This is a genomic window from Streptomyces flavovariabilis (assembly GCF_000725785.1).
GTDB classification, from domain to species: Bacteria; Actinomycetota; Actinomycetes; order Streptomycetales; family Streptomycetaceae; genus Streptomyces; species Streptomyces hawaiiensis.
On sequence record NZ_JNXD01000025.1, the window covers coordinates 1 to 56,642 of the forward strand.

Annotated in this window: 53 protein-coding genes and 1 pseudogene (1 of these 54 running past the window's edge); 17 read left to right on the plus strand and 37 right to left on the minus strand. The window is 71.1% G+C overall.

Annotated features, from left to right (window positions below; all coding sequences use genetic code 11):
* The 3 genes from IO24_RS0133390 to IO24_RS0133400 form a co-directional block, all read right to left on the minus strand.
* Window positions 1–1,031, minus strand: a 1,031-nt coding sequence (locus tag IO24_RS0133390; RefSeq protein ID WP_031142366.1) for a serine/threonine-protein kinase, incomplete at its 3' end; no start/stop codon positions are given.
* A 79-nt stretch (window positions 1,032–1,110) separates the two neighbouring features.
* Window positions 1,111–1,584, minus strand: a complete 474-nt coding sequence (locus IO24_RS0133395; protein ID WP_031142368.1) for a MarR family winged helix-turn-helix transcriptional regulator — start codon at window positions 1,582–1,584, stop codon at window positions 1,111–1,113.
* Window positions 1,581–2,228, minus strand: a complete 648-nt coding sequence (locus IO24_RS0133400) for a DJ-1/PfpI family protein (protein ID WP_031142370.1) — start codon at window positions 2,226–2,228, stop codon at window positions 1,581–1,583. The genes IO24_RS0133395 and IO24_RS0133400 overlap by 4 nt, the downstream gene beginning before the upstream one ends.
* A 161-nt stretch (window positions 2,229–2,389) precedes the next feature.
* Here IO24_RS0133400 and IO24_RS0133405 point away from each other — a divergent pair, with 161 nt between their 5' ends.
* The 3 genes from IO24_RS0133405 to IO24_RS0133415 all read left to right on the plus strand — a co-directional run bounded on the left by IO24_RS0133405 (window position 2,390) and on the right by IO24_RS0133415 (window position 5,337).
* Window positions 2,390–3,745, plus strand: coding sequence for an aspartate aminotransferase family protein (locus tag IO24_RS0133405; RefSeq protein ID WP_031142372.1), 1,356 nt, complete (start codon window positions 2,390–2,392; stop codon window positions 3,743–3,745).
* A 118-nt stretch (window positions 3,746–3,863) separates the two neighbouring features.
* On the plus strand, window positions 3,864–4,565 hold the full coding sequence (locus IO24_RS0133410) for a GntR family transcriptional regulator (RefSeq protein WP_031142374.1): 702 nt from the start codon (window positions 3,864–3,866) through the stop codon (window positions 4,563–4,565).
* Between the two features lie 121 nt (window positions 4,566–4,686).
* A complete protein-coding gene (locus tag IO24_RS0133415; protein WP_031142376.1) occupies window positions 4,687–5,337 on the plus strand; it encodes a hypothetical protein in 651 nt (216 codons plus the stop codon).
* A 9-nt stretch (window positions 5,338–5,346) separates the two neighbouring features.
* Here IO24_RS0133415 and IO24_RS41150 read toward each other — a convergent pair.
* Window positions 5,347–5,638: pseudogene (locus IO24_RS41150) on the minus strand (hypothetical protein).
* A 132-nt stretch (window positions 5,639–5,770) separates the two neighbouring features.
* The gene (locus tag IO24_RS0133425; RefSeq protein ID WP_031142378.1) at window positions 5,771–7,054 is read right to left on the minus strand and encodes an adenylosuccinate synthase; all 1,284 of its coding nucleotides are present in this window, start codon (window positions 7,052–7,054) and stop codon (window positions 5,771–5,773) included.
* A 185-nt stretch (window positions 7,055–7,239) separates the two neighbouring features.
* Between IO24_RS0133425 and IO24_RS0133430 the strand changes: the two genes are divergently transcribed.
* Complete coding sequence (locus IO24_RS0133430; protein WP_031142381.1) at window positions 7,240–8,121, plus strand: diacylglycerol kinase family protein; 882 nt, start codon at window positions 7,240–7,242, stop codon at window positions 8,119–8,121.
* Window positions 8,122–8,181: 60 nt separating this feature from the next.
* Here the strand turns inward: IO24_RS0133430 and IO24_RS0133435 are convergent, their stop codons facing one another.
* Window positions 8,182–8,679 (minus strand): GbsR/MarR family transcriptional regulator, encoded by a 498-nt coding sequence (locus IO24_RS0133435; protein ID WP_031142383.1) that lies wholly within the window; start codon window positions 8,677–8,679, stop codon window positions 8,182–8,184.
* 73 nt (window positions 8,680–8,752) lie between these two features.
* Here IO24_RS0133435 and IO24_RS0133440 point away from each other — a divergent pair, with 73 nt between their 5' ends.
* Together IO24_RS0133440 and IO24_RS0133445 are read left to right on the plus strand one after the other, a co-directional pair.
* A complete protein-coding gene (locus tag IO24_RS0133440; protein WP_031142385.1) occupies window positions 8,753–9,667 on the plus strand; it encodes an ABC transporter ATP-binding protein in 915 nt (304 codons plus the stop codon).
* Window positions 9,664–11,262, plus strand: a complete 1,599-nt coding sequence (locus IO24_RS0133445) for an ABC transporter permease (protein ID WP_031142387.1) — start codon at window positions 9,664–9,666, stop codon at window positions 11,260–11,262. Before IO24_RS0133440 ends, IO24_RS0133445 begins: the two co-directional genes overlap by 4 nt.
* On the opposite strand, the gene IO24_RS0133450 is transcribed toward IO24_RS0133445, so the two are convergent.
* The 19 genes from IO24_RS0133450 to IO24_RS43610 all read right to left on the minus strand — a co-directional run bounded on the left by IO24_RS0133450 (window position 11,263) and on the right by IO24_RS43610 (window position 31,407).
* Complete coding sequence (locus IO24_RS0133450; protein ID WP_031142388.1) at window positions 11,263–12,468, minus strand: cytochrome P450; 1,206 nt, start codon at window positions 12,466–12,468, stop codon at window positions 11,263–11,265. It lies immediately after the preceding gene.
* A gap of 68 nt (window positions 12,469–12,536) precedes the next feature.
* Window positions 12,537–13,202, minus strand: coding sequence for a response regulator (locus IO24_RS0133455; protein ID WP_031142390.1), 666 nt, complete (start codon window positions 13,200–13,202; stop codon window positions 12,537–12,539).
* Window positions 13,199–14,548: a sensor histidine kinase gene (locus IO24_RS0133460; protein WP_037669083.1), complete on the minus strand. Its 1,350-nt coding sequence runs from the start codon at window positions 14,546–14,548 to the stop codon at window positions 13,199–13,201. Before IO24_RS0133460 ends, IO24_RS0133455 begins: the two co-directional genes overlap by 4 nt.
* 99 nt (window positions 14,549–14,647) lie before the next feature.
* A complete protein-coding gene (locus IO24_RS0133465; RefSeq protein WP_031142394.1) occupies window positions 14,648–15,331 on the minus strand; it encodes a response regulator in 684 nt (227 codons plus the stop codon).
* Entirely contained in the window at window positions 15,328–16,707 is a 1,380-nt protein-coding gene (locus IO24_RS0133470; RefSeq protein WP_031142396.1) for a sensor histidine kinase, read from the minus strand. Before IO24_RS0133470 ends, IO24_RS0133465 begins: the two co-directional genes overlap by 4 nt.
* Complete coding sequence (locus IO24_RS0133475; RefSeq protein WP_031142398.1) at window positions 16,700–17,911, minus strand: acyltransferase family protein; 1,212 nt, start codon at window positions 17,909–17,911, stop codon at window positions 16,700–16,702. Before IO24_RS0133475 ends, IO24_RS0133470 begins: the two co-directional genes overlap by 8 nt.
* Window positions 17,904–18,902, minus strand: a complete 999-nt coding sequence (locus tag IO24_RS0133480) for an alpha/beta hydrolase (RefSeq protein ID WP_031142400.1) — start codon at window positions 18,900–18,902, stop codon at window positions 17,904–17,906. The genes IO24_RS0133475 and IO24_RS0133480 overlap by 8 nt, the downstream gene beginning before the upstream one ends.
* 180 nt (window positions 18,903–19,082) lie before the next feature.
* Complete coding sequence (locus IO24_RS0133485; protein ID WP_031142402.1) at window positions 19,083–19,946, minus strand: alpha/beta hydrolase; 864 nt, start codon at window positions 19,944–19,946, stop codon at window positions 19,083–19,085.
* Between the two features lie 173 nt (window positions 19,947–20,119).
* A complete protein-coding gene (kynU, locus tag IO24_RS0133490; RefSeq protein ID WP_031142404.1) occupies window positions 20,120–21,304 on the minus strand; it encodes a kynureninase in 1,185 nt (394 codons plus the stop codon).
* Window positions 21,297–22,127, minus strand: coding sequence for a tryptophan 2,3-dioxygenase family protein (locus IO24_RS0133495; RefSeq protein WP_031142406.1), 831 nt, complete (start codon window positions 22,125–22,127; stop codon window positions 21,297–21,299). Before IO24_RS0133495 ends, kynU begins: the two co-directional genes overlap by 8 nt.
* A 148-nt stretch (window positions 22,128–22,275) precedes the next feature.
* Window positions 22,276–22,689, minus strand: coding sequence for a DUF3151 domain-containing protein (locus IO24_RS0133500; RefSeq protein ID WP_031142408.1), 414 nt, complete (start codon window positions 22,687–22,689; stop codon window positions 22,276–22,278).
* A 165-nt stretch (window positions 22,690–22,854) separates the two neighbouring features.
* Entirely contained in the window at window positions 22,855–24,321 is a 1,467-nt protein-coding gene (locus IO24_RS0133505; RefSeq protein ID WP_031142410.1) for an MFS transporter, read from the minus strand.
* A gap of 66 nt (window positions 24,322–24,387) precedes the next feature.
* Window positions 24,388–25,410, minus strand: coding sequence for a class II fructose-bisphosphate aldolase (fbaA, locus tag IO24_RS0133510; protein ID WP_031142413.1), 1,023 nt, complete (start codon window positions 25,408–25,410; stop codon window positions 24,388–24,390).
* Window positions 25,411–25,555: 145 nt separating this feature from the next.
* Window positions 25,556–26,104 (minus strand): orotate phosphoribosyltransferase, encoded by a 549-nt coding sequence (pyrE, locus tag IO24_RS0133515; protein WP_031142415.1) that lies wholly within the window; start codon window positions 26,102–26,104, stop codon window positions 25,556–25,558.
* A gap of 10 nt (window positions 26,105–26,114) precedes the next feature.
* On the minus strand, window positions 26,115–26,903 hold the full coding sequence (locus IO24_RS0133520; protein ID WP_031142416.1) for an aldose epimerase family protein: 789 nt from the start codon (window positions 26,901–26,903) through the stop codon (window positions 26,115–26,117).
* Between the two features lie 239 nt (window positions 26,904–27,142).
* Window positions 27,143–28,069 (minus strand): SRPBCC domain-containing protein, encoded by a 927-nt coding sequence (locus tag IO24_RS0133525; protein WP_078965995.1) that lies wholly within the window; start codon window positions 28,067–28,069, stop codon window positions 27,143–27,145.
* A gap of 113 nt (window positions 28,070–28,182) precedes the next feature.
* Window positions 28,183–29,838 (minus strand): polyamine aminopropyltransferase, encoded by a 1,656-nt coding sequence (locus IO24_RS0133530; protein ID WP_031142420.1) that lies wholly within the window; start codon window positions 29,836–29,838, stop codon window positions 28,183–28,185.
* Between the two features lie 134 nt (window positions 29,839–29,972).
* On the minus strand, window positions 29,973–30,500 hold the full coding sequence (locus IO24_RS0133535) for a DUF2617 family protein (protein WP_031142422.1): 528 nt from the start codon (window positions 30,498–30,500) through the stop codon (window positions 29,973–29,975).
* 640 nt (window positions 30,501–31,140) lie between these two features.
* On the minus strand, window positions 31,141–31,407 hold the full coding sequence (locus tag IO24_RS43610; protein ID WP_107063073.1) for a hypothetical protein: 267 nt from the start codon (window positions 31,405–31,407) through the stop codon (window positions 31,141–31,143).
* Window positions 31,408–31,535: 128 nt separating this feature from the next.
* Here IO24_RS43610 and IO24_RS0133540 point away from each other — a divergent pair, with 128 nt between their 5' ends.
* Window positions 31,536–32,750 carry a pyridoxal phosphate-dependent aminotransferase gene (locus IO24_RS0133540; protein ID WP_031142424.1) on the plus strand — a complete coding sequence of 405 codons (1,215 nt, stop codon included), beginning with the start codon at window positions 31,536–31,538 and terminating at the stop codon, window positions 32,748–32,750.
* A gap of 101 nt (window positions 32,751–32,851) precedes the next feature.
* On the opposite strand, the gene IO24_RS0133545 is transcribed toward IO24_RS0133540, so the two are convergent.
* On the minus strand, window positions 32,852–33,379 hold the full coding sequence (locus IO24_RS0133545; protein WP_031142427.1) for a YbjN domain-containing protein: 528 nt from the start codon (window positions 33,377–33,379) through the stop codon (window positions 32,852–32,854).
* Window positions 33,380–33,602: 223 nt separating this feature from the next.
* Between IO24_RS0133545 and IO24_RS0133550 the strand changes: the two genes are divergently transcribed.
* Complete coding sequence (locus IO24_RS0133550; RefSeq protein ID WP_234335324.1) at window positions 33,603–34,022, plus strand: hypothetical protein; 420 nt, start codon at window positions 33,603–33,605, stop codon at window positions 34,020–34,022.
* Window positions 34,023–34,026: 4 nt separating this feature from the next.
* On the opposite strand, the gene clpB is transcribed toward IO24_RS0133550, so the two are convergent.
* Window positions 34,027–36,648 carry an ATP-dependent chaperone ClpB gene (gene clpB, locus IO24_RS0133555; protein ID WP_031142430.1) on the minus strand — a complete coding sequence of 874 codons (2,622 nt, stop codon included), beginning with the start codon at window positions 36,646–36,648 and terminating at the stop codon, window positions 34,027–34,029.
* 104 nt (window positions 36,649–36,752) lie between these two features.
* On the opposite strand from clpB, the gene IO24_RS0133560 reads away from it, so the two are divergent.
* Window positions 36,753–37,169, plus strand: a complete 417-nt coding sequence (locus tag IO24_RS0133560) for a pyridoxamine 5'-phosphate oxidase family protein (protein ID WP_031142432.1) — start codon at window positions 36,753–36,755, stop codon at window positions 37,167–37,169.
* A 166-nt stretch (window positions 37,170–37,335) separates the two neighbouring features.
* Here the strand turns inward: IO24_RS0133560 and IO24_RS0133565 are convergent, their stop codons facing one another.
* A complete protein-coding gene (locus tag IO24_RS0133565; RefSeq protein ID WP_031142435.1) occupies window positions 37,336–37,671 on the minus strand; it encodes a Rieske (2Fe-2S) protein in 336 nt (111 codons plus the stop codon).
* 316 nt (window positions 37,672–37,987) lie between these two features.
* Between IO24_RS0133565 and IO24_RS0133570 the strand changes: the two genes are divergently transcribed.
* Window positions 37,988–39,007 (plus strand): helix-turn-helix domain-containing protein, encoded by a 1,020-nt coding sequence (locus IO24_RS0133570; protein WP_031142437.1) that lies wholly within the window; start codon window positions 37,988–37,990, stop codon window positions 39,005–39,007.
* A complete protein-coding gene (locus IO24_RS0133575) occupies window positions 39,004–39,990 on the plus strand; it encodes a helix-turn-helix transcriptional regulator (protein ID WP_031142443.1) in 987 nt (328 codons plus the stop codon). The genes IO24_RS0133570 and IO24_RS0133575 overlap by 4 nt, the downstream gene beginning before the upstream one ends.
* Here the strand turns inward: IO24_RS0133575 and IO24_RS0133580 are convergent.
* The 7 genes from IO24_RS0133580 to IO24_RS0133610 form a co-directional block, all read right to left on the minus strand.
* The gene (locus IO24_RS0133580; RefSeq protein ID WP_031142445.1) at window positions 39,953–40,990 is read right to left on the minus strand and encodes a helix-turn-helix transcriptional regulator; all 1,038 of its coding nucleotides are present in this window, start codon (window positions 40,988–40,990) and stop codon (window positions 39,953–39,955) included. The two genes, IO24_RS0133575 and IO24_RS0133580, sit on opposite strands and share 38 nt — an antisense overlap.
* A gap of 176 nt (window positions 40,991–41,166) precedes the next feature.
* Entirely contained in the window at window positions 41,167–42,273 is a 1,107-nt protein-coding gene (locus tag IO24_RS0133585) for a sugar ABC transporter substrate-binding protein (protein WP_031142448.1), read from the minus strand.
* Window positions 42,274–42,541: 268 nt separating this feature from the next.
* On the minus strand, window positions 42,542–42,994 hold the full coding sequence (locus IO24_RS0133590) for a heat shock protein transcriptional repressor HspR (RefSeq protein ID WP_031142455.1): 453 nt from the start codon (window positions 42,992–42,994) through the stop codon (window positions 42,542–42,544).
* A gap of 5 nt (window positions 42,995–42,999) precedes the next feature.
* Window positions 43,000–44,187, minus strand: coding sequence for a molecular chaperone DnaJ (gene dnaJ, locus IO24_RS0133595; RefSeq protein WP_031142456.1), 1,188 nt, complete (start codon window positions 44,185–44,187; stop codon window positions 43,000–43,002).
* 33 nt (window positions 44,188–44,220) lie between these two features.
* Entirely contained in the window at window positions 44,221–44,877 is a 657-nt protein-coding gene (grpE, locus tag IO24_RS0133600) for a nucleotide exchange factor GrpE (RefSeq protein ID WP_031142457.1), read from the minus strand.
* A complete protein-coding gene (gene dnaK, locus IO24_RS0133605; RefSeq protein ID WP_031142458.1) occupies window positions 44,874–46,727 on the minus strand; it encodes a molecular chaperone DnaK in 1,854 nt (617 codons plus the stop codon). The genes grpE and dnaK overlap by 4 nt, the downstream gene beginning before the upstream one ends.
* Window positions 46,728–46,821: 94 nt before the next feature.
* Window positions 46,822–47,841: an MraY family glycosyltransferase gene (locus tag IO24_RS0133610; RefSeq protein WP_031142459.1), complete on the minus strand. Its 1,020-nt coding sequence runs from the start codon at window positions 47,839–47,841 to the stop codon at window positions 46,822–46,824.
* A gap of 252 nt (window positions 47,842–48,093) precedes the next feature.
* Between IO24_RS0133610 and IO24_RS0133615 the strand changes: the two genes are divergently transcribed.
* Entirely contained in the window at window positions 48,094–50,409 is a 2,316-nt protein-coding gene (locus IO24_RS0133615) for a (Fe-S)-binding protein (protein WP_031142460.1), read from the plus strand.
* A 132-nt stretch (window positions 50,410–50,541) separates the two neighbouring features.
* Here the strand turns inward: IO24_RS0133615 and IO24_RS42230 are convergent, their stop codons facing one another.
* Window positions 50,542–50,868 carry a hypothetical protein gene (locus IO24_RS42230; protein WP_051905986.1) on the minus strand — a complete coding sequence of 109 codons (327 nt, stop codon included), beginning with the start codon at window positions 50,866–50,868 and terminating at the stop codon, window positions 50,542–50,544.
* A gap of 289 nt (window positions 50,869–51,157) precedes the next feature.
* Window positions 51,158–52,450, minus strand: coding sequence for a hypothetical protein (locus tag IO24_RS0133625; protein ID WP_031142467.1), 1,293 nt, complete (start codon window positions 52,448–52,450; stop codon window positions 51,158–51,160).
* Window positions 52,451–53,085: 635 nt separating this feature from the next.
* Here IO24_RS0133625 and IO24_RS0133630 point away from each other — a divergent pair.
* From IO24_RS0133630 to IO24_RS0133650, 5 genes are all read left to right on the plus strand, one after another.
* Window positions 53,086–54,351, plus strand: coding sequence for a nucleotide sugar dehydrogenase (locus IO24_RS0133630; protein ID WP_031142469.1), 1,266 nt, complete (start codon window positions 53,086–53,088; stop codon window positions 54,349–54,351).
* Window positions 54,352–54,379: 28 nt separating this feature from the next.
* Complete coding sequence (locus tag IO24_RS44690; protein WP_107063075.1) at window positions 54,380–54,553, plus strand: ComC/BlpC family peptide pheromone/bacteriocin; 174 nt, start codon at window positions 54,380–54,382, stop codon at window positions 54,551–54,553.
* A gap of 41 nt (window positions 54,554–54,594) precedes the next feature.
* The gene (locus tag IO24_RS0133640; RefSeq protein WP_234335325.1) at window positions 54,595–55,884 is read left to right on the plus strand and encodes a glycosyltransferase family 2 protein; all 1,290 of its coding nucleotides are present in this window, start codon (window positions 54,595–54,597) and stop codon (window positions 55,882–55,884) included.
* Window positions 55,885–55,991: 107 nt separating this feature from the next.
* Window positions 55,992–56,573 (plus strand): dihydrofolate reductase family protein, encoded by a 582-nt coding sequence (locus IO24_RS0133645; RefSeq protein ID WP_031142476.1) that lies wholly within the window; start codon window positions 55,992–55,994, stop codon window positions 56,571–56,573.
* Window positions 56,570–56,642: the start of a dihydrofolate reductase family protein gene (locus IO24_RS0133650; RefSeq protein WP_234335326.1), read on the plus strand. 572 nt of this gene lie beyond the right edge of the window; only the first 73 of its 645 coding nucleotides appear in the window; it begins with the start codon at window positions 56,570–56,572; its stop codon lies beyond the right edge, outside the window. The genes IO24_RS0133645 and IO24_RS0133650 overlap by 4 nt, the downstream gene beginning before the upstream one ends.

Consider the following 56,642-nt stretch of genomic DNA (forward strand, 5'->3'; position numbering starts at 1 on the left):
CCCGGGGCGGGCCGGCCGTCCGGGCCGGAGCCCGGCCGGCCGGCGGGCTCGGCCGCGGGGCGCTCGGCGGCACCGGCCTGCTGTCCCGGAGCCGATCCGCTGCCCTCCCCCTCCGGGTCCTCCGCGTCCAGCAACCGCACCGCGTGCCGCCCCAGTTGGGCCACCAGCGCGCTGGGCAGCCACGGGTCGAGGGCGCGGCCGTCGGAGACGGTGTCGTCCGCGCCCGTGCGTTCCAGGACGCGGTCGAGGGAGGGCCGGGCGGCGGGGTCCTTGCGCAGGCAGTCCCGGACGAGGTCGGCGATGCCCTCGGGGACGCCCTCCAGGTCCGGTTCCTCCTGGGCGATGCGGAACATCAGGGCGTGCACGCCGCTGTTGGCGGTGCCGAAGGGCAGGGCGCCGGTCGCGGCGTAGGCGAGGACCGAGCCGAGGCAGAAGACGTCGCACGCCGGGGTGATGCGGTCGCCGCGCACCTGCTCGGGCGCCATGAAGCCGGGCGATCCGACGAGCGCGCCGGTGCGCGTGAGCCCGCCGTCCGTCACGGTCTCCAGGGCGCGTGCGATACCGAAGTCGATGACGCGCGGGCCGTCGATGGTGACCAGCACGTTGGACGGCTTCAGGTCGCGGTGGACGATGCCGGCGGCGTGGATGTCCTTGAGCGCGTGCGCGAGCCCGGCCGCGAGGATGCGGACCGTCCGCTCGGGCAGGGCACCGTGGTCGTGCCCGACGACCTGCTGGAGACTCGGCCCGGCGACATAGCCCGTGGCGACCCACGGCACCGCCGCCTCGGTGTCCGCGTCCAGCACCGGCGCGGTCCAGTAGCCGCCGACCCGCCGCGCGGACTGCACCTCCTGGCGGAACCGCTCCCGGAACTCCTCCTGCGCGGCCAGTTCCTCGCGTACGAGTTTCACGGCGACGGTTCGGCCGCGCTCCGAGCGGGCCAGATACACCTGCCCCATGCCCCCCGCACCGAGCCGCGCCAACAGCCGATACGCACCGATTCGTTGCGGATCCCCGGGCCCCAGCTTCTCCATCGCTCAGCCGCCTTCCCCCCACACGCGAGCAACAGACCGAGAATAGTGGGGGGCCGGGGCGGGGCGGCCCGGGCGATCCCTACGGTTCCGTAACAGGGTGCTGGGTGCCCGGCGGCCCCACCCGGTCGAGCACGTTCGACAGCCGTTCCAGCATCCGCACCGCCTCCGCCAGCTCCGCCTCTCCGAACGCCTCGGCGAGCCGGTCGGCGAACGCCGCGTGGCCCGGGTCGATCCGGGCGATCGCCGCACGCCCCTGCCCGGTCGGCGCGAGGAGCTTGGCGCGCCGGTGCGCCGGGTTCGGCCGGTACTCCGCGAGCCCCTTGTCGACGAGCAGGTCGGCGATGCGCTGCACGCTCTGCCGTGTGATGCCCATGGTGCGGGCGATGCCGGAGACGGGCAGCGGCTCTCCGAGGACCGCGCCGAGCACCTGCCACCAGGCGGCGGTGAGCCCGGCGGGCCGGGCCAGTTCCTCCGCCACCGCGAGGAACTGGCCGTTGAGCTTGAACACCCCGAGGGCGCTGCGGCTGAGGAGGTCCTGAGGCTCGCGGCTCACAGCGCGCCGGCCTTCTCCAGCACCCCGTACGCCTGCGCGTCGGAGTCGTGGAACAGCCGGTACCAGGCGTCCAGCACCTCACCCTCGTAGACCCCGAGCAGCCGGAGGATCTCGCGGGCGAAGGCGACGGGCTCGGTGGGGCCGGCCGTGATCAGGGTGCCGTCGGTGACCGCGTCCGTCTCGACGTAGCGCCCGGTGCCCGCGTAGCCGGTCGCGGCCAGGTAGAAGGAGACCGCGCTGGTGTGGTCGCGGTCGTCGAGCAGGCCCTCCCGGGCGAGTCCGGCAGTGGCGCCGCAGATGGCGGCGACCGGGACGCCCGCGTCCAGGAAGGCCCGGGCCGTGCGGGCGAAGGGGGCCAGCGAATCGCCCCCCGCAGCGGTAGCGGCTGATGTCACAGCCCACAGGTCGGCGCCCGGGAGGATCAGCAGCGCGCTGTCCTCGGGCCGTACGTCGTCCAGGGCCAGGTCGGGCTGGATGCGCAGTCCGCCGACGGTCTTCACCGGGGCGGTGGACGGGCCGACGGTGCGGATCTCGTGGCCGGCGCGGGCGAGCTGGGCCGTGGCGTGGCCGGTCTCCCAGTCGGCGAGGGTGTCGTAGACGGCGAGATGGACGGGCTTGCTGTGGCGGCCGGTGGTGGCGTTCATGGCTCCTCCTCGGTCCCGTGCGAGTATGACAACATCCTGTCACTACGACAGGAGGCTGTCAATAAGCTCCGCCTCGCCTGGACAACCTGTCGCGGTTTGCCGCAGACGCCAGACAGGCCGCCGATTTCACCGCCCTCTCCCCCGCACCTACGCTCGCCCGCATGACCCCTCAGCCGAACCCCGAAGCCGGCGCCGCCGTCAAGGCCGCCGACCGCGACCACGTGTTCCACTCCTGGTCCGCTCAGGAGCTCATCGACCCGCTCGCCGTCGCCGGAGCCGAGGGGTCGCACTTCTGGGACTACGACGGCCGGCGCTACCTCGACTTCTCCAGCGGGCTCGTCTACACGAACGTCGGCTACCAGCACCCGAAGATCGTCGCCGCGATCCAGGAGCAGGCGGCGCGGATGACGACCTTCGCGCCCGCCTTCGCGATCGAGGCGCGCTCGGAGGCGGCCCGGCTGATCGCCGAGCGGGCCCCGGGCGACCTGGACAAGATCTTCTTCACCAACGGCGGCGCCGACGCCGTCGAGCACGCCATCCGCATGGCCCGACTGCACACGGGCCGCCCGAAGGTGCTCTCGGCGTACCGCTCGTACCACGGCGGCACCCAGCAGGCCGTGAACATCACCGGCGACCCGCGCCGCTGGGCCTCCGACAGCGGCACGGCCGGGGTCGTGCGCTTCTGGGCGCCCTACCTCTACCGCTCCCGCTTCTACGCGGAGACCGAGGAGCAGGAGTGCGCGCGGGCGCTGGAGCACCTGGAGACGACGATCGCCTTCGAGGGGCCCTCGACCGTCGCGGCGATCATCCTGGAGACGATCCCGGGCACGGCCGGGATCATGGTCCCGCCGCCCGGCTACCTCGCCGGGGTGCGGGAGATCTGCGACAAGTACGGGATCGTCTTCGTCCTGGACGAGGTCATGGCCGGGTTCGGGCGGACCGGTGAGTGGTTCGCGGCGGACCTGTTCGATGTCACCCCGGACCTGCTGACCTTCGCCAAGGGCGTGAACAGCGGGTACGTGCCGCTGGGCGGGGTCGCGATCTCCGGCGCGATCGCGGAGACGTTCGGGAAGCGGCCGTACCCGGGTGGACTGACGTACTCCGGGCATCCGCTGGCGTGCGCCGCCGCCGTCGCGACGATCGGCGTGATGGCCGAGGAGGGCGTCGTCGAGAACGCTGCCCGGCTGGGCGCGTCCGTCGTCGGGCCGGAGCTGCGCGCGCTCGCCGAGCGGCACCCGAGCGTCGGCGAGGTGCGCGGCGTCGGCATGTTCTGGGCGCTGGAACTGGTCCGCGACCGCGAGACGCGGGAGCCGCTGGTGCCGTACAACGCGGCCGGTGAGGCGAACGCCCCCATGGCCGCCTTCGCCGCCGCCGCGAAGAAGGGCGGGCTGTGGCCGTTCGTGAACATGAACCGGACGCACGTCGTGCCGCCCTGCACCATCGGCGAGGCGGACCTCAAGGAGGGCCTGGCGGCGCTGGACGCGGCGCTCTCGGTGGCGGACGAGTACACGGTGTAAACATCTGTAAACCCGTCAGTAAGCGACACCCTTGGGCCACATTCGAACGCGTAAGGTGGCGGGCTCGTAGACATATACGCGCACGCCACCCGAACGCGACGAGGGAGACGCCCTGACCATGCCCGCCAGCTCCGGCAACGGCGCCGTGACACGCAGCACCCTGCGGCAGCAGATCGCCGACGCGCTTCGTGACGAGGTGCTGGCCGGGCGGCTCCAGCCCGGGCAGGAGTTCACGGTCAAGGAGATCGCCGAGCAGTACGGGGTGTCCGCGACGCCGGTGCGCGAGGCGCTCGTCGATCTCTCCGCGCAGGGGCTGCTCGACGCCGACCAGCACCGCGGCTTCCGGGTCCACGAGTACTCGGTCGACGACTTCCGCGGCATGATCGAGGCCCGCGGGCTGGTCATCGAGGGGATGTTCCTGGCGCTCACCGCGGGGCGCCCCAACGCGGTGCGGCCCGACGACCCCCGGGCCGCCGCCGTCGTCGCCGGGGTCCGCAGGCGCGGCGAGGAGGCGCAGCGGGCCGCCGCCGCCGGTGATCTCACCGTCCTCATCGGCTACGACCTGCGCTTCTGGCGCGAGCTCGGCGCCTGCTTCGGCAACCCCTACCTCGCCGACTTCCTGCACCGGCTGCGCGTCCAGACCTGGGTCTGCGCGGTGCAGCACCTGCGCCGGCTCACCGATCTGCGCGGCGAGCTGTGGGCCGGGCACAGCGAGCTGGTCGACGCCCTGATCGACCGTGACAACGACGCCGCCCGGGCGATCATCGCCGCGTACAACGCGCACTGGGTCACCCTGATCGAGCGGCTCGCCTCCGGATGACCTGCGTCGCCGCTGTCCGTATGGGTATGGGACATGCACGGCGGGAGCCGTGACCGCGGAGCACCGCTACCCTTCTTGACCATCGTGCCACCCGACCACCGCGCTGAGCGAGGAGCCTTCTTTGGCCTGTGACCTGTGGCTGGTACCGCTCGTCGACGTGTTGTGCCACACGCCGGACAACCCCTTCGCCGAGGAACTCGCGCAATACAACAAGGTGCTCACCGAGGCCGGGCTGCCCCCGGTGCCGGTGTACCAGTACATGCCGGGCCTGTCCGGCGAAGTCGCCCCGGTCGCGGGCTTCGACTACGACGCGCTGCACTTCCTGCGCCGCGCCTATCTGCTCCAGGTGTGCGGCCTGCCGGTGACGCCCGTGGACGAACTCGGCGGTGACTACGAGCAGTTGCTGGAGATGTTCGAGTCGACGGCCCAGCAGTCGCACCTGGTCTGGCATTACGACCACGCGGGCGCCTACGTCCCCGTCGACTTCCCCGGCCCGCTCGCCGACGACGATCTCCTCGCGGGCGGCGGCCCGCTGGGCTCCTCGCACGCCCTGCTGCGGGAACTGGAGCTGGTCGCCCCGGCCATCGGCATCGACCCGGCCAACCCGCCGGCGGCCCCCCAGCCGCCGCTCGCCCCGACGGAGCTTGAGGAACCCGCCGTACCCGCCCCGTACGACCCGAGTCCGTTCGCCCGTGAGCGGCACGTCTGGCTCGGGCTGCACGCGGCCGTGACCCGCAGCCTCGCCCAGGGGTCGATGATCGTCTTCAGCTGAGCCGTGCGCTCAGCGTCCCAGCTGGGAGAGGCCCTTCTGCACGTCCTCGACGTTCATCACCGGCGTGAAGGTGATCTCCGCGCCGAGGTGGAGGAAGAACGGTTCGCTGAGCACCGGCATCTGCGAGCTGTCCTGCATGTCGAAGACCAGGAAAGCGGTGCGCTTGCCGTGGTCGGAGGTGAAGCAGGCCGCTTCGGGTTTGATCTGTTCCAGCGACTCCTGGATCAGCTTCCCCAGTGCCGTTCCGGATCGCCTCGTTGGCCTTCTCCGTGTCCATGGACGCCTTGAGCAGTACGCGTATCGCACCCACCTTCTTCTGGTCGGCGCACGCGGGAGTGTTACTTCAGCGTATGCCCGTTCCCGGGACCTCTCCGCGCGGGAACGCGGGCCGCCCCCCGCGCGAACGGAGGGCGGCCCGCGGAGCGGGGTCGGATCAGATGAACGAGTTGATCTCGATCGTCTCGTCCCGGCCCGGGCCCACGCCGATCGCGGAGATCGGGGCGCCGGACATCTCCTCCAGCGCCTTCACGTACGCCTGGGCGTTCTTCGGCAGGTCGGCGAAGGTCTTCGCCTTGGAGATGTCCTCGTTCCAGCCCGGGAGCATCTCGTAGACCGGCTTGGCGTGGTGGAAGTCGGTCTGGGAGTAAGGGAGCTCCTCGACGCGCCTGCCGTCGATCTCGTACGCCACACAGACCGGGATCTGCTCCCAGCCGGTGAGGACGTCGAGCTTGGTGAGGAAGAAGTCGGTCAGGCCGTTCACGCGGGTCGCGTAGCGGGCGATGACCGCGTCGAACCAGCCGCAGCGGCGGTCACGGCCGGTGGTGACACCGCGCTCGCCGCCGATGCGGCGCAGCGCCTCGCCGTCCTCGTCGAACAGTTCGGTCGGGAACGGACCGGCGCCGACCCGGGTCGTGTACGCCTTGAGGATGCCGATGACCCGGCTGATCTTCGTCGGGCCGACACCGGCGCCGGTGCAGGCGCCGCCCGCGGTCGGGTTCGACGAGGTGACGAAGGGATACGTGCCGTGGTCGATGTCGAGCAGCGTGCCCTGGCCGCCCTCGAACAGGACGACCTTGTCCTCCTCCAGCGCCTGGTTGAGGACCAGGACGGTGTCGGCGACGTACGGCGCGAGCTTGTCGGCGTAGGCCAGCAGCTCCTCCACCACCTGGTCCACGGCGATCGCGCGCCGGTTGTAGAGCTTGGTGAGGATCTGGTTCTTGACGTCGAGGGCCGCCTCGACCTTCTGCGTGAGGATCGACTCGTCGTAGAGGTCCTGCACGCGGATCCCGACGCGGTTGATCTTGTCGGCGTATGTCGGGCCGATGCCGCGGCCGGTCGTGCCGATCTTCCGCTTTCCGAGGAAGCGCTCCGTCACCTTGTCGACCGTCACGTTGTACGGCGTGATGATGTGCGCGTTTCCGCTGAGGAGGAGCTTGGACGTGTCGACGCCACGCTCGTTCAGACCGCTCAGCTCGGAGAGCAGGACCGACGGGTCGACGACGACACCGTTACCGATGACCGGCGTGCAGCCGGGAGACAGGATTCCGGAAGGGAGGAGGTGCAGTGCATACTTCTGGTCACCCACGACCACCGTGTGGCCGGCGTTGTTGCCGCCCTGGTAGCGCACTACATAATCCACGGAGCCACCGAGCAGGTCGGTGGCCTTTCCCTTGCCTTCGTCACCCCACTGAGCACCGAGCAGCACAAGTGCGGGCACGCGCGTACACCCCTTCCGGGCGGGGCATGTCCATGGTCGAGGGCGAACACGGAGACAGGCAGCCGCGTACACCGCGACCGCCGTTGGCCGCCAACCGTCGGACCGGATGCCCCGGAATAGACGAAGCCCCTGGCGCAATAGCGCAAGGGGCTCTTGCACAAAGATGCTACCCGAGGAAGCGAGGCATGGCCGAGGTGGCGACTTCCGCGACGTCCGAGCAGCTGCTGGTGGTGGTCGACCCGGTCGCCCGTAGGTCGGACGGCGAGTCCGTCCGGATCGCGAAAGACGTGCTCGGCGCGGGTGCCGGCATGAAGCTGTGCCTGCCGGACGGGCCGGAGGAATTCGCCCGGGCACTGGCGCGGCGGGGCTCGCGGCGGCCGGTGGTGGTGGGCGACGACCGGGCCCTGATCCGCGCGGTGGCACTGCTGCACCGGCACCGGGAGCTGGCCGGATGCGCGCTGTCGGTGGTGCCGGTCGGGGGCGCGCAGTCCCTGGCCCGGTCGCTGGGGGTGCCGGCGGGGACGGTGGCGGCGGCACGGGCGGTGCTCGACGGCGTCGAGCGGCGCATGGACCTGATGGTCGACGACAGCGACGGGGTGGTGCTCGGCGCGCTGCGGATACCGCCGTTGCGGCCCTCCCCGGCCGGGACCGGCCCCGAGGCCGCGCCGGACCCGGACGACCTGCCGGGCCGCCCGTGGCTGCGGACCTGCCAGTCCCTGGTCCGGACGCTGGTTCCGGCGGGCCGCCCGTCCCGGCTCGCCGCCGCGCCCGAGCCCGGGCCGTCCCGGCTGCGGGTCGAGGTCGACGGGGAGATGCTGGTGGACCTGAACCAGCCGGTGGAGGCGGTGTCGGTGTCACCGACCGCGGCGGGCATCGCGTCGGTGGAGGTCAGACCCGTGTCGGTGGGCGCGGAGGCCTCGCCGCTGCTGGCGGAGGGCCGCACGGTCACGGTGTCCGGGGCGCACTTCCGCTACCGCGCGGACACGGTGGTGTCGGGGCCGGTACGGACCCGGACGTGGGTGGTGCGGGAGGGGGCGTGGGGGCTCACGATACCGGCGGGGCGGTGAGCCGGCCCTCGGCCATCTCCTCCTCGGTCATGGTGCGTCTCCCGCGCAACCGGCCTCTGATCACTCCGGTCCGAACGTCTGGGCCCGGTGCACCCGCCAGCGTTCCATCATCCCCACGATCTCGGCCTCGACGAACTCGAAGAACGCGAGCGTCTCGGCCATGCGGCGGCCGGCCGGGGTGCCGGCGCCGAGGCTGATGACGCCCTCGCGCAGGGCACCTTCCCAGCGCTTGATGACGGCCTCGCGGTTGGTCAGTGCCTCGTACCACTGGTTGCCGTGCACCCGGTAGCGCTCGCGGCGCGAACCGGGCTCCCGCTCGCGCGAGACCATGTGCTGCTGCGCCAGGTAGCGGACCGCCCCGGACACCGCCGCGGGACTGATCCGGAGCTGTTCGCCCAGCTCGGCGGAGGTCATCGCGCCCTCGTCCGAGGAGAGCAGCGCGGCGAAGACCCGGGCGGGCATCCGCGCCAGACCCGCCTCGACGAGCTGCGCCGCGAAGGACTCCACGAACCTCGACACGGCCTCCGCGTCCCGGCCGGTCCCGGTTGAATCCGTCATGGGCTCACCCTATCCGTGATTCACACCCTTCCTTAACTTCACAAATTTCTGAAGGAAGCGTACGTTCCGAAGCATGACGAAGGCCATCACCGTCTCCGGGCTGCACAAGTCCTTCGGGCGGACGCACGCTCTCGACGGGCTCGACCTGGAGGTCGACACCGGCGAGGTCCACGGCTTCCTCGGCCCCAACGGTGCCGGAAAGTCCACCGCCATCCGCGTTCTGCTGGGCCTGCTGCGCGCCGACTCGGGCGCCGCACAGGTGCTGGGCCGCGACCCCTGGACGGACGCGGTGGAGGTGCACCGCCGGATCGCCTACGTGCCCGGGGACGTGACGCTGTGGCGCAACCTCTCCGGCGGTGAGGTCATCGACCTCTACGGCCGGCTGCGCGGAGGGCTCGACACGAGGCGCCGCGCGGAACTGATCGGGCGCTTCGAACTCGACCCCACCAAGAAGGGCCGCACGTACTCCAAGGGCAACCGGCAGAAGGTCGCCCTGGTCGCCGCGTTCGCCTCGGATGTCGACCTGCTGATCCTGGACGAGCCGACCTCGGGCCTGGACCCGCTGATGGAGGAGGTCTTCCGGCGCTGCGTCGAGGAGGAACGCGACCGGGGCCGCACGGTCCTGCTCTCCTCCCACATCCTCGGCGAGGTCGAGGAGCTGTGCGACCGGGTGAGCATCATCCGCAACGGCCGTACGGTCGAGAGCGGTTCGCTCGCCGACCTGCGCCACCTGACCCGCACCAGCGTCGTCGCCGAACTCGCGGGCCCGCCCGACGGCCTGGCAGACCTGCCGGGCGTGCACGACCTGGACGTGCGGGGGCACCGCGTCCGGCTCCAGGTCGACACCGACCGGCTGGACGGCGTACTGCGGTCCCTGAGCGAGTCGGGCGTACGGTCCCTGACCTCGACACCGCCGACGCTGGAGGAACTGTTCCTGCGGCACTACCAGGACGAGACGGCCGAGACCGCCGAGGCGGCAGCCCGATGACGACCTTCGCGGTCAGGCCCGGCAGTTCGCGTCAACTGGCGGGAACGGGGACCCTGTTGCGTTTCGCCCTGCGCCGCGACCGGCTGATGATCCCCGTGTGGATCGCGGTGAACGCGCTGATGGTCCTCTCCATGCCGGGCACGCTGGAAGGCCTGTACGGCACCCCGGCCGAACGCGCCGACCTGCTCCGGCAGATGGAGACCAACTCCTCGCTGCGCGCAATGGTCGGCCCGGCCTTCGGCGACTCGCTGGGCGCCCTGACGGCCTGGCGCGTCGGCATCTACGCCGGTGCCCTGGCGGCCGTGATGAGCCTGCTGGTCGTCGTACGGCACACCCGGGACGAGGAGGAGAGCGGCCGTCAGGAGCTGGTGGCGTCCGGGATGGTGGGCCGCCGGGCCTCCCTGACGGCGGCCCTGCTGGCGGCCGCGGTCGCGAACGCGGTACTGGCGCTGCTGCTGACGGCCGGCCTGGCCGGACAGGGCACGGCCGGGGCCCTGGCCCTGGGGCTCGGGATCGCCGCAGTCGGGATGGTGTTCGCCACGGCGGCGGCGATCGTCGCGCAGCTGACCGAGAGCGCTCGCCTTGCCCGCGGCCTGACGGCGGCGGTGCTGGGCGCCGCGTTCGTGCTGCGCGCCGCGGGTGACTCGGCGACGGACGACGGGTCCTCGGTACTGACGTGGTCGTCACCGCTCGGGTGGCTGGAGAACCTGCGGCCCTACGCCGGCGAACGCTGGTGGGTGCTCGCGCTCCTCGCCGGGGCGGTCGTCCTCCAGGGCACTGTCGCCTACGCCCTGGCCGGCCGCCGGGACCTCGGCATGAGCTTCCTGCCGACCCGGCCCGGCCCGGCCTCCGGCCGCCTGGGCAGCGCGGGCGCCCTGGCCTGGCGGTTGCAGCGGGGCGGTGTGCTGGGCTGGAGCATCGGCTTCTTCCTCGCCGGCGTCGTCTACGGCGGCATGACCGAGGGCGCGGCCGACCTGGTCGGGGACAACGACAACGCCCGGCGGATCTTCGAACGGATGGGCGGACAGTCCGGCCTGACCGACGCGTTCCTGGCGTCGATGGTCGGCATGCTGGGGCTCGTCGCGGCGCTCTACATCGTGGCGTCGGTGCTGCGCCTGCACGCGGAGGAGACCTCGGGCCGGGCCGAACCGGTGCTGGCGAACGCGGTCGGGCGCCTGCGCTGGGCCGCCGGGCATCTGGCGACCGCCTTCGGCGGCGCCGCCCTGATCATGCTCCTGGCCGGACTCGGCTTCGCCCTCGGCTACGGCAAGGAGACCGGCCCGATCCTCGGGGCGTGCCTGGTGCAGCTTCCGGCGGTGTGGGTGATCGGCGGCGTGGCGGTGCTGCTGCACGGGGTCCTGCCCCGGGCGGCCATGGCGGCGTGGGGCGTCGCGGGGGCGGTGCTGCTGATCGGCTGGGTCGGCCCCGCGCTGGACGCACCGCAGGTGGTGCTGGACGTCTCGCCGTTCGGGCACCTGCCGAAGCTGCCGGGCGGATCCATGGAGTGGGGGCCGGTGCTGACCCTGACCGGCGTGGCGGTGGTGCTGGTGGCCGGGGGGCTGGCGGGGTTGCGGCGGCGGGACATCACGACGTGATCAGCCGACCTCGACAGCCAGCCCTTCCAGCCCTCTGATCACGAAGTTCGGCTTCCTCTCGGGTTCGGCGGCAAGCCGCAGTGTCGGCGCCCGCTCCAGCAACGCACCCATCGAGGCCGCCAGTTCGATGCGGGCCAGCGGTGCGCCGATGCAGTAGTGGATGCCGGCGCTGAAGGAGATGTGGGGGTTGTCCGTGCGGGTGAGGTCGAGGGCGGACGGGTCTTGGAACACCGTCGGGTCGTGATTGGCGGAGCCGAAGAGCATGGCGATCTCCGCGCCACGCGGGATCGTCGTGCCGGCGATCTCGATCTCGTCCAGGACCCAGCGTTCGAACAGCTGGAGCGGGGTGTCGTAACGCATCAGCTCCTCGATCGCGGAGGGGATCAGCGTGTGGTCCGAGCGCAGCAGCTCCAGCTGGGACGGGTTGCGGAACAGGGCGTACCAGCCGTTGACCGTGGCGTTCACCGTGGCCTCGTGGCCGGCGTTGAGCAGCAGGACGCAGGTGGAGATCATCTCCTGCTCGGTGAGCCGGTCGCCCTCGTCGTGCGCCTCGATGAGGCCCGAGACGAGGTCCTCGCCCGGCTCCTTGCGGCGGGCCGCGATCAGGTCGCGCAGGTAGTCGGAGAACTCGACCGACGCCCGGACCGCCCTCGCCGCCGTGTCATCGGACGGGTTCAGCTCGTACATCCCGCAGATGTCCGCCGACCAGGGGCGCAGCGGGGCCCGGTCGGACTCCGGGATGCCGAGCATCTCGGCGATCACCGCGACGGGGAGCGGCTCGGCGACGTCCTTCAGCAGGTCGCCGCCGCCCGCCGCGACCAGCCCGGACGCCAGTTCGTCGGCCAGGCCCCGCACATACGGCTTCAGCCGCTCCACCGTGCGCGGCGTGAACGCCTTCGACACCAGACGGCGGATCCGGGTGTGGTCCGGCGGCTCCAGGTCGAGCATCCCGTGGTCGTTGAGCGTGTGGAACGGCTCGTGCTCCGGCGGGGGTGCCGTGCGGCCGAACTCCTCGTGCGTGAACCGGTGCTGGTACGTCCGGCCGAGGCGCCGGTCGCGCAGCAGCGCCGAGACGTCCGCGTGGTGCGGGACGAGCCACTGGTTCGTGGGCTCGAACCAGTGCACGCGGCCCTGGGCACGCAGCTCGGCGTAGGCGGGGTACGGGTCGGTGAGGAACGCCGGGTCCCAGGGGTCGAATGCAGCCATGCCGGGACGCTAGCCCCAGACCCCCCTCTGTGACCAGGGGTGTTCCTTCGGACGGCGTCGCCCCCCGGCTATCCGGGCGTCACCAGCCGCGCCTCGTAGGCGAACACCGCCGCCTGGGTCCGGTCCCTGAGGCCGAGCTTCACCAGGATCCGGCTGACATGCGTCTTGATCGTCGACTCGGCGACCACCAGCCGCTCCGCGATCTCCGAGTTCGACAGGCCCTGCGCGATGAGCACCAGCACCTCCGTCTCCCGCTCGGTGAGGTCACCGTAGGCCGCGTGGGCGGAGGGCATGAGATGCGGCTTCTCGGAGAGCTTGGAGAACTCGGTGATCAGGCGCCTGGTCACCGAGGGGGCCAGGAGCGCCTCCCCGGAGGCCACGACCTTCACCCCGTCGGCCAGCTGGCGGGCCGAGGCGTCCTTGAGGAGGAAGCCGGAGGCACCCGCGCGCAGCGCCTGGTACACGTACTCGTCGAGGTCGAAGGTGGTGAGCACCAGCACCTTCGCCGCGCCGTCGGCGGCCACGATCTCGCGGGTCGCCTCGATGCCGTTCAGCTCGGGCATGCGGATGTCCATCAGCACCACGTCCGGGGCGAGTTCGCGGACCTTGGTGACGGCATCCCGGCCGTTCACCGCCTCGCCGACGACCTCGATGTCCGGCATCGCGTTCAGCAGGACCGAGAACCCCTCGCGCACCATCATCTGGTCGTCCGCGATCAGGACGCGGATGGTCATACGTCACCCTCGTCCGGCAGGGCGACCGGCAGGAACACCGCCACCTCGTAACCTCCGTCGTCCGTGCCGCCCGCCGTCATCTCGCCGTTCAGCATCGACACCCGCTCCCGCATGCCCGTGATGCCGTGCCCGGCGCCGGGCGAGGGCTTGATCAGGCTCGGGTTGGGCGGCGGGCCGTTGACGATGCGCAGACCCAGACCGCCCAGCACGTACCCGATCTCGACCCGGGCGGTCGCGCCCGGCGCGTGCCGCAGGGTGTTGCTCAGGGCTTCCTGCACGATGCGGTACGCCGACAGCTCCACGCCCTGCGGCAGCTCCCGCACCGCGCCCGTCACCGCCTTCTCCACGGTCAGCCCGGCCTCCCGGACGTTGGCCAGCAGCCCCTCAAGGTCGGCGAGCGTCGGCTGCGGGGCGTCCGGCACCTCGTAGTCCTCGGCGCGGACCACGCCCAGCACCCGGCGCAGTTCGGTGAGGGCCGCCACCGCGTTCTCCCGGATCGTGGCGAACGCCTTCTCCAGCTCCGGAGGCGGGTTCTCCACCCGGTAGGGCGCGGCTTCCGCCTGGATGGCGACGACCGACATGTGGTGGGCCACGACGTCGTGCAGCTCACGGGCGATCGTGGTGCGCTCCTCCAGCAGGGTGCGGCGGGAGCGCTCGTGCGCGGTGACCGTCTGCTGAGCCGTGACCTCCTGCTCGGCATGGCGGCGGACGTGCCAGACGGTGACGCAGAGCAGGATCAGGGCCGATATGACCAGCATGGGGCCGGAGTTGGTGCCGTACATGTACGTCGGACCGACGCCGCTGTCCGCGACGACGGCGTACAGCGCGGTCAGCGCCCACATCCAGCCCGCCGTGCGCGGCCTGGTGCGTATCGCCACGACCGTCAGCACCGTCAGATGGCACGCGAAGCTGCCGGCCTGCCACGGCCAGTCCCCCCAGCTGCTGCCGGCCACCCCGGTGATCGGGGTGGCGGCCATGGACAGCCAGAACGCCCCCACCGGCCGGATCATGGTCATGAGAACCGGGAGCACGGTCAGCGGCATCATCAACAGCACCGGGCTGTCGTTGTCGACACTGGCGAGCATCAGGGTGAACAGGGCCGCCAGAGCGATCACCCCATGCGGCGTCCACCGCGCGTACTCCCGTAGCCGCGCGGGCAGCCGCCGGACAATCCGCCCGTCCGTGCTCCTGCGGGGCAGCGGCCGGTAGGCGAAGGCGTCGCGGAAGAGGTCCTCCCGCAGGCCGCGCAGGGAGTCCACGGCCACCCGGTACTCAGGGCTGCGCGGCTTGGCCCCGTCCGCCCCGTCGCCCGGCGGCGTGGTCTGTATGTGAATCGTCTCGGTCACGTACAGAACGGTAGGCGCACCACCGGGTCCCGGTCGTCCCCAGTGAGAGGGGTCACTGGGGGTCCCTCTCAGGTACTACGGGGACCACCGGGAGCGGCCTCAGTACCCCGACGGCCGCACCAGTCCCGACTCGTAGGCGAACACCGCCGCCTGCGTCCGGTCCCTGAGGCCCAGCTTCACCAGGATCCTGCCGACGTGGGTCTTCACCGTCTGCTCGGCCACGAACAGGTGCTTGGCGATCTCCGCGTTCGACAGGCCCTGCGCGATCAGCGCGAGCACCTCCGTCTCCCGCTCGGTCAGGTCACCGACGCGCTCCCTGAGCGGGGCGCGGGGCTTGCCGTCGAGCCGGGAGAACTCGGCGATCAGCTTGCGGGTGATGACCGGGGCGAGCAGCGCTTCCCCGGCCGCCACCACCCGGACCGCCTCGGCGAGCTGCTCCGACGACGCGTCCTTCAGCAGGAACCCGGAGGCTCCGGCGCGCAGCGCGTCGTACACGTACTCGTCGAGGTCGAAGGTGGTGAGCACCAGCACCCGCATGTCCGGGTGCGCGGCGGTGATGTGCCGGGTGGCCTCGATGCCGCCGATCCCGGGCATGCGGATGTCCATCAGGACGACGTCCGGGGCGAGTTCCGAGGCCTTGGCGATGCCGCCCTCACCGTTCTTCGCGTCGCCGACGACTTCTATGTCGGGCTGTATGCCGAGCAGCACGGTGAAGCCCTGCCGGACCATCGCCTGGTCGTCGACGATGAGAACCCGGATGGGTTTGCCGGTGCCGCTCGTCATGAGGTCCCTTTCCTGCGGGCCGTGGGGTGGTCGGTGCCCGGGGTGTCCGCGGGCGGGGTGTCCGGGAGGAAGGCGGTGACCTTGAAGCCGTCCCAGTGCCACAGGTGCGCGGTCATGGTGCCCCCGAGCATCGCGACCCGCTCCCGCATGCCGAGCAGCCCGTGGCCCGCCCCCGTCGACGGCGGTGGCGGTCCGGTCGGGCGGCCGTTGACGACCTCCACCTCCAGGCCGTCCGGCTCGTAGGTGAGACGGACCGTGATCCGCGCGCCGGGCGCGTGCCGCAGGGCGTTGCTCAGCGCCTCCTGCACGATCCGGTACGCCGACAGCTCCACGCCGGGCGGCAGCGGACGCCGCTCGCCCTGGATGTGGGTGACGACCTCGCGTCCGGCCGCCCGGGTGTTCTCCACCAGCGCGTCGAGCCGGTCCAGCGTGGGCTGCGGGGCGTGCGGTGTGGTCTCGTCACCCGCCTCGCCGAACGGCTCCCCCGGCCCGGTGTGCTCCGAGCGCAGCACGCCCAGCACGCGGCGCAGTTCGATCAGTGCCTCCAGCGCGTTCTGCCGTATGCCCGCGAGGTTCTCCCTGAGCTCGTCGGGCGGGTTCTCCACGAGGTGCGGGGCGACCTGCGCCTGGATGGAGATGACCGACATGTGGTGGGCCACCACGTCGTGGAGCTCCCGCGCGATGCGGCTGCGCTCCTCCAGCAGGGTGCGCCGGGTGCGTTCCTCGGCGGTCAGCGTGGTCTGCTCGACCAGTTCCGCGCGGGCCTCGCGCCGGCCGCGCAGGGCGGTTCCGAGGACCACGACGACGGCGAACAGGGTGACCGCGAGTACCCCGGTGGACGAATAGCCGGCCGCGCCCAGCAGCCCTTGGACGACGTAGGTGAGGAGCATGGTCAGCGCGAGCGCCTCGACGGACACCCTGGTCCGCACCCGCAGGGCGAGCAGCAGCAGCACCGCCATGTGTCCGATGATCCCGGCCGACGTCCAGGGCCAGGTGAAGTCGAGGGCGCCGCCGGCCAGCAAATGGCGGCGCACCTCGAGGGCGCCCAGCAGCATGGCCGCCGTCGAGAGCCACCACGCCGAAATAGGCCGCCACAGTGCGAGCACCATGGCGCCGCCCTGCGCCAGCCCGAGCGGGAAGGCGATCTGCGGGCCCACCCCGCCGTTGTCGACGAGCTGCCCCACCGCGCCGAAGGTGACGCCGAACGCGGCCAGGCACACCAGCCCGTGCGGCAGCCAGCGCAGCCACGTGGAGGCCGGCATCGGATCTGCCCGGATGGTCCACAGGTCGTCACGGAGCACCCGCAGCCAGCCCTCGACGCGCGCCCGCAGCGCGCGGCCCACCCCCGTGTCCGTCACACGGCCCAGCCTAGACATGACGCGTCTTCGCCGCTGTGCCCCGGTCGGACGGACGGTGCGCCCGCACCACCCGCGACCTGCGGCCCCGGCCGCCACCGCCCCGCTCGAAGGAGCGGAAGGCGGCCCAGCAGGCCGTGAGGGCCAGCGCGAACACGGGCAGCCACAGGAGCCGGGCCCCGACCCAGCCGAGGTCGTCGGGCCGGGTGTGCAGCCCGGGGAGCCGGCCGATGAGCAGGCCGGTGGCGGTCGTGGCCATCAGGGCCGTCTGGTGCCAGAGGAAGACGGTCATCGCGGAGAGGTTGACGAGCGCCACCGCCGCCCACGCCACGGGCCGGCGCATCGCCCGCCGCAGCCGCTCGCGCAGCAGCAGGGCGAGACCGCACTGGGCCAGCCCGAACGTCACGACGGCCAGCGTCGGCGGATCCAGGTTGGACACGCCCTCGCCCGGGACGCCGACCATGGCCGCCGGGTAGCCCGCCCACGCCACGAGCGCCGCGGTCGCCGCCGCCCCACCACCCAGCAGGACCCAGCCCGCCCGGCGGTGTTCCAGTTCGCCACGGGTCCAGGCCGCGCCCAGCGTGTAGGGCACCGTCCAGGCGGCCGCCACGTTCACCCAGCCCAGCCAGGACGGGCCGCCGAGGCCGAAGCGCAGCAGGTCCACGTGCAGGACGACGGCCAGCGGCCACAGCGGGTTGAGCCGGGTGAGCAGCGGGGTCGCCGCCGTCAGGCCCGCGAACACCACGAGGAACCACAGGGGGGACAGGGCCAGCTTCACCATCGTGCGGACCGTGCCGAACTCGGTGCCCGACAGCAGCAGCGCGACGGCGGCGACCGTCCACAGGGTGAGGACGGCGGCGACCGGCTTGAACAGCCGGGACAGCCGGGCCGTCAGCCACCGGTGGTACAAGATTCCCCGGGCCCGGGCCGAGGCATGACTGCGGGTGGCGACATGGCCACCGACCAGGAAGAACACGGCGAGGGTCTGGAACATCCAGGAGACCGGCGTCAGCCAGGGCATGTGCTGCAGCGGGCTCGCCGTGCGCAGGGCGCGGCCGTCGGAGACCAGGGCGGTGACCAGCCAGTGCCCGAGGACGACACCGAGGACGGCGGCGGCCCGCAGGGCGTCCACGGCCCGGTCGCGGCCGGGCGGGGTGGCCGCGCCGATGCGGCCGGCGCCTCGGCGCACTGACTGCCGCAGGGCGCGTACGCCGATGTCAGTCATGGGTCACCGCCTTGGTCTCGCCCAGGACGATCCGGGCCAGGTTGGTCAGGGAGGCCGAGCCGGGCCTGAAGTAGTCGCTGTGGCCGCCGTCGCCCGCCGTGAAGACCCGGGCGCCGAAGGACGGGGAGACGGGGTCGGTGCCGAAGCCGACCGTGGTGCCGAACAGGTCCAGGTCGACGTGCGGGACGTTCTCCACCCAGTCGTCACCGCCCCGGGCCGCCCAGACGCGGGCGCGGGTGTGCAGGCGGGCGGCGCTGTCGGCACCGGTGCCCGGGCTGCCGACGAGCGCGATGTCGTCGACGGCGAGCCCGGCGGCGGCACGGCCGCAGACCACCGAGCCGTACGAGTGGCACAGCAGCGAGATGCGCGGTCCTGCGCCCGCTATGGCACGCAGGTCGGCCACGAGCGCGCGCAGGTGCGGGGCCGCCTGCTCCGCCCTGCCGGTCGTCGTGACCGTCGTGCTGACGGTGCCCGGCGTCTCGTAGCCCAGCCAGGCCACGACCGCGGTGCGCGTGCCCGCCGGGGCCTGCCGGGCGAGTTGCCGGTGCAGGGCGGCGGCCGCCGCGTGGAACCTGCCATAGGTGTCGAGGCCCGTGTCGGAGCCGGGAACCAGAACGGCGACGCGGTCGGCCCGGGCGAGGTCGCCGAGGACCTCCGTCACCCGGCCGGAGCCGCGGCCGTCGAACCGCAGGAGGTGCCGGGCCGGGGCGGCCAGACGACGGTCCGTCGCGGCACGGTCCCGGTCGTGGTGGGCGGCGGCCGTACGGGCCGCCTCGGCGGCGTTGGCCCGGTTGGCCGCGTACGCCTCGTGGAGCGTCGACGCGCTGAGGGGTGCGAGGGAGGCGGGGGCCGGTGCGGGGGTCTGCGGTCGTACGGCCCCGGACAGAGGGACGACCACCGCACCGGTGATGAGGACGGCGAGCGCGGCTCGGCGCCATCGGCCGGCGCGGCGCCTGCCGTCGCCGTGGCGGTACTGCGGTGCGGACCCCATGGTCGTTCCCCTCCAGCGCACCCGGCCATCGGGTCTGCGTGGAAGGGAAGTTACGGAGCGGGACGCCTCGTCCGCGTCCCACCAGGGAACTCACCTGCGGCGTAGCTCTCAGGTACTACGGGTATGCCCCGGGGCCCCTCTTAAGGGGCAGCTCAGGCAGCTCCGCAAGGGCTACTGCCCTCACCACGCCAGCTGTGCGATCTCCTCCACCACCACCGCGCACGCGTCAGCCGCCGGGTCGATGAGCGGGAAGTGCCCCACGTCCTCCAGCAGCGTCACCCCCACCATCTCCCCGGCCTTCGCCGCTGCCTCCGCGTACGACTCGGCGACCGCCTGCGGCACGTCGAGGTCCGTACGGCCCTGGACGAGGGTGGTGGCGATGCCCGTGGGCAGCAGCAGCGCCGGGTCCGCGTACGGCTGCCGCTCCGCGAAGTGCTCGTCGCCGCCCAGGAGTTGACGGGCCGCGCCCCCGCACACGTCCAGTTTGTCGGCGATCGCGAGATCCGCGATCGGGGCCAGGGCGACCACGCCGCGCAGCGTCACCGGACCGCCGCTGCGCCAGGGCGAGCCGGCCGGCAGGACGTGCCGGGCGGCACCCCACAGCGCGAGATGCCCGCCCGCCGAGTGGCCGGTGAGGACCGTACGGCGCGAGTCGGCCTGCGGCAGCAACTCCCGTACCAGCGCGGGCAGGGCGTCCAGCGCCGCGGCGACGTCGTCGAAGGTGTCGGGCCAGCGGCCCGCGAGGGAGTCGTCACCGCCGCCACGCCGGTACTCGACGTTGGCCACGGCGAACCCGCGGCGGGCGAGGAAGTCCGCGAAGGGGCTGATGTGACGCCGGTCGTACGGCGCCCGCCAGGCGCCGCCGTGCAGCACGACGACGACCGGGGCCGGTCCGGGACCGCCCGCCCGGCGCGGCGCGAAGAAGTCGATCACCTGGTCCGGGTGGTCGCCGTAGGCCGCGGTGGCGTCGGGGTCGACGGGCGCGTGGGAGAAGGCCGACTTCTCCTCGGCAGCGGCCCGTGCTGCTGCGACGTCGTCCGTCATGCTCCAACCTTCCAGCGATGAACCGTACGCGGCAGACCAGTTGAGGGGTCAGCCGTTGGCCGGGACGGTACCAGGCGCGTGACGTGCGAGGACACGGGGATGTCACGCTCGGTGAAGATCGGGCGGGGCCGTGGGGCCGGGACACCGCAGGGGCGTCCCGGCCCCACCGCCGGTCAGGCCAGCGTCTGCGCCAGCACCCGCGCCGCCCGCTCCACGTCGGCGAACCCGACATACAGCGGTGTGAAGCCGAAGCGCAGCACGTCCGGCGCCCGGAAGTCGCCGACCACACCCCGCTCGATCAGCCGCTTCATGACGTCACCGGCGTCGTCACAGCGCAGGGCGATCTGGCTGCCCCGCTCCCCGTGCGCCACAGGCGTCACGCATTCGACCCTGCCCTCGGGCACATACGCCGCCACGCACTCCAGGAAGAAGTCCGTCAGCGCCAGGGACTTGGCCCGCACCGCGTCGACCGACACCCCGTCCCAGACGTCCAGGGCCGCCTCCAGGGCGAGCATCGAGACGATGTCGGGCGTGCCGACCCGGCCGCGCAGGGCGCCGGGGGCCGGTTCGTAGCCGGCGCGCATGCCGAACGGCTCGGCGTGCGAGTTCCAGCCGGGGAGCGGCGAGTCGAAACGGTCCTGCCACTCCCGCCGCACGTACAGGTACGCCGGTGAACCGGGCCCGCCGTTCAGGTACTTGTAGGTGCAGCCGACCGCGAGATCGACGCCGTACTCGTCCAGCCCGACCGGCAGCGCGCCCGCGCTGTGGCACAGGTCCCAGACGGCGACCGCGCCCGCCTCGTGCACGGCGGCCGTCAGACCGGGCAGGTCGTGCAGCCGGCCGGTGCGGTAATCGACGTGGTTGAGCAGGACGGCGGCGGTACGGTCGCCCAGCGCGCCCGGCAGGTCCGCCGGTGCCACGGGCCGCAGGGTACGGCCGGTCAGGCGGGCGGCGGACTCGGCGATGTACCCGTCGGTGGGGAAGGTCGTCGCATCGACGAGGAGCTCGTCACGACCCTCCCCGGCCATCCGCACCGCACCCACAAGTGCCTTGAACACGTTGACACTTGTCGAGTCACCCACCACGATCTGGCCCGGCGCCGCCCCGACCAGCGGGGCGATCCGGTCACCGATCCGCTCGGGCGCCGTCCACCAGCCGCTCTCCTCCCAGGACCGGATGCGCAGCTCGCCCCACTGGCGGCGTACGACGTCCTCGACCCGGCCGGGCACGACGGCGGGCAGCGCGCCGAGCGAGTTGCCATCGAGGTAGATCACATCGTCGAGCACGAACTCGACGCGTTTGCCGCCCAGTTCGTCGAGGGCGTCCAGCTTCCGCGCGCGTTCCGCCGGCTCAGACATAGGACCGGGCCGTCCACAGCTCGGGGAACACGTTCTTCTGCGCGCGCTTCTCCAGCCAGGCCACCCCGGCGGAGCCGCCCGTGCCGGTCTTGGCACCCATCGCGCGGCGGGTGGCGACCAGGTGGTCGTTGCGCCAGCGCCACACCAGCTCGGCGACATCGCTCAGCGCCTCGCCCAGCCGGGCGACCTCGTCGCTCTCGTCGCCCGAGTAGACGGCCGTCCAGGCCGCCTCCACCTGCGGCGACGGCTCGTAGCGCTTGGCGACGTCGCGCTGCAGCACGGCCTGAGGGATGTCGTGCCCGCGCCGCGCGAGCAGCCGCACCACCTCGTCGTACAGGCTCGGCTCGTGCAGCGCCTTCTCCAGCTCGGCGTGCACGCGCGGCGCGCCCCGGTGCGGGACGAGCATGGACGCGGACTTGTCGCCGAGCAGGAACTCCATGCGCCGGTACATCGCCGACTGGAAGCCGGAGCCCTCACCGAGGGCGCTGCGGTACGAGTTGAACTGGGCCGGCGTGAGCTGGGCGAGCGGCTTCCAGGAGTGGTTGAGCGCCTCCAGCTCCCGTACGGACCTCTTCAGCGCGGCGATGGCGGTGGGGATGTCATCACCCCTGAGCGCGCCGGCCGCCGTGTCCCACTCGTGGACGATGACGGTGAACCACAGCTCCATCACCTGGGTCGTCACCAGGAAGACCATCTCTCCGGGGTCGTCGGAGAGGGTGTGCTGGAGGTGGGTGAGTACGTCCGCCTTGACGTAGTCCTCGTACGGCGTCGTGCCGTGGAAGTCGAGATGCGGGGTCTCGGGCTCGTGAGCCTCGTGGGACATCGCTGTCTCCTGCGTATAACTCCGGGTAGCGGTCCGCCCCTGCCGAATCCGACACGGGGGCCCCGGTCCCCAGGGGCATCTTCCGCAATGGTCCCCCGAAACCGCAAGGCCCGCCTCCGCGGACGGGCCTCGCGTACCTCGGCCGTGGTCAGCCCAGGACCTGCGCCGCCGTCGGCGAGGAGTCCTTCAGGAACTGGGAGCAGCGCTCGTACTCCTCCTGCTCGCCGATCGCCTGCGCGGCGCGGGCGAGGGCGTGCAGGGCGCGCAGGAAGCCGCGGTTCGGCTCGTGCTCCCACGGCACCGGGCCGTGGCCCTTCCAGCCGCTGCGGCGCAGGGCGTCCAGACCGCGGTGGTAGCCCGTGCGGGCGTAGGCGTACGACTCCACGGCCGCGCCGCGCTCGAACGCCTCGTCGGCGAGCTGCGCCCAGGCGAGCGAGGAGGTGGGGTGCGCACCGGCGACCTCGGCGGGCGCGGCACCCGACGCGAGCATTTCCCGCGGGCCGGGGTCGTCGGGGAGATGGGTCGGGGGCGGGCCCCCGAGAAGGTTCTCGTGAATGGACATGAGGTCAAGTCTGCGCCATGCCGACCGATGCAGCGCAGCGGGCGGCGGGATCGGCCGGACAGCTGCCACGAGAGGCCGGATGACGGCCCGCACGACACCAAACCGGACGACGGCCCACACGACACCAAGCCGGACGACGGCCCGCACAACGCCGCGCGGATGGGGCTAGGGCAACTTCTTCCGCACCGGCTCGCCCTCCAGCGGCGGCGCCGTCATACCGCCGTGCCGCAGGCACTCCGGCCGCCTGCAGTCCGGCGGCGGTCTGCGCACCACCGCGGCCGCGATCACCGCGCCCGCCACCAGCGCCCCCGCACACCACCCCATCGCCTTCCCGAACGCGGTGTCGAAGGCGGCCGGCTCCCGGTACGCCTCCTCCCCCATCCCGGCCAGCAGCGGCAGCGCCGCCACCGCCATCAAACCCGCCGCCCGGGCCGCCGCGTTGTTGATGCCGCTGGCCAGCCCGGCTCGCACCACGCTCACCGAGCCCAGCACCGTCGCCGTCAGGGGCGCCACCAGCGTGACCATGCCCAGCCCGAGCACCAGCAGCGCCGGCAGCACATCGGCCGGGTAGGACGCCCCCGGCCCGACCCGCAGCATCAGCAGCATCCCGGCCGCGCACAGCAGCGGTCCCACGGTCAGCGGGATCCGCGGCCCGATCCGGTCGGCCAGTTCCCCGGACCTCGCGGACAGCAGCAGCATCAGCACGGTCGTCGGCAGCAGCGCCGTACCGGCCGCCAGGGCCGAGTAGCCCACGACCACCTGGAACTGGAGCACGGCGAGGAAGAAGAACCCTCCGAGGGCCGCGTACACGCACAGCGTGACGAGGTTGACGGCCGTGAACTGCCGGGACGCGAAGATGTCCGTCGGCATCATCGGATCGGGCCGGTGCCGCTCGACGAGAACGAACGCGACGGCCGCGGCAAGTCCGGCCACCGCCGAGACGGCCACCACCGCACCGCCCGCGCTCGCCTCGATCAGCGCGTACGTCACCAATGCGAGCGCCAGCGCCCCGAGCACGGCCCCGAGCACGTCGAACCGCCCATGCGCCCGCTGGTCCCCGGATTCGGGGACATGCCGCAGGGCGACCGGCACGCACAGCAGCGCCAGCGGCACGTTCAGCAGGAACACCCACCGCCAGCCCGGCCCGTCCACCAGCCAGCCGCCCACGAACGGCCCGACCGCCGCCCCGACCCCGCCGAAGCCGGACCACAGGCCCACCGCCCGCCCCCGGTCGTCGGGATGGAAGGACGCCTGGATCAGTGCCAGCGACCCGGGTGTGAGCAGCGCACCGCCCACCCCTTGCAGGGCCCGCGCGGCGATCAGCACGCCCGCGTTCGGCGCGATCCCGCACAGCAGCGACGCCACCGCGAACCACACCACACCGACGACAAACACCTTCCGCCGCCCGAACCGGTCCCCCAGCGCCCCGCCCAGCAGGATCAGCCCGGCCAGCGTGACCATGTAGGCGTTGACCGTCCACTGCAGTGCGGACAGGTTCGCGTCGAGGTCGCGGCCGATGCGCGGCAGGGCCACATTGACGACGGTCGAGTCCAGCAGCGCCATGCTGGAGCCGAGGACGGTGGTGAGCAGGATCCACTTGCCCTGCGGGGAGGCCAACCGGACATCGGGCATGGGGGGAGCATACGGAAGAGCCCGGCACCACAGGAGGTGCCGGGCTCCACGCGAGCGAAACGGGACTTACTTGATCTTCGTGCCGGTCGAGCGCAGGTTGCCGCAGGCCTCGACGACGCGCGCGGACATGGAGGCCTCGGCCAGCTTGCCCCAGGTGCGCGGGTCGTAGGTCTTCTTGTTGCCGACCTCGCCGTCGACCTTCAGGACGCCGTCGTAGTTGCGGAACATGTGGTCGGCGACCGGACGCGTGAACGCGTACTGGGTGTCGGTGTCGATGTTCATCTTCACGACGCCGTTCTCCAGGGCGGTGCGGATCTCCGCCTCCGTGGAGCCGGAGCCGCCGTGGAAGACGAAGTCGAACGGGGAGCCCTTGCCGAACTTGGCGGCGACGCCCTCGTTCAGCTCCTTCAGCAGCTCGGGACGCAGGACGACGTTGCCCGGCTTGTACACGCCGTGCACGTTGCCGAATGACGCGGCGAGCAGGTAGCGGCCCTTCTCGCCCAGGCCGAGGGCCTCGGCGGTGCGGATCGCGTCGTCGACCGTGGTGTAGAGGGAGTCGTTGATCTCGTGGGTGACGCCGTCCTCCTCGCCACCGGTCGGGGTGATCTCCACCTCGAGGATGATCTTCGCGGCGCGGGCCTGCTCCAGCAGCTCCTGCGCGATGGAGAGGTTGTCGGCGAGGGTCTCGGCGGAGCCGTCCCACATGTGCGACTGGAAGAGCGGGGCCAGACCGGCCTCGACGCGCTTCTTGGAGAGCGCCAGCAGCGGACGTACGTACCCGTCGAGCTTGTCCTTGGGGCAGTGGTCGGTGTGCAGCGCGATGTTCACCGGGTACTTCTCGGCGACGATGTGCGCGAACTCGGCCAGGGCGACCGCGCCGGTCACCATGTCCTTGCTGTACTGACCGCCCAGGAACTCGGCGCCACCCGTGGAGATCTGGACGATGCCGTCGCTCTCCGCCTCAGCGAAACCGCGCAGGGCCGCGTGCAGGGTCTGGGTGGAGGTCACGTTGATGGCCGGGTAGGCGAACTTTCCTGCCTTCGCCCGGTCCAGCATCTCGTTGTAGACCTCGGGAGTTGCGATGGGCATGCGTCCGCTCCTTGTATCTGCGGGTTGACGTACTGCTGTCTACGGCCCTGACCTAGACCTTGGGGTGCGACGTCATCGTCGGCCCCATCTTTCCAGACTTGGCCGGAAGGTCCAGGCCACCGTCCACGCCCTGGTCAGTCCCCGGTCAGTCGAGGCCCAGCTCGTCCTTGGAGAAGGCGAAGAGGTACGGCACCCCGGCGCCCTCCTGGATCTTCTCGGCGGCGCCGGTCGCCCGGTCCACGATGGTCGCGACGGCGACGACCTCGGCCCCGGCCTCACGCACGGCCTCGACGGCGGTGAGCGGGGAGCCGCCGGTGGTGGAGGTGTCCTCGACGACCAGCACGCGGCGGCCGGCGATGTCCGGGCCCTCGACGCGCCGCTGCAGGCCGTGCGCCTTCGCGGCCTTGCGTACGACGAAGGCGTCCAGGCGCTTCCCGCGCGCGGCGGCCGCGTGCAGCATGGCGGCGGCGACCGGGTCGGCGCCCATGGTGAGCCCGCCGACCGCGTCGAACTCGAGCTCCCCGGTCAGGTCGAGCAGCACCTGGCCGACCAGCGGGGCCGCCTCGCCGTCGAGCGTGATGCGGCGGAGGTCGACGTAGTAGTCGGCCTCGAGACCCGACGACAGGGTCACCTTGCCGTGCACCACGGCCTTGTCCTTGATCTGCTGCAGCAGCGCGCCACGAGTGTCCGTCATGGCGCCCAGCTTAGAGGCGGCGCCAGCTCCAGGTCGTGGTGGCCTCCAGCGGCTCCAGGGGTGTGACCAGGCGCGGCATGCTGTTGAGCCCGTTGGGCGGGCCGGTCTGCGGCTCCACGCACACGGCCGCCTCCTGCTCGTCGTAGACGACGACCCACTCCTCGCGGCTGGTCACCTTCAGCTCCAGCCGACCGGGCCAGGTCAGGGTCGCCTCGACGCCGCCGGGCATGCCGAAGCAGTCGTCCCAGGGGCCGGGCTTCGGGTCGAGGCGGTTGCCGGTGGGCAGGTGGTCGTCGCCGCGCTCCTCCTGCCAGGCGGGGGCGAAGTCCAGGATCACGTCCTCGCCGCCAAGGCTGCGGTTGAACCAGGGGTGCCAGCCGATCTGCGCCGGGAAGGACGACTCGTACGTCTCGACGGACATGGTCAGCGTCAGCGCGTCCTCGGTGAGGGCGACGATCTGGGTGACGAGGCCCGGGTAGGGCCAGGGGTCGACGAGCTCGTACGTGAGGACGGCCTCGTCCGTGCTCCTGCGGGCGACACGCCAGGCGCCGTCGCGGACGGTGCCATGGATGGCGTGGGGCGGGGCGTTGAGGGGCATCTGCCGCACCTCGGCGCCGTCCAGGAACCGCCCGTCCCTGATCCGGCCGCACCACGGCACCATCGGGAAGCACCCGAACCGCTCGCCCTGGCGGAGCAGTTCGACGCCGCCGATCCGCAGTCCTCCGACCCGGCCGCCGTTGCCCGGCTGCACGGTCACCTCCGCGTCACCCGCGGTCAGCGTGATGTCTTCGTCACTCACGGGGAACGACCCTACTGCGTTGATCAAGTGGCCCTCACCGGTTGCGAGCTGCTTCGGCCATGTCTGCCCGGCCCACGTGGGGCCTACGGCCACCGAGCGGCTCTCCGCCGTCCAACGCGGACACACCGACGCCCGACGGACACACACTGTCCGAACCGGCACCCGCACCCCGCACCCGGCAGCGGCAGCGGCAGCGGCAGCGGCAGCGGCAGCGGCAGCGGCAGCGGCAGCGGCAGCGCTCAACGGCCTCCGGCGGAGATGCGCACCGGCCGAACCGGCACCCGGTGCCCGCCGCCCTGCGTCCGGCACGCGGCACGCGGCACGCGGCACGCGGCACGCGGCACGCGGCACGCGGCACGCGGCACGCGGCACGCGGCACGCGGCACGCGGCACGGGGCCAGTGCCGCCGCGGGGGCCGCCCAGCGCAGTGGGGTCGAGGACGTCACGGTCTGCGGCGCGGGGACGGGGGCGTACCGGCCGCGCGGCGGCGCGTGGTCGACCTCCTCGGCGCTGCGTCCGATCATGGTCCGCCGCGCGTGCGCCGCCTCGGCGATGTCCTCCTCGTCCTCCTCGTCCACGGGTCCGTAGGAGGAGTGCGGGACGTCGGAGCCGAAGGCTGAGGGGCGCTCGGGGGCTGGGGGTTCCTCGGTGCGACCGGGGTCGGAAGGGGTCTTCTCCTCGGCCTCCGCCCGCGCACCCTCGCCGTCCGCACCCGCGCCGTCCGCACCCGCGCCGTCCGCGTCCGGGGCCGCGGCGGCCAGGTGCTCCGCGAAACGGTCCAGCAGCCGGGTGACGGCACCCTCCACCGCCTCCGCGGGAAGGTCCTTGATCCGTCCGTCCGCGGACGCCGTGCCGTCGTACACGACGGTGCAGCCGTCCTCCGCCTCGCGCAGGACGATCCGCAGCGTGAGCTTGACCGAGCCGCTGCCGCGCGACTCCTCCGCCTCGCCCTCGACTTCGTACGCGTCGTCGCCCCGCCGGGAGACCCGTACGGCACCCCGGTAGGTGACGGAGTGGCTGCCGACCCGGATCTTCAGCCGTCCGGCGACGGGCTCTGCGCCGGCGTCCTGCTGGAGCCCGGGAACAGCCCGGGCGACCCGCGCGGGGTCGTCCAGTGCCTCCCTGAGCCGCTCGGCCGGAACCGGAACGAACACCTCGTGCTCCATGTCGACGGACTCTACCCAGCACAGCCCGAAACGCACCCCCGCCTGAGGGATTCACCCCCGATCCACCCCCACCAGGCGTATCCTCCCGGCCCGCCGGCCCCGGCCACGGCCACTCAGTACCGCGGATGCACCAGCGTCGACGCCGGCAACCCGGCGATCCGCGTCCTGCGCGCCGACCGTTCCCCGGCGGCGAGGGACGCCTCCGTGAGGACACTCGGCCGCGGACCGTCCGGGTCGAGCCGCAGCCGCGGGTCCGTGCGGGCGGCCAGGACGAAACCCCAGTCCCGGAGGGCCCGGGAGCGGCCGGCGGGGGTGCGGTCGGACCCGGCGTCGAACGCGGTGTGACGGCCGCGCGTGCCGTACGGGGCGGTGCGGAAACCGGCCGCGCGCACGGTCGCCTCGACCGTCCAGTACACCCGGGGGCCGGCCGCGACCGGCCCGGCGTGCACCACGAGCCGGCCGCCGGGGGCCAGCACGCGCCGCGCCAGCCCGTAGAACTCCTGCGAGTACAGCTTCGTGCTCGCCGTGATCCCCGGGTCCGGCAGATCCGAGACGACCACGTCGTAGGTGGCCGGGGTCGCTCCGCGCATCCAGCCGAAGGCGTCCTCGGTCGTCACCCGCACACGCGGGTCGCCGAACGCGTGCCGGTTGAGCGCGGACAGGGCCGGGTCGGTGCGGGCCAGCCGGATCACCTCCGCGTCGAGTTCGACGACGTCGACCCGGTCCACCCCGGGGTGGCGCAGCACCTCGCGGACGGCGAGGCCGTCCCCGCCGCCGAGGATCAGCACGCGCGTGTGCGGCCCGCTCATCGCCGGGTGGACGAGCGCCTCGTGGTAGCGCAGCTCGTCGCGCCCGCTGACCCGCAGCCGGCCGCCGAGGAACAGGTCGAGGGGCCGCCCGTGGGTGCCGCCGGTGAGGACGACCTCCTGCACCTCGGTCTGGAGCGCGACGCGGACGTCCTCGCCGTACACCGCCCGCCGCGCGGCCCGTTCGAAGTCGTCGACGAGGACGGCGGCCGAGGCGAGGATCGCGAGGACGAGGGCGTTGCCGAGCAGCAGCAGCCACCGGGCGCGCCGGGTCAGGTCCCGGCGGAACAGGCCGAGCACCAGCGCCCCGCCGACCACCGCGTTGACCGCGCCGGTGAGCAGGGCCCCGGTCAACTGCCCGAGGAACGGCAGGAGAAGGAAGGGGAAGGCGAGGCCGCCGACGAGTGCTCCCACGTAATCCGCGGCGGACAGGTCGGCCACCGCGCCGCCCGCGTCCTGGCGGCGGATGCGCTGGATCAGCTCCATCAGCAGCGGGACTTCGGCGCCGATGAGCAGTCCGGTGGCGAGGGAGAAGGCGACCAGCAGGCAGCGCGGCCCGTTGGCCCACATCCCGCCCCAGTCGCCGGTCCAGGCGAACACCGCGTACAGGGCCATCGCGCTGCACCCGCCGACGAGCGCGAGGCCGGCCTCGACGGCGCCGAAGCCGGCCGCCGCGAGCGGGCGCAGCCGCTTCGCGGCGAGGGAGCCGATGCCCATCGCGAAGACCATGACGGACAGCACGACGGATGCCTGGGTGACGGAGTCGCCCATCAAGTACGAGGCGAGTGCGACGAGTTCCAGTTCGTACACGAGTCCGCAGGCCGCGCAGACGAACACGCCCGCGAGGACCAGGAACCGTCCGGTGCCGGGCCGGACGGGCAGTCGCGCCTGGCCGGCGGGGCCGCCCGGGTCGCTCCAGGGCGGCGGGCAACCGGGAGGGGCGGGCGCGTGCGGCTCGATCACGCTGCGACGTTACGTCACGCCTCGACTGCGGTTCGTCACCCACACGTGTGGTGCTGGTTTACAGAGGCCGGATATCGGTACGAGATTCGGTTCGCCGCATGCGGTTCGGCGGGCCGGGCGTCGGTCGGCCGGAGTCAGTTGACGGAGACCGCCGCCGGAACGCGTACACCCACCTTGGTGCGGGTCGCCACCAACTGCCCGTCCTGCGGGTAGGCGTGCCAGGTCCGCCAGTGCACCTGCCCCTGGTGGTGCTGGGCGAGCAGGGCCGTGAAGGCGTACGGGCTGCCGGGGAAGACGCCGGCGAGGCCGTGCGGATGGTCGGAGACGAGGGCCAGCAACTCCTGGGCGCGGCCCGCGAAGGAGCCGGGCGAGAGGACCTCGACCCGGGCCGCGAACTCGTACTCCCAGTCGCCCACCCGCTTGGCGACGCCGAGCGGAAGCGGACTGCTGCTGCCCGCGATGCACGCCACCGTCTCCGAGCAGACGCCCCGCTCCTCCTCCAGCAGGACCTGGTGGGACGCGCCGAGGAGTCGCAACTGCAGTTTGGTGCCCCCCAGTTCGAGGTCGAGTGCGGCCAGTGCGGGAAGCGGCTCGCGCCCCAGGGCCCACGCGAGATCGGCCGCGCGCGTGTCGGTGTAGGAGGTGTTCAGGGTCGTGAGCATGGATCGGCTCCGCAAGCACACAAGGAGAGGGAGATGGGTCCGCTGCACCCCGGTCGCACCGGGGGATGTCGGCCCGGGTCAGCCCAGTCGGCCGGTTTCAGGAAGGTGTCCGCAGGACGTCCGAGGGGCTGCGTTGGTGACTAGAGGGAATCATGAACGGTGGCGCCGCCACAGCGTTTTTACCCAAGTTCGTAGGGTTTCCATCCCTCAGAGGGCTCCACAGCTCAATTGTTCAACTACGGCGTGCGCCGGTGAGGAGGAGGCGTGCGCCGGTGCGCCGTGGCTCACGCCCGGAGCCGTGAGGGAGGGGAGCCCGGGATTCCGTCCGGCTCACGAAATGGCCGCTCGCCGCGTGCAGTTGCCGCGGTCACACCCGGGCGCGAAGTCGCGCGGCGCGGGTTGTCCTACAGACAGGGAATTTTGCCAGGATCCACCGAAAGTCACCCGACATCCGTTCGGGCAACCATCCTTCCGAGACCTCCGAGACCTCCGAGACCTCCGAGACCTCCGGGAACTCCGAACCCTCCGGGGCCTCCGGGGCCTCCGGGGCCTCCGGACACGACGACGCGGGGTCCGCACCAGGTGCGGACCCCGCGTTCGGTGGATGCGGCTTCCCCGTGGTGAGGACGGCCGACGTCAGTCAGCTGCCTCCGCCGCCGCAGCCACCGCCGCCGCCCCCGCAGGACGACCCGCCTCCGCAGGACGAGCTGCCGCCGCAGGAGTGTCCGCCGGACGAGCCGGAGTCTCCCCCGCCGGCCCACCAGCTCCCGCTGCCGCTGCTGCTCGATCCGGAGGACGCCCACGCCCCGCGACGCGTCGTCCGCCGGGAACCGCCCCTGCGGGCATTGGACACCAGTGCCCCGATCAGTACGACTCCGACCACCGCCAGGATGATGCCTACGAGCATGGCGTCACCCTCCTTCCGTTTCCCCCGAAGCGGCCCCCCGTGGGCGCCTCGCTCTTGCGTGAGGCGGTGATGCCCTCCCCGCTCATGACCCAAAGCAGAGTTGAGGAACTCCAGAGCTTCGGCGCAGGATGACCGGCATGACCTCCAGCGCGCGCCCCCTCCTGAACCGCCGGCTCGCCGAGTTCGGGACGACGATCTTCGCCGAGATGTCCGCCCTGGCTCTGAGCACCGGCGCCATCAACCTCGGGCAGGGCTTCCCGGACACCGACGGCCCCGAGGAGATCCGGGAGGCGGCCGTACGGGCCCTGCGGGACGGCCGCGGCAACCAGTACCCGCCGGGCCCCGGCGTCCCCGAGCTGCGCACCGCCGTCACCGCCCACCAGCAGCGCCGCTACGGCCTGGCCTACGACCCCGACACGGAGGTCCTGGTCACCGCCGGCGCCACGGAGGCCATCGCCGCCGCCCTGCTGGCCCTGCTGGAGCCCGGGGACGAGGTGGTCGCACTGGAGCCGTACTACGACTCGTACGCGGCGTGCATCGCGATGGCGGGCGGGCGCCGGGTGCCGGTCACCCTGCGCGCGGACGTGGCGGAGGGCCGGTTCCGCCTCGATCTCGACGAGCTGCGCGACGCCGTCACCGACCGCACCCGGCTGCTGCTGATCAACACCCCGCACAACCCGACCGGCACGGTCCTCACCCGCGAGGAGCTGGCGGCGATCGCCGAGCTGGCGGTGGAGCGGGACCTGCTGGTGGTGACGGACGAGGTGTACGAGCACTTGGTCTTCGACGGCGCCGAGCACCTGCCGCTGGCGACGTTCCCGGGGATGCGCGAGCGCACGGTCACTATTTCGAGCAGCGGGAAAACTTTTTCGTTCACCGGTTGGAAGGTCGGCTGGTTGACGGGCACCCCGGAGCTGGTCACGGCGGTGCGCTCGGCGAAGCAGTACCTGACGTACGTCTCGGCGGGCCCGTTCCAGTACGCGGTCGCCGAGGCCCTCTCCCTGCCCGAGTCGTACTTCACGGACTTCCGCGCCGACATGCTGGCCAAGCGGGACCTGCTGGCGGCGGGACTGGCGGAGGCGGGGTTCCGGGTCTTCCGCCCCTCGGGCACGTACTTCGTCACGACCGACATCCGCCCTCTCGGCGAGAGCGACGGCTTCGCCTTCTGCCGCGGCCTGCCGGAACGCGCCGGGGTCGTCGCCATCCCCAACGCGGTCTTCTACGACCACCGCGAGGAGGGCGCCCCGTTCGTACGGTTCGCGTTCTGCAAGCGGACGGGGGTGCTGGAGGAGGCGGCGAAGCGGCTCGGGGCGGCGTTCCAGGCTCCGGGCAAGCCGGATTGAGAGCAGCCTGTGCGCACTCCGGACCTCAAAAGGCAAACGGCGCGTGCAGCGCGTACCTGTTCGTACGCGCCGACGCGCCGTGAGCGGCCCGGGCCGGGGGCCTACTCCTCGTCCTCGGGCTTCTCCGCCTCGTTGATCTCCTCCTCGAGACCGAGCTGCTCGATGAGCCACTTGTCGAACTCGATCGCGGCGCGCACCCAGCTGACCGTCGAGGAGACGAAGTGCTCCAGGCTGACGCCCATGCCGATCAGCATCTGGGCCTCGCCGATCAGGCGGACCGTGCCGTCGTCGTGGGTGTGGCTGTAGACCTTGGGCCACAGGGTCCGGCGGTTCCAGTCGTCGATCGACTCCAGGATCTGCGGCTTGGCCTCGATCTCGTGGGGCCGGTCGTAGAACGTCCGCACGGAGAAGACCTGCTGGTCTCCCTCACCCCGGAACATGAAGTAGGTGCGGAACTGCTCCCACGGCGCCGCGAGGTCTCCCTCGTCGTCGACGACGTACTTGAGCTCCATCTGGTCGAGGAGCTGCTTCACGAGGTCCTGATCCGGGACGACGGGGCCGGCAGGGCCGCCGGGCTGCGGCTCGGGCTGGCCCCCGAAGTTCGGAATCGAGGACGGGTCGATGGTCACCGTGAATTTCCCTTCGTACGGATTCCGCCATCCTCCCCCATGCAGGGAGGGGGGTGGCAAGCCCCGACTACCCCGCTAAGCCCATGGCTGACACGATCCGGTCAACCGCAACCCCGGGGGGGCGGAGCGCCGTCCTCCTGGGCAGCGGACGAAGGGGGCGGTGGCCATGGTGGCAGCGGAGCGAGGCCATACCCGGTGGAGGCTGATTCTGCCGTTTCTGGCAGTGCCGGTGCTCCTTCTCGGGTTCCTCGTCGTCGGCATGTTCATGTGGGCCCTGACCGACGAGGAGGACCCGCGTGCCGGGGGCGCGGCGAAGGTCCGTTGCGCCGAGGCACTGGCCTTCGGCGGCGCCGAACGCCCCGCCGGCGCCGAGCTGCGCGACTGCACGGTGCAGCGGGGCATCGACACCGCGTACACGGCCGTGCTGCTGATGCCGCGCGAGGACGTGCGGTACTGGCTGAGCCGCACGTATCCGGACGCCCCGAAGCCCCGCACGGACGGCGGCTCCTGCGGGGCGCTCTGCCTCGACGTGACCCACGAGAACGGCCTCCCCGGCACGGCGGAGGCGCACGCGGTGCAGGTGAGGGTGGAGTACGTGAACGCCGAGACCGCGCGCTTGCGGTTCTCGGCGTTCACGATGTGACGTCCTACAGCGTCTTGCCCGTCGCCGGTCCCACCAGCAGTCCGTCCTCGAAGCGGTCCACCCGGACCGTGTCGCCGTCCTTGATCTCCCCGGACAGGATCTCCTTGGCGAGCCGGTCACCGATGGCGGACTGGACGAGCCGCCGCAGCGGCCGGGCGCCGTACGCCGGGTCCATGCCCTCCTCCGCGAGCCAGGCCAGGGCCTCGGGCGTGATGTCCAGGGTGAGGCGCCGCTCGGCGAGCCGCTTGGCCAGGCGCTCCAGCTGGAGCTTCGCGATGCGCTCCAGCTCGGGCTTGGTCAGCGCGGCGAAGACGACCAGGTCGTCCAGGCGGTTGAGGAACTCCGGCTTGAAGGAGGTCCGCACCACCTCCAGGACCTGCTCCTTCTTCTCCTGCTCGCTGGTCACCGGGTCGACCAGGTACTGGCTGCCCAGGTTCGACGTCAGGACGAGGATCGTGTTGCGGAAGTCGACCGTGCGGCCCTGACCGTCCGTGAGCCGGCCGTCGTCCAGCACCTGGAGCAGGATGTCGAAGACCTCGGGGTGAGCCTTCTCCACCTCGTCCAGCAGGACGACGGAGTACGGCCGCCTGCGCACGGCCTCCGTGAGCTGGCCGCCCTCCTCGTAGCCGACGTATCCGGGCGGGGCGCCGACCAGCCGGGCCACGCTGTGCTTCTCGCTGTACTCCGACATGTCGATGCGGACCATCGCCCGCTCGTCGTCGAAGAGGAAGTCGGCGAGGGCCTTGGCCAGTTCGGTCTTGCCGACGCCGGTCGGGCCGAGGAACAGGAAGGACCCGGTGGGCCGGTCGGGGTCGGAGATCCCGGCGCGGCTGCGGCGTACGGCGTCGGACACCGCCCGGACGGCCTCGCTCTGCCCGATGAGCCGCTTGCCGATCTCGTCCTCCATGCGCAGCAGCTTCTGCGTCTCGCCCTCCAGCAGCCGCCCGGCGGGGATGCCGGTCCAGGAGGCGACGACGTCGGCGATGTCGTCGGCGCCGACCTCCTCCTTGACCATGGTGTCCTTGGCGCCCCCGCCGGAGGCGGAAGATGTCAACGCCTCCTCGGCCTCGGAGGCGGCCTCCAGTTCCTTCTCCAGGGCGGGGATCTCGCCGTAGAGCAGCTTGGAGGCGGTGTCGAAGTCGCCGTCGCGCTGGGCGCGTTCGGCCTGGCCTCGGATCTCGTCGAGGCGTTCCTTCAGCTCACCGACGCGGTTGAGGGACTGCTTCTCCTTCTCCCAGCGGGCGGTGAGGCCGCGCAGCTCCTCCTCCTTGTCGGCGAGGTCGCGGCGCAGCTTCTCCAGGCGCTCGCGGGAGGCCGCGTCGGTCTCCTTGCCGATCGCCAGCTCCTCCATCTTCAGCCGGTCGACGACGCGCTGGAGTTCGTCGATCTCGACGGGCGAGGAGTCGATCTCCATGCGCAGACGTGAGGCGGCCTCGTCGACGAGGTCGATGGCCTTGTCGGGCAGGAAGCGGGAGGTGATGTACCGGTCGGAGAGGGTGGCTGCCGCGACCAGGGCGCGGTCGGCGATCTGCACCTTGTGGTGGGCCTCGTAGCGGCCCTTGAGCCCGCGCAGGATCGCGATGGAGTCCTCGACGGTCGGCTCGGCGACCAGCACCTGCTGGAAGCGCCGCTCCAGGGCCGGGTCCTTCTCGATCCGCTCGCGGTACTCGTCGAGCGTGGTGGCACCGACCATGCGCAGCTCGCCGCGGGCGAGCATGGGCTTCAGCATGTTCCCGGCGTCCATGGCGGAGTCGCCGCCGGCGCCGGCCCCGACGACGGTGTGCAGCTCGTCGATGAAGGTGATGATCTGCCCGTCGGAGTCCTTGATCTCGGCGAGGACGGTCTTCAGCCGCTCCTCGAACTCGCCCCGGTACTTGGCGCCCGCGACCATGGCGCCCAGGTCGAGCGCGACGAGCCGCTTGTCCTTCAGCGACTCGGGCACGTCGCCCTTGATGATCCGCTGGGCGAGCCCCTCGACGACGGCGGTCTTGCCGACGCCGGGCTCGCCGATCAGCACGGGGTTGTTCTTGGTCCGCCGCGACAGCACCTGCACGACGCGCCGGATCTCCTGGTCCCGGCCGATGACCGGGTCGAGCTTCCCCTCCCGCGCGGCGGCGGTGAAGTCGGTGCCGAACTTCTCCAGCGCTTTGTACTGGCCCTCGGGGTCGGCGGTGGTCACGCGTCGCTGTCCTCGCGTCTTCTGGAAGGCGGCCAGGAGCTTCTTGGCGTCGGCCCCCTGCTGGGACAGCACCTCACCGGCCGCGCCGCCCTTCGCGGCGAGGGCGATGAGGAGGTGTTCCGTGGAGAGGTACTCGTCCCCCAGCTCCTTGGCGCGGGCCTGGGCGTCGGCGACGACGGCCAGCATCTCGCGGTTGGGCTGGGGCGGCGCGACGGTCGACCCGGTCACGCTCGGCAGCCCGGCGAGCACGCGCTCGGCTCCGGCGCGTACGGCGGCCTGGTCGGCGTCGACCGCGGCGAGCAGGTCGGTGATGTTCTCGTTGTCCTGTCCCTGGAGCAGCGCGAGCAGCAGATGGGCAGGGGTGAGGTCGGGGTGCCCCTCGGTCACGGCCCGGTTGCTGGCAGCGTTGATCGCGTCCCGGCTCCGGTTGGTCAGCTCGGCGTCCACCTTCGCGTTCTCCTCCTTGCACTGACCCGAACAGCTTGCACAAAGTTGAGTCTAGTGCACTCAAGGGCGGTTCCGGGAGGCTCGGGGGGTCTAAGTTCCGGTCCATGGCGACCAAGTACTCCGTGGACCCCGGCGACCCGGGCCCGTCGTATCTCAGCTTCTGGCGGGAACGGCACCTGTGCACCCTGACGACCCCCCGCCCGGACGGCACTCCGCATCTGGTACCCGTCGGGGTCACATACGATCCCGAGGCCCGTCTGGCTCGGGTGATCACCAACAGGGCGAGCGCGAAGGTGCGGTACGTGCGGGCCGCCGGGGAGCAGGGGGCGGCCGTCGCCGTCTGCCAGCTGGAGGGCCGCCGCTGGGCGACACTGGAGGGCCGGGCCTTCGTCCGCGAGGCACCCGACCGGGTCGCCGAGGCGGAGCGGCGTTACGCGGAGCGCTACGGCAGGACCCCGACACCGAACCCGGCGCGCGTGGTGATCGAGATCCACCTGACACGGGCGATGGGCCGAGGTTGACCGAAGTGAAAATCCACACCGGTGATCGATCGGATCCGGCCAGTACTTGATGGGGTCGATACCCGGAATATCCCTGAAAACTGCAGCGGCGTCACCGTGTTCAGGTCACGGTGACGCCGCTGCGGGGGGAAGCACCTGAGCGATCTGTTACGACGGGGGAATCGCGTCAGGCACTGCGGGGGGTGGCAGAGATGGTCCTCGGGGCAGGGGAGTCGGCCTCCACCTGCTGGTGGTCCCGTTGGTCCAGGTTCACAAAGATCATTCCGTACCGTACGGCGCACCGCACCGGCTGCGGCGCCCCCCGAGGCCGCCGCAGACACCGGTAAGCCCGTACGTCCTCGTCCTCGTCCCGTGTGACGACCACCGGCTCGCCGAACACGGTCACCATCAACGAGTCACCGCTGTGGGGGATGGCGGTGACCAGGTCGATGAAGTGCCAGCCGGAGCGGTAGGCGGTGGCCATTTCACGACGGAAGGAGCGGTCGTCGGGTGGAGTGGTCACAGTCAGCTCCCGGATCCGGCTGCCTTGGTCCCTGCGGACTGGGCCGCAGCCGGCCACACACTGTCGGCCAGAACATGACTCTTGGCGGCCGCCGGCCAGACACTGTCCGCCCGGTCATCGCCGTTCGCGCCCGAAAGGCCACTCACAGTTCCGAAGGCCACGACGGCAGAGAAGGCGGCGACAAGCCCCAAGCGAAGCATTCTGTTACGCATAGTCGGCTTCGTCCTCACTTGAAGGTCCCCTCTTCCCCCGTCGAATACGACGATGGCTCATTCGGGCACGTCATGGCCACAGAATCGATGCATCATGTTCCTGCATGTTCAGGACCCTGGGGGGTGGAGATTTGACAACGAATCGGACCAAGGTGACACATCCCCATGTGGTGACCGAGATGTGCGAGGAAGGTGGCCGACTTTACGCGAACGCCCTGCGTGCGGGACGCGTTCTGCGAGCGGACGTGGAAGCGGCTCCCTGCCTCATGGAGTTCGCCCTTCTCCACCCGGACCCCGACGATCCGGACTGGTTGCGCCCCATCCCCCCGGCCGTGGCACTCGCGCAGCGGCTCAATCCCATCGAGCACGAGATCACCGAGCGCAGGCGCGTATCGATCGAACTGTCCGACACCTTCGCCCCTTTCATGGCGCTCAGTGCACAGGCCGCGGCAACCAGCGACTCCATCACGGTGCTGGAGGGCAGCGAGCGCATCAACGCGGCGCTCAACCTGGCCACCGCCCAGTGCCAGACGGAGATGCTCACGATCCAGCCGAGCGGTCACCGGCCCGAACGCAGCCTGATCCAGGGGCTGGAACGCGACCGGCCGCTGATCGAACGTGGTGTGCGCATACGGACGCTGTATCCGCACACGGCGCGGTACAACCCCGAGAGGCTCACCTACGCGGGCCAGTTCCCCGACGGCAAGGTGGAGCACCGGACCATCGACGGACTGGTCGAGCGGCTCATCATCTGCGACGAGACGGTCGCCTTCATCCCCACGCGCGACGACCAGAAAGTCGCTCTCGAGCTTCGTCATCCCGGCGTCGTCTCCTACTTGATCAAGGTCTTCGAGTTCATGTGGGACCGAGCCGTCCCGCTGAGCGCCGGCGCCCCTTACGAAACCGCCCCCGACGGCATCACGGAGATCCAGCACTCCATCGCCAAGCTCCTGGTCGAGGGCCACGTCGACGAGGCCATCGCCCGTCGCCTGGGCATGAACGTCCGTACCTGCCGGGCCCATATCGCCAAGCTGGCGTCGGCGCTGGGCAGCGGGAGCCGCGCCCAACTGGGCTACCTCATCGCGCAGTCCGGCATCCTGGAGCCACAGGGCGCGGTGCAGTGAGCGCACGGCACTGCGAGCACGGCACGGAGGATCTGTGCTCCGCGGGCACGGATCTGTACGAACGGGCGCTGCGCCGGGGGCCGCTACCGGCCGAGGACGCCCAGGCCGCCCCCTGCCTCATCGACCTGGGCCTGCTGCACCCCGCCCTCGACGACCCCGCCCGGCTGGAGCCCGTCGCCCCTGTGATCGCGCTGCACCGGCTGCTGCGGAGCTCCGAGGAGCGGATCGCGAGCGAACGGCAGCGTGAAGCACGGCTGGCCGAGACATTCGACTCCCTCATGCGGATCGCCGGCCCACAGCCCACAGCCGGCGGAACTCCCACGATCCAACTCCTCACCGGCACAGAGCGGATCAACCGGGCCATCACCGACGCGGTGGCCCATGCCTCCGAGGAATTGATCACCGTCCAGCCCCGCGCCGGCCTCACCGGCGAGCGCGGTCAGGTCGCCGACGCCGCGTCGCTCGGCCGTGACCAGGCAGCGCTGGACCGTGGCTGCCACATACGCACCCTGTACCCGCACACGTTGCGCCACTTTCCGATCATCGTGGCCCGTTGCGAGCGCCTGAAGGGCGACGTTCAGATCCGCACGCTGGACGAAGTCCCCGACCGCCTCGTTCTCATCGACCGCACGGTGGCCTTCGTCCCGGCCGGCGAGGACGGCAGGCTCGCTCTGGAAATCCGGCAACCCGCCATCGTGAATCACCTGGCCGTCACCTTCGACCGCCTCTGGCGCCTGGCCACACCCATGTACCCCGAAGCCGCCCCCCAGCCCTCCCACAACGGCATCACCCCCCGCCAGCACGCCATAGCCGCCCTCCTCGTCGAAGGCCACACCGACGCCGTCATCGCCGACCGGCTCGGCATGAACATCCGCACCGCCCGCGTCCACATCGCCAAGCTCGCGGCGACGCTGGGGAGTCAGAGCAGGGCGCAGCTCGGGTTTCTCATCGGACGCTCGGGGATCCTTGACCAGGAACATTGAGGGGCGTGGTGGAGTGCTGCGAACCGTCCAGGCCTGCCTGGGCGATGCGCACCCCCAGTTGCGTACGGCTCGCCGCCCCCAGCGTCTCGGAGAGGCGCGCGATGTGCGCCCGGCACGTCCGGACGCTTATGCCCAGCCGTTCCGCGATGACCGCGTCCTGATGCCCCTCCGCCAGCAACGCGGCGATGGACTGCTCCCGGTGGGAGATGCCCTCGATGCCCGTGTCGGGGAGCGGGGCCGTGAGGGGGATGGCCAGGCGCCACAGCCGTTCGAAGACCGTGACGAGGTACTCGACGAGCGCCGGGTGCCGTAGCTCCAGGGCCATCGTGCGGTCGGTGTTGGCGGGGATGAACGCCACCGTCCGGTCGAAGAGGATCAGCCGGTCGATCACCTCGTCCAGCGTGCGCGCCTCCACCGCGTCGCCCATCAGCTCCAGATAGGTCAGCAACCCCTGCCCGTGCCGGGCGACATGCGTGTACAGGTCCCGCATCCGCACGCCCCGGCCGCGCAGCGCCAGTGCCCGGTGCAGCCCCTCGGAGAGCTCCGCCTCGCGGCGGATGCCGCCGGGCTGCACCGTGAGCACCTCGGTCGTGCACGCCCGGGTCGCCTCGTCCATCGCGGCCTGGATCCGGGCGAGTCCGTCCAGGACCCGGATCGCCGGGCCCTCCGCCGACGCCGCCACCGGCCGCACCTGGCGGCCGAGCCCGGCGTACCACTCGACGGCCGTGACGGCCGAGCCCAGCCGCCGCTGACTGGCGCTCACCTCGTCGTACATCCCGCGCAGCAGGCGGGTCATGACCTCCTGCGGGGAGGTCGGCACCAGCCAGTCCATGTCGTCGGGGTCCGGGTGCAGCAGGGCGAGTTCCAGCAGGCAGGGCACCGGATCCGCGTCCCGGCGCGGCACCCGGCCGCGCCGTACGGCCCGGGAATACACGCGATCCCCGGCGTCGCACAGTCGGTCGGCACCATGGGGATGCTCATCCGCCCCGTGCCCGGCCATCGCCCATCCCACCCCCGGTTTCGCCGTCTTCCGCAGCGCAACTATGCGCGGACCGGACGTGCTCCGCAACACGGCTCCCCGCGCAGCGACCACCGGAAACCACCGGTTCGCACCGGTATCGACGAGCCTCGGGTCATCAGGTTGCAGGGGGTGGGTGGACCCGGCTCGCGACGCGGCTACCTCAGGCCGATGGCCCGGCAAGCCGCCTTGTACTCGGCCGTGCAGATGTCCGACAGCTTGTAGACGTCGTCCGCGACCACCGTGTCCTTGATGTTCTCCTTGGTGAGCGCGACCACCGGCACGAGCTGCGCCGGGATGCCCTTGTGCGTGGGGCTGTCGACCTTGTCGCGGGTGAGGGCCGCGAACTGGATGTCGCGGCCCTGGACCTTGGCGACCGCCATCTCCGCGGCGTTCTCCGCCTCCTGCGGGTAGGACTTGTACACGCTCATGTACTGGTCGCCGCTGATGATCCGCTGCACCGCCGGCAGTTCCGCGTCCTGCCCGGTGATCGGCGGCAGGTCGGTGACGCCGGCGGCCCCCAGTGCCTTGACGATGCCGCCCGCCATACCGTCGTTGGCGGAGTACACCGCCGCGATGTCGCCCTTGCCGATCTTCTCGATCGCGTCGGCCATGTTGGCCTCGGCGTTCTCCGGCTTCCAGTCCTTGGTGTCGAAGGACTCGGCGATCGTCACCTTGCCGTTCAGCACGGACATCGCGCCCGCCTTGAACTGCTTGGCGTTCGGGTCGGTGGACGAGCCGTTCATCATGACGATCTTGTCGGAGAGGCTCGCGTTCTCGCCGATGGCCTCCAGCAGGGAGCGGCCCTGGACCTCGCCGACCAGCTCGTTGTCGAAGGAGATGTACGCGTCGATCGGACCCTCGGCCAGCCGGTCGTAGGCGATGACCGGAATGCCGGCCTCCTTCGCCTTCTTCACACCGCTCGCGATGGCCTGCGAGTCCACGGCGTCCAGCAGGATCACGTCGACCCGGTCGTCGATCATCTGCTGCATCTGGCTCGCCTGCTTGTCCGCGTCCGCTTCGGCGTTGGCGTACTCGACGCGGCCCTTGTCGTTGGTGAGCGACTCGACCTTCGTCTTGATGATGGGGTAGTCGAAGTTCTCGTACCGCGTGTTCGCCTTCTCCGGCAGCAGCAGTCCGACGGTGATGTCGTTACCCTTCGCCGGGCTCGCGTCGTCACTGCTCCCCGTCGCGTTGAGCACGCCGCAGCCGGCCAGCGTGACGGACATCGTGGCGGCTGCCACGGATATGGCGATACGACGCATGCGGAGCTCACTTCGCGTGTGATTCGGACGTGGGCGCAGCTTTCCGCCCATGTGACTGAAAAGCCAACGCGGACGCGACCCCCAACGTCAAGCGGAACCACTTAACGAGATGACAACACCACGCTCCGCAGTAGTTGTGAAGACTCTGCGGAATCACCTCCAAGTGCCGCGCACGTTGCGGTCATCCACAGGCGACCGGGTGAAACCGGACCAAGGCATACGAAAAGGGCCGGGAGTCGATCCCGGCCCTTCTCGCGTCGCCTGCGCGTCAGTCGGACTGCTGCTGCCGCTTCGGCCGCCACACCACCAGCGCGCTGGTCTGCTGCACCTCCTGGTACGGCACCAGGTCGCGGCGGTACGACGCGTGCACCGCCGCCTCGCGCTGCCGCATCGCGGCGGCCGCGCCGTCGAGCGCGTCCTCCAGCTCGGCCACCCGGGCCTGGAGCGCGGCGACCTGGTTCTCCAGTTCGATGATGCGCTTGATACCGGCCAGGTTGATGCCCTCGTCCTGCGACAACTGCTGGACGGTGCGCAGCAGCTCGATGTCGCGGGCCGAGTAGCGGCGGCCCCGGCCCGCGGTGCGGTCCGGGGACACCAGGCCCAGCCGGTCGTACTGGCGCAGGGTCTGGGGGTGCAGGCCGGACAGCTGGGCCGCCACCGAGATGACGTAGACCGGGGTTTCCTCGGTCAGTTCATACGGATTGCGCCGACGACCGTCCATCTGACTCATGCTCCCTTCGCGGCCTGGAACAGATCCGCCCGCGGATCCTCACCCGCGGTCGCCTCGCGATACGCCTCGAGTGCGTCACGAGCCTTCCCCGCCAGGTCCTTCGGAACACTCACCTCGACGGTGACCAGGAGGTCACCGCGGGTGCCGTCCTTGCGGACCGCGCCCTTGCCCCGGGCGCGCATGGTGCGCCCGTTGGGCGTGCCCGGCGGCAGCTTCAGTGTGACGGGCGGGCCGCCGAGCGTCGGCACCCGCACCTCGCCGCCGAGGGCTGCCTCGGCGAAGGTCACCGGGACGGTGACCGTGAGGTTGTCCTCCTTGCGGCCGAACACCGGGTGGGTGTCGACGTGCACGACGACGTACAGATCGCCCGCCGGGCCGCCGCGCTCGCCCGGCGCACCCTTGCCGCGCAGCCGGATCCGCTGGCCGTCGCTGACGCCCGCGGGGATGCGCACCTGCATGGTCCGCGAGGATTTGGCCCGGCCGCTGCCCTTGCAGACCTCGCAGGCGTTCTCCGCGATCAGGCCGCGGCCCTTGCAGTCCGGGCAGGGGTCGGTGAGCGAGAAGCCGCCGCCGCTGCCCCGGGCGACCTGCCCGGTGCCGACGCAGGTCGGGCACACGCGCGGTGTGCCGTTCTTGTCGCCGGTGCCCGAACAGGCCTTGCAGGGCGACTGCGACGACATGCGCAGCGGGACCGTCGCGCCCTCGATCGCCTCCGTGAAGCTGAGCGTGACCTCGGACTCGATGTCCTGGCCGCGCCGGGGATGCGCGCGCGTCCCCGGGCCGCCCGCGCCACCGCGGTTGAACAGGCCCCCGAAGACGTCACCGAGTCCGCCGCCGAAGCCGCCGGCTCCCTGACCGCCGCCCTGGGCGCCGCCTCCGAAGAGGTCGCCCAGGTCGAAGTTGAAGGAGCCGCCCGCGCCGCCCGGCCCCGGGCGGAAGCCGCCGTTGCCGAAGAGGGCGCGCGCGTCGTCGTACTCCTTGCGCTTCTTGGGGTCGCCGAGGATGTCGTTGGCCTCGGAGATCTCCTTGAAGCGCTCCTCCGCCCTGACGTTGCCCTTGTTGGCGTCCGGGTGGAACTCGCGGGCGAGCTTCCGGTACGCCTTCTTGATCTCGGCCTCGGTGGCGTCCTTGGGGACGCCGAGGACCTTGTAGTAGTCCTTCTCGATGAAGTCCTTGGTGCTCATCCTCGACGCCCCTCCTTCCCTTCGTCTGTGACGTCAGCCCTCGTCCGGGCCACCGCTCTCCTTGTCGTCGGCTTCGGCGGACTCGTCCGCCTTGACCGTCTGCGCCCCCGGCTGGGGTTCGGCCACCGCCACCCGCGCGGGGCGGATGGTGCGCTCGCCGATCCGGTACCCGGGCTGCAGAATCGCCACGCACGTCGTCTCGGTGACGTCCGGTGCGTAGCTGTGCATCAGGGCTTCGTGGATCGTCGGGTCGAAGGGCTCGCCCTCCTTGCCGAACTGCTGCAGGCCCATCTTCGCCGCCGTGCTCTCCAGCGACTCGGCGACGGACTTGAAGCCGCCGACCAGTTCGCCGTGTTCACGCGCGCGGCCGATGTCGTCGAGCACGGGCAGGAGCTCGGTCAGGAGGTTCGCGATGGCGATCTCCTTGACCGCGATCCGGTCGCGCTCGACCCGGCGGCGGTAGTTCTGGAACTCGGCCTGGAGGCGCTGGAGATCCGCCGTGCGCTCGCTGAGCGCCGTGCGGGCCTGGTCCAGCTGGGCCACCAGAGCCACGTCCTGGCCCGTGTCCCCGGCCGGGGCCGCCCCCTCCTCAGCGGAGGGGGAGGCGGCCTTCGGCTCGGCGTCTTCGGAGGTGGCGCCGGAAGGGACGTCGGGCTGCTGCTCGTCGAAGCCCGGGGTCTCCTCCGTCACGCGGCACCATCCTTCCGCTCGTCGTCGACGATCTCGGCGTCGACGACGTCGTCGTCGGCCTTGGCCTCACCGGCACCCGCGGCACCGGCCGAGTCGCCTCCGGCGGCCTGGGCGGCGTTCGCGTCGGCGTACATGGCCTGGCCGAGCTTCTGGGAGACGGCCGCGACCTTCTCCGTGGCGGTGCGGATCTCGGCGCTGTCCTCGCCCTTGAGCTTCTCCTTCAGCTCGGCGACGGCTTCCTCGACCTCGGTCTTGATCTCGCCCGGGACCTTGTCCTCGTTGTCCTTGAGGAACTTCTCGGTCTGGTAGACGAGCTGCTCGCCCTGGTTGCGGGACTCGGCGGCCTCGCGGCGCTTGTGGTCCTCCTCCGCGTACTGCTCGGCCTCCTGGCGCATGCGGTCGACCTCGTCCTTCGGCAGCGAGGAGCCGCCGGTGACGGTCATCTTCTGCTCCTTGCCCGTGCCCAGGTCCTTCGCGGTCACGTGCATGATGCCGTTGGCGTCGATGTCGAAGGACACCTCGATCTGCGGGACGCCGCGGGGCGCCGGCGGCAGACCGGTCAGCTCGAACATCCCGAGCTTCTTGTTGTACGCCGCGATCTCGCGCTCGCCCTGGTAGACCTGGATCTGCACGGACGGCTGGTTGTCCTCGGCGGTGGTGAAGATCTCGGACCGCTTGGTCGGGATCGTCGTGTTCCGCTCGATGAGCTTGGTCATGATGCCGCCCTTGGTCTCGATGCCGAGGGACAGCGGGGTGACGTCGAGGAGCAGGACGTCCTTGACCTCGCCCTTGAGGACACCGGCCTGCAGGGCGGCGCCGATGGCGACGACCTCGTCCGGGTTGACGCCCTTGTTGGCGTCCTTGCCGCCGGTCAGCTCCTTGACGAGCTCCGCGACGGCGGGCATACGGGTCGAGCCGCCGACCAGGACGACGTGGTCGATCTCGCTGATGGAGATGCCGGCGTCCTTGATGACGTTGTGGAACGGCGTCTTGCAGCGCTCCAGGAGGTCCGCGGTCAGCTGCTGGAACTGGGCGCGGGTGAGCTTCTCGTCGAGGTGCAGGGGACCCTCGGCGGAGGCGGTGATGTAGGGCAGGTTGATCGAGGTCTCGGTGGACGAGGACAGCTCGATCTTCGCCTTCTCGGCGGCCTCGCGCAGACGCTGCAGGGCCATCTTGTCCTTGCCCAGGTCCACGCCGTGGCCGGACTGGAACTGCTGGACCAGGTAGTCGACGACGCGCTGGTCCCAGTCGTCACCACCGAGGTGGTTGTCACCGTTGGTGGCCTTCACCTCGACGACGCCGTCGCCGATCTCCAGCAGCGAGACGTCGAACGTGCCGCCACCGAGGTCGAAGACCAGGATGGTCTGGTCGTCCTTGTCGAGGCCGTACGCCAGGGCGGCCGCGGTGGGCTCGTTGACGATGCGCAGCACGTTCAGGCCGGCGATCTCGCCGGCCTCCTTCGTGGCCTGGCGCTCGGAGTCGTTGAAGTACGCCGGGACGGTGATGACCGCGTCGGTCACCTTCTCGCCCAGGTAGGACTCGGCGTCCCGCTTGAGCTTCTGGAGCACGAAGGCGCTGATCTGCTGCGGGTTGAAGGGCTTCCCGTCGAGCTCGATCTTCCAGTCGGTGCCCATGTGCCGCTTGACCGAGCGAATGGTCCGGTCCACGTTGGTGACCGCCTGACGCTTGGCCACCTCTCCGACGAGCACCTCACCGTTCTTGGCGAAGGCGACGACGGACGGCGTGGTCCTGGCGCCCTCGGCGTTGGTGATGACGGTGGGCTCGCCGCCCTCCAGAACGCTGACGACGGAGTTAGTCGTGCCCAGGTCGATGCCGACCGCACGTGCCATGGTTGATTCCTCCAGCTGACTTGAGTGGAACGGACTCAAGTGTGCACGACGGCTCTCCACCGGTCAACAGAGCTGAGTCAGCCAGGCTCAACTCTTATCCGTTCCTTACACGCAAGGGCGCTCCGACCTGCGGCGATACGCTGCGTCGAGGGCCGTACACAGGAACACGGGAGAGGGCGAACACGACGACGAGGGCTCCCCCCGCCACCCACCACAGGGCGTCGGTCCCGATCCGGCCGGCATGCGCGAGTACCCCGACGAGCATCCCCGACAACGCCCCGGTTCCGAGCAGCAGACTCGCCCCCGGCGCGGTCAGCCCGAGCCGCCGCAGCCGGTGCGCGAGATGGTCGGGCCCGCTGCGCAGCACACTCCGCCCGGCCAGCCGCCGCATCCCCAGCACGAGTACGACATCGGCACCCACCACGGCGGTCAGCGCGAACACGACCCCGGCGCTCTCCCCGACTCCGAACCCGGCCCGGGCGTACACGGCTCCCACGGCGATCACGAACCCGGCGGACATGGACCCGCAACTGCCCAGCGCCACGCGCGCGGGATGCCAGTTGTGCAGCAGGAACCCGGTCAGCGCGGCGGCCAGCACGCTCATCAGCCCCGCGATGCCGTCCATCACCTCGACGGCCGCGCAGGCCGCCACCCCGAAGGCGGAGACGACGCCGACCGCACCGGCCAGCCCGTCGGCGTGATCGAGCCCGCGGAAACCGAGCACCATCCCCACGACCCACGCGACGGCCAGCAGCCCGGTCCCCACCCCCGTCTCCCCGTAGGGCACGACACACGCGGCCGCCACGCCCGTACCGGCGGCCAGCACCCGCCGCCGCAACCGCCACACGTCGTCGACGAGCCCGAGCAGGGCGACGGCACCCGCGGCGACGAGTACCGCCCGCGTCCCGTCGGCGGGCGGCGACACCTCGAGCCACTCCCCGGCCACCACGACGAGCCCCGTGACGAGCACGACGGCCAGGCCCCCGGACAACGGCACGTCCCGCTGCCGCCGCCGCTCGATCAGCCGCAGCCGCAGGGCGGGGGCCCGCAGGGCGGCCGCGAGCAGGGCGGTGAGGAGGAGGGCGGTGGCGGCGGCACTGATCCCGTAGAGCACGGATATAAGGTAGGCGGGATTATGACAATTCGGTATGAATAACACGGCGGGATCGGCACCTGATCCCCACCGGATCCGGTCAGTTTCTGAGGCAACCCTGAGCGATTCAGATCACTGCCCACCCGGCTACAGTGCGGCGGAGGATGAGGGTAGTCTCAGACGGACTGCATAAGTTACCGCTTAGTAATTTCGGGGAACCTGGAGAACGACAGGTCACCTCGACGAAACCCCTCGCAGGCCCGAGGAGCCCCCATGCAACTCGCCGCGATCATCGTGTCGCTGGTACTGACCGTGATCGGCGTCGCGCTGCTCGCACGCGCGATCGGCCAGTTCGTCCGGTATTTCAAGCTGGGCCAGCCGGTCCCGGCCGGTACCCGGACCGACAACCCCTACCAGCGCAGCGTGACCCTGGTGAAGGAGTTCCTCGGGCACACGCGCATGAACCGGTGGGGCATCGTCGGTGTCGCGCACTGGTTCGTGGCGATCGGCTTCCTGACGCTGCCGCCGACGATCATCACCGCGTACGGCCAGCTGTTCCAGGCCGACTGGACGCTGCCGGTGCTCGGCGGCTTCCTCCCCTACGAGCTCTACATCGAGTTCATCGCCGCGATGACGACCCTGGGCATCGCGACCCTGATGGTCATCCGGCTGCTGAACCTGCCGTCGCGGCCGGGCCGCAAGTCCCGCTTCGCCGGCTCGAAGATGAGCCAGGCGTACTTCGTCGAGTACGTCATCCTCACGATCGGCCTGGCCATCTACGTCCTGCGGGGCCTGGAAGGCGCGCTCCACCACGTGGACGGCTACGAAGCCGCGTACTTCGCCTCGTACCCGCTGGTCCTGGCCTTCAAGGGCTTGAGCGTGGCGGCGCTGCAGAACCTCGTCTACTTCTTCGCGATGATCAAGCTGGGCACGACCATGATCTGGATGATCACGGTCAGCCTGAACACCAACATGGGTGTGGCCTGGCACCGCTTCCTGGCGTTCCCGAACATCTGGTTCAAGCGCGAGGCGTCGGGCGGAACGGCTCTCGGGGCGCTGCAGCCCATGACGTCGGGCGGCAAGCCGATCGACTTCACCGACCCGGGCGACGACGACGTCTTCGGCGTCTCCCAGGTCGAGCAGTACTCCTGGAAGGGCCTGCTGGACTTCTCCACGTGCACCGAGTGCGGCCGCTGCCAGTCGCAGTGCCCCGCCTGGAACACGGGCAAGCCCCTCTCCCCCAAGCTGCTGATCATGTCGCTGCGGGACCACGCGCACGCCAAGGCGCCGTACCTGCTCGCCGGCGGCGGCAAGACGATGGAGGGCGAGGAGAAGGCGTCGGCCGAGGCCCTCAAGGACGTCCCCGCGGCCGCGCTGGCGGAGGCCGAGCGCCCGCTGGTCGGCACGCTGGAGGAGAACGGCGTCATCGACCCGGACGTCCTGTGGTCCTGCACCACCTGCGGCGCCTGCGTCGAGCAGTGCCCGGTGGACATCGAGCACGTCGACCACATCGTCGACATGCGCCGCTACCAGGTGATGATCGAGTCGTCGTTCCCGTCCGAGGCGGGCACGATGCTCAAGAACCTGGAGAAGAAGGGCAACCCCTGGGGCCTGGCGAAGAAGCAGCGCCTGGAGTGGCTCAAGGAGGTCGACTTCGAGGTCCCGGTCGTCGGCAAGGACATCGAGGACCTGTCCGAGGTCGAGTACCTGTACTGGGTCGGCTGCGCCGGCGCCCTGGAGGACCGGGCCAAGAAGACCACCAAGGCCTTCGCGGAGCTCCTCCACATCGCCGGCGTCAAGTTCGCCATCATGGGCGGCGACGAGAAGTGCACCGGTGACTCCGCCCGCCGCCTCGGCAACGAGCCCCTGTTCCAGGAGCTCGGCATGGAGAACGTCATGGCGCTGAACATGGCGTTCGGCGAGGAGATGGACGACGAGGGCAAGGTGACGCCCGAGTCGGCGAAGCCCAAGTCGGCCAAGAAGATCGTCGCCACCTGCCCGCACTGCCTCAACACCATCGGCAACGAGTACCCGCAGCTCGGCGGCGACTACGAGGTCATCCACCACACGCAGCTGCTCCAGCACCTCGTCGACGAGGGCAAGCTGATCCCGGTCACGCCGGTCGAGGGCATCATCACGTACCACGACCCGTGCTACCTGGGCCGCCACAACAAGATCTACACGCCCCCGCGCGAGATCATCGCCAGCGTCCCCGGCATCCGCAACGAGGAGATGCACCGCCACAAGGAACGCGGCTTCTGCTGCGGCGCCGGTGGTGCGCGGATGTGGATGGAGGAGCGGATCGGCAAGCGCATCAACAACGAGCGCGTCGACGAGGCCCTCTCCGTCAACCCGGACATCGTCTCCACGGCCTGTCCGTTCTGCCTGGTCATGCTCACGGACTCCGTCAACGGCAAGAAGAACGACGGCAAGGCGAAGGAGTCCATCCAGGTGGTGGACGTCGCTCAGCTGCTGCTGGACTCGGTGAAGACGCCGGTCCCGGCGGAGGACGACGACAGCGACGACGGCGAGCCGCCGGCCGGTACGGCGGACTCGGAGAACGCGCCGGAGCCGGAACCGGTGAAGTAGGCGGTTCCCGCCGGCTGTTCTGACTGACGCCCCCTGCCCGAGCTGTCGGGCAGGGGGCGTCGGCGTGACCGCACCGGAGTGACACCGCCCGGCCGGGCGGTGGATCTGCCTGCTCCGGCAAGCCCCGTCGAGTCACGGCTCTTCGAGACGCACGGCTTTACCGAGCTCGTGAACGGCGGTCCAGTAGTGATCGAGAGCGACATGGAACGCGGAGGCATCCGTGGCGCCCTCTGCTATGTCGCCCAGCGTCATGTAAACCGTTCTGGACGCGGCGAAGACGTGATCACACGCGTCTATGGCCTCGCTGCTGCGGGCGTGCACGGTAGCGACCTGACAGGTGTGGCGGAAGGACCCGAAGGCATCACGCAGGCGTGCTCGGTGCTCTTCGAGGCGTGCCCGGCGCTGCTCCTGATCTTCGGTTCTCAGAATTTCCGGAGTCTGGCGGTACTCGACACCCATGAGGTGAGCCTGTTCGAGGAAGGCGAGGTAAGACGCCCGGCTTGTCTCTCTTCGACGCGTCTCCTCCTGAGCTGCTGCCGAGATCTCCGCCTGTAATCGTGCGGCTCGCGTATGTCCGCGACTCGTGACCCAGCTCGCGAGTACTGCTGTGGCGCCTGTCAGCCCTGCGATCCATAGTCCGCTGTCCCCCACGTCAGTGAGTGTGAGGCTTGGCGGCCCGCCGGAACAGCCCCCATGCCCGGTCAAAGCCCGGCGGGCCGGCGCAGTGAGCGCCGGCCCGCCGTCCATGTCAGCGGCCCACCCTCACGGTCTCCGACGTCGCGCCGCGGAACGACTCCGTCTTGTCGAACTGCGCACGGTAGTAGCCACGCCGCGCGCCGGCGATGTCCGCCGAGAAGGCGTGGCCCTCACCGGACCAGCCGGCCTGCGTCGTCAGCAGGTCCGTCCACCGCTTGCCGTCCCGCGAGTGCTGGATGTGCACCGGGATGTCTGCGGGCGTCCAGCCGTCGGGGAAGTCCATCGCGCCCTCGACGCGCACGCCACCGTCCTGTGTGCGGGCGGCCGAGAACGAGGTGAACACCGAGGCGCGCAGGACGGTGATCTCGGCGCTGTTCGCGGAGGCGGGGGCGATGAACGGGTCGTCGCTGTGCGAGGCCACGCGGAAGGTGCCGGTCTCCCCCGGGGTGTGGGTGAAGGTGGCGGACTTGCCGTCCGCTCCGGTGGTGAAGTAGCCGACGCTCGCCCAGTGCGTGCCGGAGGAGGCCTCGTAGAGGACGCCACCGCTCTGGCCCTCGAAGGGGACCCAGCCCCGCGCGGTCTCGCGCTCCAGCGTCGCCGTGACGGTGACCTGCTCCCCGTAGTCGATCGTCCGGGTTTCCGCCGGGGTCTCGAAGGTCCAGCGGGTGGCCACCTGACGGATGCCGATCGGGGTCGAGGCGGACTCGCCGTACACGACGTACGGGTTGGCGTTGTCGTGACGGTAGACGGCCTGGACCGGCACCGCGTCGTTCACGGTGACCGTGCCGGAGAAGCGGCCCTGCGCGTCGGTGTGGACGGTGTTCTCCGTCCAGTTGTCCACGTCGAGGTCCACCCGGTGGTCCGCCAGGGGCTTCAGCTCTCGGGTCGCCGGCCAGCGTCCTTTCAGGGTGCCGTCGACGCGTACCTGGCGGTGGTCGGTGTCGATCTCCGTGCGGTCGGGGCGTACGTCCTCGAACACCGCCGCGACGAAGTAGGCGAGAGTGCCCGCGGAGTTGTCGACGCTGCGGTCGCCGTCGGCGTCCGTGGCCTCGATGCGGACGACGTAAGTGCCCAGGTCGGGAAGGTCGAGGGGCTTCTTCGTTCGCCATACGCCGTTGTCCGCGGTGCCAGAGACGAGGCCGAAGGCGTCGGTCTCCACGACGGCGACTTCCTGCTGCGTGGCCGCGGAGACGAGATGCGCCCTGATGCCCGTGACGGCGCTGTCGGAGCTGATGCCGACCTCCAGGGTGCCGAGATCGCCCGAGGCGCTGTGCGCGTACCGCACATCAGGAGCCTGCGCCTCCGCGGCGTTCGCCGCCGGAGAGCCGGTCACCAGGAGTGCCACGACACCGATGGCGGCCGAAGCCGCCCGAGTTCTGAACAAGGTCCCCCCCACAGGGATGTGCCGAAGCCGCGTGCGCGGCCGAACACCCTTTCTATCGCACGGGGTTGACGATGGGCGCCCGAGTTTCACCACAGCGGTGCCCTCGTGGCCCCGGCTCTCGGGAACTCGGAGCACGCGCCACCACCTGGGCGAACCACGGGTAACCGGGGGGTCGTGCGCAGTGGTGGTACTGGGGGCGCACACAGGGGCGCGCGATATTCGCGAATGCACCGAGCGGACGCGTTCAGCAGGGCCACCCTCGCTGCGGAATGTGAAGATCGAAAATTCTCACAGATGCCCGGAACTGTCAGTTGACCTGGCATCAATCACCAACCAGCGGCAGCTCCATCGCAGTTCACATATCGAATCAGTAAAGAGGGTTCCATTCAGCGAATCATTGTTGAACCATGAAGGTCCACAAATGAGGGGGGTTTGTGAAGATCACCGGTTGCGCTTTGCGCACCGTCGGGCAAGGGGGCCCGGCAGTCCGGTGACGCGGTGATGGTGCCGTTCCCATGCCGCTTCTCACGCAGTACCACGCCACGGCCGCCTGCTTCAGGAACAGGCGGCCGTACTTCAGGGGTGAGGAATCCACCATGCACATATGTGTGCTGGGGCAGGGCTATGTCGGCCTGCCCCTGGCCGTGAGGGCCGCCGAGGTCGGCCACACCGTCACCGGCTACGAGCCCGACCGGGCGCGCTGCGAGGCACTGGCCGCCGGGTCGTCCTACGTCGAGGACATCGGTGACGACCGGCTCCGGGCAGTGCTCGGTTCGGACTCGTACTACGCGAGCTCCGACCCGCAGGACCTCAAGGGGTTCGATGTCGCCGTCATCACCGTGCCCACGCCGCTCACCGACCGCGCGCCGGACCTGAGTTGCGTACGGGACGCCGGTCGCGTGCTCGCCGAGTGGATCGAGCCGGGCGCCACCGTCGTGCTCGAGTCGACGACCCACCCCGGCACCACCCGTGACGTGCTCGTCCCGCTGCTGGAGGAGGGTTCCGGCCTCGTCGCCGGGCGGGACTTCCACGTCGGGTTCAGCCCCGAGCGCATCGATCCCGGCAACGCCGACTGGCGCCTGGAGAACACGCCGAAGATCGTCGCCGGTCTGACCGACGACTGCCTGTGGCGGGTGAAGGACTTCTACGACACCGTCACCGACGTCACCGTGCCCGCCTCGGGGCTCGAAGAGGCCGAGCTGGCCAAGGTGTTCGAGAACACCTACCGGCACGTCAACATCGCGCTGGTCAACGAGCTGTCGCGGATGGCCCACACGCTCGGCGTGGACGTCTGGCACACACTTGAGCTGGCCGCGACCAAGCCCTTCGGGTTCACCAGGTTCCTGCCCGGGCCCGGGGTCGGCGGGCACTGCCTGCCCATCGACCCGGTCTACCTCAGCCACCACGTCAAGGCGCGGCACGGCCAGACCTTCCGGCTCATCGAGCTGGCCCAGGACATCAACGAGAGCCAGCCGGACTACGTCGTACGCCGCTTGCAGGACGCCCTCAGCCGGCGGTTCCGGCGGAGCGTGCACGGGGCGCGCATCCTCGCCCTCGGCGCCGCCTACAAGCCGGGCACTTCGGACGCCCGCCAGTCACCGGCGGTCGAAGTCACCGACCGGCTGCGGCAGATGGGCGCGGACGTCACCGTCGTGGACCCCTACCTGCCGGTGGCGGACGGCGGTTGCCGGGAGATCCCCTTCGGACCGGCGACGACGACAGCGACCGTCGGCGACTTCGACGCCGTCGTCCTGCTCACCCCGCACGGCGAGTTCGACCTCGTCCGGCTCGCGACCGAGGCCGCCTACGTCCTCGACACGCGCGGCGTCATGGCCGCCGCACCTCATATCGAACGGCTCTAGAGAGCCACAAAAGGAAAGCAGGGAGAACATGTACGGACAGAACGGTGTGGGCGCGGCGATCGGGACCGCGACGGGCGGAGCCGCCCTGGCGGCGACCGGCGGAACCGCGCTCGGGTGGATCGTGCTGGCAGCGATGCTCCTCGTGATCGGCGGTGTCGCGGCGTTCCGCCTGGCGACCCGCGGCAGGCGAGTGACCGCTTGAGCGCGTTCCAGGGCCGTGCGCCGCGGGTGAGGCTCACCGTGGTGACCGCTGTGGTGGTGGCGGCTCTGGCCGTTGCCACCGTGGTGGTGCACGCGCAGTCGAAGAGCCCGATCCTGACGTTCTACTGGTGGCTGGGCATGGCGGTGATCGTGCTCTGCCTGGTGTCGTTCCTGAAGGGCCGGTCCTTCACCCACCTCCCGGTCGCCCCGGGCCGGACCGTGGCGATCGTCCCGGCCTTCGAGGAGCCCACGGAGAATCTGCACCGCACGGTGCGGTCGCTGCTGGCGCAGACACACCCCGTCGACGAGATACACGTCATCGACGACGGCTCGCGGCAGCATCCCGTCGAACCCTTCGACCACCCCCGGGTCTTCTGGCACCGCCAGGAGAACAAGGGCAAGCGCGGGGCCCAGGTCACCGTGCTGCGGCACCTCCAGGAGCAGAACAAGCACTTCGAGTACGTGCTCACCATCGACTCCGACGGCGAGCCCTTCCCCGACGCGCTGGAGCAGCAGCTGAGGGCCATGAGCAACCCGCGGATCCAGGCGACCACCGGCATGATCTACATCCGCAACTTCGAGGAGACCTGGGTCTCCCGGGCCGCGGACATCGACATCGGCACGTCGTGCGTGATGATGCGCTCCTCGCGCTCCATGCTCGGCGCCCTGGAGACCACCTCGGGCGCCCTGGCCCTCTACCGTGCCGAGCTCCTCTACGACCACCTCGACGCCTACGAGGTGGAGTGCGGCACGGGCGACGACCGCTGGCTGGCGCTCAGGGCGCTCATGCGCGGCGAGGTCGTGGCCGTCAACGAGGCCGGGGTCGTCACCGACATGCCGACGACTCTGAGGAAGACCTACCGGCAACGGCTGCGGTGGGCCCGCTCGTGGTGGTGGATGCTTCCGTTCGTGTACGCGCGGCTGTCGCTGAAGCAGCTCATATCGCCGACGTTCGGGCTGCTCCAGCTCGTCATCACTCCGGTGATGCTGGCCTGGATCGTCGTCATGACGCTCCTGACCCTGGGCGGGCGGTACCACAACCCCGGCATCGCCCTGGTGTATCTCGCCGTGTACCTGGTGGTGCGCTTCGGTCAGTCCGGGCTGTACGTCCTGATGCGCCCGGACATGACCGCCCGCCAGCGCTGGCACTCCTGGCTCGTCGGCACCCCGGCGGCCGTGTTCATGAACATCGTGCTGCTGTGCCCGACGCGGTACTGGGCCCTGTTCAAGCTGCGCGACAACGCGTGGCAGTCACGGGGGCTGACGGCGAAGACGGTATTGCCCGGGGCGGGTCGTCACCGCGCCGGTTCGAAGGACCTGCAGAAGGCCTGAGGATCACTCGTTCGGGTGTGCCTCGCCGGCGGGCGATGAGTTCCGGGGACGGACGCGGTCTGCCTCTCCAGCGAGGCCATCCCAGGTCCCCTCTCCCAGGAGCCCCCATGACCACCGTCGTGATGCACAACGTCGTCTCCGTCGACGGCTTCATCGCCGACGCGGACGACGGCGTCGGTCCCCTCTTCGACTGGTACGGCAACGGCGAAGTCGAGATCAACGAGTACGCCAAGGTGTCCAAGGCCTCCGCCGACCACGTGCGGCCGGCCATGGCGAGGATCGGCACGCTGGTCGTCGGGCGGCACGTGTTCGACATGACCAACGGGTGGGACGGTGTCCCGCCGGCCGGTGAGCACCTGGTCGTCGTGTCGCACCGGCCCCGTCCCGCGGGGTGGCACCCCGACGCCCCGTTCCATTTCGTCGACGGCGTGGCGGAGGCCGTCGCCAGGGCCAGGGAGCTGACCGGCGAGGACCGTGACGTCGGTGTGGCGGCGGGCGACGTCGGCGGGCAGGCCCTCGCTCTCGGCCTGGTCGACGAGGTCGCGATGGACGTCGTACCCGTGGTCTTCGGCTCGGGCAAGCGGTACTTCGGCTCGGTCGACGCCCAGCACCTGCTCGAGGATCCGCACATCGTGATCCAGGGCGACCGGGTGCTGCATCTGCGCTACCGGGTCCGCAAGCAGCCGTGACGAACCGGAAGGAGAGGCCGGACGCCATGGACGCGCAGGCCGCCGCGGGCAAGGTGCTCTGGCACTTCA

What these genes read in the sequence shown, in the direction of transcription:
- IO24_RS0133400 (WP_031142370.1), bottom strand. Translation starts at nt 2,228, where the DNA reads ATGAACGCCACCACCGGCCGCCACAGCAAGCCCGTCCATCTCGCCGTC.
- IO24_RS0133405 (WP_031142372.1), top strand. Translation starts at nt 2,390, where the DNA reads ATGACCCCTCAGCCGAACCCCGAAGCCGGCGCCGCCGTCAAGGCCGCC.
- IO24_RS0133410 (WP_031142374.1), top strand. Translation starts at nt 3,864, where the DNA reads ATGCCCGCCAGCTCCGGCAACGGCGCCGTGACACGCAGCACCCTGCGG.
- IO24_RS0133430 (WP_031142381.1), top strand. Translation starts at nt 7,240, where the DNA reads ATGGCCGAGGTGGCGACTTCCGCGACGTCCGAGCAGCTGCTGGTGGTG.
- IO24_RS0133435 (WP_031142383.1), bottom strand. Translation starts at nt 8,679, where the DNA reads ATGACGGATTCAACCGGGACCGGCCGGGACGCGGAGGCCGTGTCGAGG.
- IO24_RS0133440 (WP_031142385.1), top strand. Translation starts at nt 8,753, where the DNA reads ATGACGAAGGCCATCACCGTCTCCGGGCTGCACAAGTCCTTCGGGCGG.
- IO24_RS0133445 (WP_031142387.1), top strand. Translation starts at nt 9,664, where the DNA reads ATGACGACCTTCGCGGTCAGGCCCGGCAGTTCGCGTCAACTGGCGGGA.
- IO24_RS0133450 (WP_031142388.1), bottom strand. Translation starts at nt 12,468, where the DNA reads ATGGCTGCATTCGACCCCTGGGACCCGGCGTTCCTCACCGACCCGTAC.
- IO24_RS0133455 (WP_031142390.1), bottom strand. Translation starts at nt 13,202, where the DNA reads ATGACCATCCGCGTCCTGATCGCGGACGACCAGATGATGGTGCGCGAG.
- IO24_RS0133465 (WP_031142394.1), bottom strand. Translation starts at nt 15,331, where the DNA reads ATGACGAGCGGCACCGGCAAACCCATCCGGGTTCTCATCGTCGACGAC.
- IO24_RS0133470 (WP_031142396.1), bottom strand. Translation starts at nt 16,707, where the DNA reads ATGTCTAGGCTGGGCCGTGTGACGGACACGGGGGTGGGCCGCGCGCTG.
- IO24_RS0133475 (WP_031142398.1), bottom strand. Translation starts at nt 17,911, where the DNA reads ATGACTGACATCGGCGTACGCGCCCTGCGGCAGTCAGTGCGCCGAGGC.
- IO24_RS0133480 (WP_031142400.1), bottom strand. Translation starts at nt 18,902, where the DNA reads ATGGGGTCCGCACCGCAGTACCGCCACGGCGACGGCAGGCGCCGCGCC.
- IO24_RS0133485 (WP_031142402.1), bottom strand. Translation starts at nt 19,946, where the DNA reads ATGACGGACGACGTCGCAGCAGCACGGGCCGCTGCCGAGGAGAAGTCG.
- kynU (WP_031142404.1), bottom strand. Translation starts at nt 21,304, where the DNA reads ATGTCTGAGCCGGCGGAACGCGCGCGGAAGCTGGACGCCCTCGACGAA.
- IO24_RS0133495 (WP_031142406.1), bottom strand. Translation starts at nt 22,127, where the DNA reads ATGTCCCACGAGGCTCACGAGCCCGAGACCCCGCATCTCGACTTCCAC.
- IO24_RS0133500 (WP_031142408.1), bottom strand. Translation starts at nt 22,689, where the DNA reads ATGTCCATTCACGAGAACCTTCTCGGGGGCCCGCCCCCGACCCATCTC.
- IO24_RS0133505 (WP_031142410.1), bottom strand. Translation starts at nt 24,321, where the DNA reads ATGCCCGATGTCCGGTTGGCCTCCCCGCAGGGCAAGTGGATCCTGCTC.
- fbaA (WP_031142413.1), bottom strand. Translation starts at nt 25,410, where the DNA reads ATGCCCATCGCAACTCCCGAGGTCTACAACGAGATGCTGGACCGGGCG.
- pyrE (WP_031142415.1), bottom strand. Translation starts at nt 26,104, where the DNA reads ATGACGGACACTCGTGGCGCGCTGCTGCAGCAGATCAAGGACAAGGCC.
- IO24_RS0133525 (WP_078965995.1), bottom strand. Translation starts at nt 28,069, where the DNA reads ATGGAGCACGAGGTGTTCGTTCCGGTTCCGGCCGAGCGGCTCAGGGAG.
- IO24_RS0133535 (WP_031142422.1), bottom strand. Translation starts at nt 30,500, where the DNA reads ATGCTCACGACCCTGAACACCTCCTACACCGACACGCGCGCGGCCGAT.
- IO24_RS43610 (WP_107063073.1), bottom strand. Translation starts at nt 31,407, where the DNA reads ATGCTCGTAGGCATCATCCTGGCGGTGGTCGGAGTCGTACTGATCGGG.
- IO24_RS0133540 (WP_031142424.1), top strand. Translation starts at nt 31,536, where the DNA reads ATGACCGGCATGACCTCCAGCGCGCGCCCCCTCCTGAACCGCCGGCTC.
- IO24_RS0133560 (WP_031142432.1), top strand. Translation starts at nt 36,753, where the DNA reads ATGGCGACCAAGTACTCCGTGGACCCCGGCGACCCGGGCCCGTCGTAT.
- IO24_RS0133570 (WP_031142437.1), top strand. Translation starts at nt 37,988, where the DNA reads ATGTTCAGGACCCTGGGGGGTGGAGATTTGACAACGAATCGGACCAAG.
- IO24_RS0133580 (WP_031142445.1), bottom strand. Translation starts at nt 40,990, where the DNA reads ATGGCCGGGCACGGGGCGGATGAGCATCCCCATGGTGCCGACCGACTG.
- IO24_RS0133585 (WP_031142448.1), bottom strand. Translation starts at nt 42,273, where the DNA reads ATGCGTCGTATCGCCATATCCGTGGCAGCCGCCACGATGTCCGTCACG.
- IO24_RS0133590 (WP_031142455.1), bottom strand. Translation starts at nt 42,994, where the DNA reads ATGGACGGTCGTCGGCGCAATCCGTATGAACTGACCGAGGAAACCCCG.
- dnaJ (WP_031142456.1), bottom strand. Translation starts at nt 44,187, where the DNA reads ATGAGCACCAAGGACTTCATCGAGAAGGACTACTACAAGGTCCTCGGC.
- dnaK (WP_031142458.1), bottom strand. Translation starts at nt 46,727, where the DNA reads ATGGCACGTGCGGTCGGCATCGACCTGGGCACGACTAACTCCGTCGTC.
- IO24_RS0133615 (WP_031142460.1), top strand. Translation starts at nt 48,094, where the DNA reads ATGCAACTCGCCGCGATCATCGTGTCGCTGGTACTGACCGTGATCGGC.
- IO24_RS42230 (WP_051905986.1), bottom strand. Translation starts at nt 50,868, where the DNA reads ATGGGTGTCGAGTACCGCCAGACTCCGGAAATTCTGAGAACCGAAGAT.
- IO24_RS0133630 (WP_031142469.1), top strand. Translation starts at nt 53,086, where the DNA reads ATGCACATATGTGTGCTGGGGCAGGGCTATGTCGGCCTGCCCCTGGCC.
- IO24_RS44690 (WP_107063075.1), top strand. Translation starts at nt 54,380, where the DNA reads ATGTACGGACAGAACGGTGTGGGCGCGGCGATCGGGACCGCGACGGGC.
- IO24_RS0133645 (WP_031142476.1), top strand. Translation starts at nt 55,992, where the DNA reads ATGACCACCGTCGTGATGCACAACGTCGTCTCCGTCGACGGCTTCATC.